The following is a 55,329-nucleotide window of genomic DNA, read 5'->3' as shown; positions in this document are numbered from 1 at the left end:
TGCTGAAGGACAGCATGGCCACCTGCGGCTCTTCGCCGGTGAGGGCCGCGAACGTCCGGCTGGTGGCGACCGCAACCTCGGCGAGCTGCCCGGCGTCGGGCTCCGGCAGCACGGCGCAGTCGCCGTAGCCGAACGTCCGGCCGTCCTGCAGGTGCATCAGGAAGCTGCTGCTCACGCAGTCCGATCCCTCCGCCGTGCCGACCACGCGCAACGCCGCGCGCAGTACGTCGGCGGTGGGCCGGTTCGCGCCGGCCACGCAGGCATCGGCGTCGCCCGCGGCCAGCGCCGCCATGGACAGGTACAGCGGATCCGCCAGCCAACACTCGGCCGTTCCGGGTTTGCGCCCGGCCGCACGCCCGGCGAGCAGTTCCCCCGCCCCGGAGCGACGCACCTGCTCCGGGGCCAGGATAACGACGCCGGCAGGTAGCCTGACGCCAGCGGCTGCGGCAGCGCGGCGGATTTCGGCCGGTTCGTCGACCAGCACGGGCACGATGCCCAGGCCGGCCAGCTCCGCGGCGGCGGCGAGGACCCGCTCGTCCCGCCCATCCGCAAGCACCACCCGGTTCCTGTCCCCGGCGAGGCGGGCGACCCAGCCGGCCTGCAGCTGGTTGTCAGCCAGCTGCTGGTCATCGGCCAGCTGGTTGTCCGCCGGTTGCTTCTCCGCCAGCCGGCGGCCGGCCAGCTGCGTGGTCATGCCGTGCAACGCCCCACCGCCGGTCCGGAGATCCTGAAGGGTGTCATTGCCTAGAGCCCCAGATGCTTGTCCGTGGCGGACATGACGTGGTCCACCTTGGTCAGCAGGTCATCGAGCACGGCCTGGTCGGCGACGAGTGGCGGCGAGAGCACCAGCATGGTGCCGCCGCGGTTGTCCGGGCGGGTGATGAGGTTAACCTCGCGCATGGCCTTGGGCATCACGCTGCCGAGGAGTTCCTTGGACTGCTCGGGTGTCAGGGTCCGTCCGGTCTCGCGGTCGCCGGTGAGCTCGATCGCGTAGAAGAAGCCGGTGCCGCGCCACTCCAGCACGCTGCGGTGCGCGTCGCGGATCTGGTTGAGCCCGGCCTGGAAGTACGGCTCGAGGCTGCGCACGTTGCCCGGGATGTTCTCTTCCTGCAGGGCGCTGAGGTTCGCCACCGCCACCGCCGTCGATACCGGGTGTCCGCCCCAGGTGGCGCCGTGGGTGAAGATGCCGGCGGCCGGGGAATCCAGCAGCGCGTTGGCCAGCGGGGTGCGGATGAGGACTCCGCCCAGCGGCGCGTAGCCGGAGGTGGAACCCTTGGCGAAGGTCAGCAGGTCCGGAACGACGTCGTACTTTGTGCTGCCGAACCACTCGCCCAACCGGCCGAAGCCGCAGATAACCTCGTCCGCGACCAGCAGGATGCCGAAGCGGTCGCAGATGGCGCGCAGTTCCTGCCAGTAGCCCGGCGGCGGAACCAGCGCGCCGCGGGAGTTCTGCACCGGCTCGGCGAACAGGGCGGCGATGGTGTGCGCGCCCTCTTCCTCGATGACTTGCAGGATGGCCTGGATGCTGGGCAGGTCCGCCGCGGTGCCGCCCTCGGGGATGGTCTCGCCGAGCGTGTTCGGCACGTGCCGCACGCCGGGCATCAGCTCGCCGAAGGCTTCCTTGTAAGCGGGGATGCCGGTGACGGCGAGCGCGCCCAGGGTGGTGCCGTGGTAGGCCATGTTGCGGGCGATGATCTTGGTCCGCTCGGGCTGGCCCTGGCTGCGGTGGTACTGGCGGGCGAACTTGATCGCGGACTCCACGGCCTCGGAGCCGGAGTTGACGAAGAACGTCACGTCCAGGTCGCCCGGCGCCAGGCTGGCGATGGTGGTGGCGGCCTCGACGGCTGCCGGGTGGGCGGAGCCCCAGTTGGTCCAGTAGGCCAGCTTGGACATCTGCTTGGTGGCGGCGGCGGGGATGTCGGTGCGGCCGTGGCCCATGTTCACGCAGAACAGGCCGGCCAGCCCGTCCAGGAAGCGGTTGCCGTCCTCGTCAATGAGGTAGCAGCCCTCGCCGCTGACAATGATGGGCAGGTTCGGGTCCCGCCAGGCCTTACCGGTGGTGAAGTGCGGAAACAGGTGCCGCTGGGCAAGCGTGCGGTTCTCTGAGTTAGTCACGGGACCCTCCAGTCGAATTCTTTACGATGCATCAGCACTGGGCTGATCGGACCACCATGACCGGATCATGGTGTGGTGTGTATCACTCTGGACTATTGCCAGGACCCACCAAAGACCCAGAATGGGATGACTTTTTAGGTACCAGATCCCCGGTAGACCCGCGGCACCCTCGCCGCGATGCGGGTCAGCACCTCGTATGGAATGGTTCCTGCCGCGTCAGCCCAGTCATCGGCGCTCGGCTCGCCGTCGTCGCCCGGGCCGAACAGGACCACCCGGTCCCCCGCCGCAACCTGGTCATCGCCGACGTCGATGATGAACTGGTCCATGCAGACCCGCCCGGTGACGCGGTATCGCCCGCCGCCCACCTGCACCTGGCCAATCCCGCTGGCGCTGCGGAAAACGCCGTCGGCATAGCCCAAGGGCACGACGGCGAGGGTGGTCTCCTGCTGCAGAATCTCGGTGTGGCCGTAGGAGACGCCGGAGCCGGCCGGCGCGCGCTTGGTCTGGACGATCGCTCCGGCCAGGGTCATCGCCGGCCGCAGCTGCGGCATGCCGGCGCGATGTTCCACGGGAATCGGATTGATCCCGTAGGTCGCGATCCCGGGGCGGACCATGTCGAAATGGCTCTCCGGCAGGGACAGCGTCGCGGCCGAATTGGCGATATGCCGCAGCGTCGGGCGGAGGCCGGCGGCCCGGGCAATGCCGCTGGCCTCCTCGAAGACGCGCAGCTGGGCAGCGAGGGACGGATGTCCGGGCTCGTCGACGCAGGCCAGATGGGACCAGAGCCCCACCACGCGGACCAGTCCGTCCGCTTCCGCTCTCCGGGCGGCTGCCACCAGCTCGGGCCAGTCCGCGGGGGCCGCACCGCCGCGCCACATTCCAGTATCCGCCTTCAGATGAACGACGGCGGGGGTGCCTGTATCTTGAGCCGCCTGGACGATTTCGGCCAGTTGATCCGTGCCGTAGGCCGCCAGTTCTATGTCCCGCCGGATTGCCGCGGCATAGTCCGTTCCCGGCGAGGCGAGCCACGAAAAGATCGGCGCGGTGACGCCGGCGTCGCGCAGGGCGAAGGCCTCTTCGAGCACGGCCGTTCCCAAACGGGTGGCGCCGCCGGCCAGCGCTGCCTGGGCCACGGGTACCAGGCCGTGGGCGTAACCGTCTGCCTTCACCACGGTCATCAGCTCCGGTGACCGGGCCACCGATCGCAGCGTCGCGACGTTCTGGCTGATGGCGTCCAGATCGATGATGGCGACGCGCTGCGGGTGCGGCTGCGAAGAGGTTTGCGCAGCGGGCCGGCCGGCCAGTGTTTCCGTCATGACTGCTCCTTTTATCGGTGGAAGTGTGGGTCGAATATGGGGGCATTAGTCGATCTGTCTTAGGTTCCCCAGGCGCGCAGGAGCGCACCCGGTATCAACACTGTGGGTCACGGGGATCGGCCACGGACAGGGCCAGTCCGGCCCCATTGTTCAGGTACCAGCGGCGCAGCCCAGGACGATCCTCAGTCCGCCGGGCAACGGACCGTCAGTGTCAGCCCGCTGGCTTCACTCCGTCAGTTCGGCGATGACCTTGCCAAGCCGTTCGACGCCCGGCCGGATGTCGGCGATGTCGATGGCGGCAAAGCCGAGCCGGAAGCATTCGCGGTTGGCCAGCGGATCGGCGAAGAACACGTCGCCGCGCTCGATCACCACACCAGCCTCGAGGGCCTTTTCGGCGAGCTGGACGCAGTCGAGCCCCTCGGGCCCGCGTAGCCAGATGCTCACGCCGCCCGGCGGTGCGTTGACATTCCACGGCAGCACGTCGTCGAGTGCCTCGGTGAGGACGGCCCATTTGCGCTGCAGCTGGGTCCGCCGTCGTCGGATGGTCCGGCGGTACTGGCCGGATTCGATGAGCAGCGCCATGGCCCGCTGCAGGTGCCCGGAGATATGCCGCAGCCGGTAGCGGCGCTGGTTCCGCAGTTCTGCCACCAGCTCCGCGTCGGCCACCAGGTAGCCCAGCCGCAGGCCCGGGGCGAGGAACTTCGTGAAGGAGCCGAGGTAGATGACGCGTTCGCTGTTGGGCAGCGCCTTGAGTGCCGGCGTCGGTTTCCCGCGGTAACGGAACTCGCTGTCGTAGTCGTCCTCGATGATCAGGGCGTCGGCGGCACGGGCGTCGGCGAGGATCTGGTGCCGGCGCGCGCCGGACAGCGTCACGTTGGTGGGGCTGTGGTGGCTGGGCGTGAGGTACAGCAGTCCGATGCCGTCCAGCCGCTCCGGCGGTACCAGGCCGGCGTCGTCCACCGGCAGCGGCCGCAGCTGGGCGCCGGCGCGGACAAAGGTGTGGCGGGCGTCCGTGTAGCCCGGATCCTCCACCCCGACGACCGTTCCGGGCTCCATGATGGTATGCGCCAGCAGGTCCAGCCCCTGCTGCGACCCCGAGGTGATCAGGACGTTCTCCGGAGCGGCTTCGATGCCCCGGGCGGGCAGGACCTGCTGGCAGAGCATCCGGACCAGCAGCGGATCGTCCTCGTCGACGCCGTCGCGCAGGCTGAAGTGCAGGTGCGGCGGGTCCAGCGCGTCGCGCAGCGCCTTAGCCCAGCCGAGCCGTGGAAAGTCCTTCTCGTCCACCTGGCCGGCCACAAACGGATACGGATAGGAGACCCAGTCGCGCACCTTCGTGATCTCCGGCATCCCGGCATCAAGGCGACGGCCCAGATGCCGGGACCAGTCCACCTTCTCGGCGCGAGCAGCCGTGCCGCCGTCAGCCGGAGCGGCGCCCTGCAGCATCTGCAGGTTGACGAAAAACCCGCGCCGCGCGTGCGGCTCGATGATGCCCTGCGCCTGCAGTTCCTGGTACGCCGCGTTGACGGTATTTCGGGAAAGCCCCAGTTCACGCGCCAGCTCCCGCGAGGAGGGCAGCGGCAGCTCCGGGTTCAGGCCGCCGCTGATGATCTGGTGTTCCAGCGCCTCGCGCAGCTGCCGGTAGAGCGGCGCGGTGCTGTCTTCGTTGATGGAGATCGGCGTTCGAACGACGGCGGACGCGACAGCGGATACCTGCGCTTGCGCCTTCGTCTGCCGGTCCGTCTCCCCGTTCCCGGCGCTAATCACTGTCTGCCGGCAGCCCGGGATCCTCATCCAGCCGGACATGATCGCGGGGCACCACTACCATCGGGACCGGCAGAGCACGCAGCATCTTGTTCGCCGTCGTACCCAGGAAGATCCTGCTGCGCGCCGCGAGCCGGCTGGATCCGATCACCACCACTTCGCTCTCGTCCCAGTCCAACCGTTCGATGGCGTCCTCGATGGAGTCGCCGCTGGCCACCGCGGCCGTCACCAGCGTCCGCTTGGCGACGCCCTCCACGGCCTTGGCCAGCGCAATCTCCGCATGGCTCTTCGCCCAGCTCTCAACGTCTGCCGCCGACCGGCCAGATCCGGCGTCGAGCGTCACCAGGGAAATCACCCGCAGCGGGACATGGCGCATCGCCGCCGCCTCAACCGCCACGTCGAGCAGGGTCTCGGCGCCGGGACGGGTCCCGAGCGCGCACGTCAGCCTAGTGATGTCGCGGGGCGGGCGGTAGCCGGAGGGAGCCAGCGCTACCGGCACCGGGGAGGCGTGCAGCAGCGCGTTCGCTACCGACCCGACCGTGAATCGCTTGAACAAACCCTTGCTGGCGGCGCCGACCACGATCAGCCTCGCCCCGAATTCCTCCGCCGCTTCGATCAGGCCCTCCGCGAAGGAATCCGCGGTCCGGATGTGCTTGCGCGCGGTGACATCCGCGGGCACGAGCGCCAGCGCCTTGTCCAGCCAGGCGTCGGCCTGTCCGGCAAGGTACTGCTGGTATTCGCGCTCCTGCGCCAACCGGAGCTGGTCCCCCGGGCCGGGGAGGACGTGCACCAGATCGAGCTCCGCGCCGGGCGCCCGGGCCAGGGCACGCGCCAAGGCAATGGCTTCGCGGCCGCGTTCGTCCTCGGTACAGCCGACCACGTATCGCATCTATCCAGCCTCCATTGGCTCAGGCCGCGCGCGACGGCACCGTTGCTTCGTGTCTGCCCATCACTACCAGCCGAGCGTGTGGGTTGGAAACACCAGCACCCATTATGACGTACGTCACCGCCCCCGCCCGTCAAACCACGAACCGGCGGGCGTCAGTCCTCCGGCGAGTGCTGGGCGAGGAAGGAATACACTTCCGTCTCGTCCACGCCGGGGAACGCGCCCTGGGGCATGGCGGCGAGCAGGTGGGTCTGGGCGCGGGCGCTTGGCCAGGCATGCCCCGACCATTGGTCCAGCAGCGACTTCGGTGGCCGGCGGCAGCACTGCTCGTCGGGGCAGGTGGAAGTGGAGCGCTCCGTGGTGTCCCGGCCGCGGAACCACTTGACGTGGACGTAAGGCACCCCGATGCTCAGCGAGAACTTGCCGGCGGCGGACCGCTCTGTACGGGCGGTGCACCAGAACGTTCCCACCGAGGTGTCCGTGTACTGGTTGTAGGCGCTGAACTGGTCCGGCACTTCGAACACCGCGCGCGAGGTCCAGTAGCGGCAGATGCTTTGTCCCTCGATCGCGCCGATGTGATCCGACGGGAAGTTCACGCCGTCGTTCTCATAGGCCTTGTGGATGATGCCGCTTTCATGGACCTTCTGGAAGTGGACGGAAATGCCTAGGTGCTCGGTGGCGAGGTTGGTGAAGCGGTGCGCGGCGGTTTCATAGGAAACCGCGAAGGCGTCGCGGATGTCCTCCACAGCCAGTTCCTTGGCGTTCTTGGCCTGCTGCAGAAAGTCCACCGTGGCCTTCTCCGGCATCATCAGCGACGCCGCAAAATAGTTGGTCGCGACACGCTGCCGGAGAAATTCGGCATAATTTTCCGGCGTCTCGTGGCCGAGCACGTAGTGGCCCAAGGCCTGCAGGAGGATGGAACGGGTGCTGTGCTCGGAGCGCTGCGACTGCGTGAGGTAGATCCGCATGTTCTTCAAGTCCGTCACGGAACGGGTGGAATGCGGCAGGTCGGACACGTCGTGCAGGCTGAAACCCAGGTGGGCCGCGATGTCCGCGACGAGGTGGTGGGACAGCGGGCCGGTGGTGTGGCCCACGGCCTTGAGCACCCGCTCGGCTTCCTGCTCGATCTCCGGGAAGTAGTTGTTCTGCTCGCGCATTTTCTTCCGCAGCTCCGCGTTGGCGCGGCGGGCCTCCTCCGGCGTGGCGAGCTGTTCGTTGAGCCTACGCTCCAGCTCGCTTTGCAGGCCCAGGAGCGACTCGAGTACGTCCATGGGCAGCCTTGAGCTGATGCGGACTTTGGGCAGGCCGAGCGACTGATAGAGCGGCCCGCGCTGGGCACGTTCCAGCTCGATTTCCAGGGCGGCGCGGCGGCTGGGCGGTTCGGTGCCCAGCAGCTGGTCCATGCTGACTTCGAGGGCCTTGGCGAGCGACTGCAGCATGCCGAGCTTGGGCTCGCGCTTGCCGTTCTCGATCAGCGACAGCTGCGACGGTGCGGTGCCGACGGCGGCGCCCAGGTCGTCAAGCGTCTTGCCTTGCGACTTACGCAAGTGGCGCACGCGGCGACCGAGGCTGATCAAGTCAATGTCGCCGTCGTTGGTTGGCTCAACAGAGGCCTTCGCGGGACGGTGCCAGCTGGTAGAAGTCATTTCTTGAGGATACGCGAAGAAATGCAAATCTTTCCAGCATTTTGGTCTAGATAACCCCTTGCAAGGTACGGAATAGTCGTTTTCACGAAGAAGTTCGGCATTCAAGCCGTAACTGAAGTCACCCGGCAGGGATGTCGGGGAAACCAAGGAGAAGCGCAATGACAGCATCATTTGAGCCGGCACCCCAGACCGCTGAAGAAGCAGCCAAGGCACTGGAGCTCGAGTGGGCCGCCAATCCCCGCTGGGAGGGCATCACTCGTGACTATTCCGCAGCGGATGTCGTCCGCCTCCGTGGCCGTGTGCAGGAAGAGCACACGCTGGCCAAGCGCGGTTCCGAGAAGCTGTGGAAGCAGCTGACCGAGGAAGCCAAGACCGGGCAGTACACCAACGCGCTGGGCGCCTTGACCGGCAACCAGGCCGTGCAGCAGGTCAAGGCCGGGCTGCGCGCCATCTACCTTTCCGGCTGGCAGGTCGCCGCCGACGCCAACCTTTCGGGCCACACTTACCCGGACCAGTCGCTGTACCCGGCAAACTCGGTTCCGCAGGTGGTCCGCCGCATCAACAACGCGCTGCTGCGTGCCGACCAGATCGAATACTCCGAGGGCATCCAGAGTGTTGAGGACTGGCTGGTCCCGATCGTGGCCGATGCGGAAGCCGGATTCGGCGGCCCGCTGAACGCCTACGAGCTGATGAAGTCCATGATTTCCTCCGGCGCCTCCGGTGTCCACTGGGAAGACCAGCTCGCCTCGGAGAAGAAGTGCGGCCACCTGGGCGGCAAGGTCCTCATCCCCACCGCGCAGCACATCCGCACCCTGAACGCCGCCCGCCTGGCCGCCGACGTCGCCGGCACCCCGAGCGTCATCATCGCCCGGACCGATGCCGAAGCCGCCACGCTGATCACCTCGGACGTGGACGAGCGGGACCGCGAGTTCATCACCGGCGAGCGCACCCCGGAGGGCTTCTACAAGGTCCGCAACGGCATTGAGCCGTGCATCGCCCGGGCCAAGGCCTACGCCCCGTACTCCGACCTCATCTGGATGGAGACCGGAACGCCGGACCTGGAGCTGGCCCGCAAGTTCGCCGAGTCCGTCAAGGCGGAGTTCCCGGACCAGATGCTCTCCTACAACTGCTCCCCGTCCTTCAACTGGAAGAAGCACCTGGACGACGCCACCATCGCGAAGTTCCAGCGCGAGCTCGGGGCCATGGGCTTCACCTTCCAGTTCATCACGCTTGCCGGGTTCCACGCCCTGAACTACTCGATGTTCGATCTGGCCCACGGTTACGCCCGTGACGGCATGAGCGCCTACGTCGAGCTGCAGGAAAAGGAATTCGGCGCAGAAGACCGCGGCTACACCGCAACCAAGCACCAGCGCGAAGTAGGCACCGGCTACTTCGACCAGATCGCAACTGCCCTCAACCCGAACGGCAGCACCCTGGCTTTGGTGGGTTCCACCGAAGAAGGCCAGTTCCACTAAACAGTTTTCCCATCGACGAAGCAGCTGATGCCCCTTTCGAGGGCCGAATAGGGCATCAGCTGCCCACTCGATGGACCTTTCCTTAGGAGTAAGTGCCATGAACGATCCGATCACCCTGAACGGCATCACGCTGACCGCTACGCCCATGCGGCGCCAGGAGGAAATCCTGACCCCGCAGGCACTGGACTTCGTCGCCCGCCTTCATAAGGCCACCGCCGGCCGCCGCGAGGAACTGCTGCAGCTGCGCAAGGACCGCCGCCGCTGCATCGCCAAGGGCCACGACCCGAAGTTCCTGCCCGGCACCCGCGGCATCCGCGAGGATGACTCGTGGCAGGTTGCCCCGCCCGCACCCGGGCTGGAGGACCGCCGGGTGGAAATCACCGGGCCGGTGGAGAAGAAGATGACCATCAACGCGCTCAACTCCGGAGCGAAGGTCTGGCTCGCGGACATGGAAGACTCCTCCACCCCGTCCTGGTCCAACGTCATCAACGGACAGCTGAACCTCACCGATGTGCTGGACCGGAAGATCGACTTCACTTCGCCCGAGGGCAAGGAGTACAAGGTCCACGGCACGCAGCTGACCGATCTGCCCACCATTGTGGTCCGGCCGCGCGGCTGGCACCTGCCGGAGAAGCACATGCTGGTCGGCGGCGAGCCGGTGGCCGGCGGGATCGTGGACTTCGGCCTCTACTTCTTCCACAACGCCCAGCGGCTGATCGCCCAGGGCCGCGGACCGTACTTCTACCTGCCGAAGATCGAGAACCACCTCGAGGCACGGCTGTGGAACGACATCTTCATCCTGGCCCAGGACATGCTGGACATCCCGCAGGGCACCATCCGGGCCACCGTGCTGATCGAGACCATCACGGCCGCGTTCGAGATGGAGGAGATCCTCTACGAACTGCGCGAGCACGCTTCAGGCCTGAACGCCGGCCGCTGGGACTACATCTTCTCGGTGATCAAGAACTTCCGCACCCGCGGCGCCCGCTACGTCATGCCGGACCGCACGCAGGTGACCATGACCGCTCCGTTCATGCGCTCCTACACCGAGCAGCTGGTGCGGGCCTGCCACCGCCGCGGCGCCATGGCGATCGGCGGCATGGCGGCCTTCATCCCGAACCGCCGCGACCCGGAAGCCAACTCCATCGCGATGGAGAAGGTCCGCGCGGACAAGACCCGCGAGGCCAACGACGGTTTCGACGGCTCCTGGGTGGCCCACCCGGACCTGGTGCCGGTGGCCCGCGACGTGTTCGACTCCGTGCTCGGCGAACGGCCCAACCAGATCGAGCGCCAGCGCGACGACGTCACGCCCGATGACCGCGGCCTGCTGAACATCGCCGGCACGGAGGGCAAGATCACCGAGCGCGGCATCCGCACCAACATCGAGGTAGGCATCCGCTACATCGAGTCCTGGCTGCGGGGCAACGGCGCCGTCGCCATCCACAACCTGATGGAAGACGCCGCCACCGCGGAGATCTCCCGCTCCCAGATCTGGCAGTGGATCCGCCAGTCCGCGATCACCGACGAAGGCGAGATCATCAGCCTGGACTGGGTGCAGCGGCTGCTGGATGAAGAGTTCGCCAAGCTGCCGCGTTTCGAGGACGACCTCTTCGACGACGCACGCGAAATCTTCGAGGAAGTGGCCCTGGGCGAAGAGTTCCCGGCCTTCCTCACCGTCCCGGCCTACGAGCGCTACCTGCACGAAAAGCGCGAAGAGCTCATCGCCGCCTAACCGTCCGGCGGCCGGGGAGGACAATCGGCCAGCAACTGCCTCCCCGCCGCCGGCCTGAACTTTCCGCAGAGCCGTCCGGCCCCTCATTCGCCACAGTTTGCCCGAAAGCCGGGCGGGCCGGATGGCTGTGCGGAAGCAGTAACTAAGAAAATAGGAGCGATGCCCCGGGCCATAAGGTCCGGGGCATCCTTCAGTTAGAGGCCAATAGTTTTAGCTGGATGAGTCCGAAGGCCCGGTGCGGGGAGGAACTAAGGTTTGACGTGAAATCATTGGGGAAAGCTGGGAGAGTCACCGATTCCAGTTCACGTCGATCTGTTGGGGGTTTAATTGAAGAAATCGTTTGCCATCTTGTCACTTGTAACGCTCGCTATCACGGGTTGCTCGGGGACCACCGGCTCAGGAGAAGCCGCCCCGAACATTTCGGTAGAACCGGCGAAACCCAGCCCAACTCCCACCGGAGTGGAGCGCAAGGAAAATGATCACGGCAATCTGGTCAAGGAAATAGACGAGTTGGCCAGTATTGGGGCTGACACCGTGGAAGATTCTTCTCTGAAATTCAAAGTGACCGGCATTGAGCCACATGATTGCCCGGCTTTTCCAGAGATGGAGCCTGCAAACGGTCATATGATCGCGGTGAGTTTGGAGATACAGACCGACGCAGATATGACCGAGCAGTTAGGCACAAATAGCGCCTCGTTCGACAGCCATTCCTGGAAGGGTTACGCCGCCAACGGATCACGCATGAACACCGTGACTTCCGACAAGGTCTATAACTGTGTCGAGGACCGGTCGGAACTTGTTCCGGATTCGATAGGCCCCGGTGAGAAAGTAAAAGGCATCGTCATCCTCGACGTAACTTCAGAGTCTGGAAGCATCGCCTTTAGCTTCCCCGGCCAGCAAAATGGTTGGGAATGGGAGTACGGTCAGGCGCCCGCCGTCTAGGTCATTTCCCTGCCACGCTCCCAGACGTGAACGCAGGCGGTGCGATGTCCCGGGCCTTTAGGACCCGGGACATCGGCATTGGTGCGCTTTTGATCTGGGGCGCCCCGGGATCTGAGGTTTCCGATCGGCAAGATCCTGCCGATATGGGTGCAAGCACTTGCGGATTGCCCTCGATTCGGGCAGAACCGGCAAGATATTGCCGATTCCGGGTCAGGCAGGGGCGGGCGCGGCGATGACGGCGTCGATCTGGCCCATGGCCTCCTTCATTCCCTCCTCCATGCCCATGGCGAGCATCTTCTGCAGCTGCTCGGCGGACTCGAAACCGGACACCGTGGTCATCCGGGTCTTGCCGTCGATATTTTCCAGGGTTACGGCGGCGTGGGTAATGCCCATGTCTTCGACAGGCGCCCAGTTCTCGTCGGCGAACCCGTCGTCGAACTCCAACCGGTTCGGCGCTTCGATGGCGGTGAACTTCCACCACCCGCGGGCCTTCTCTCCTTCGTGTCCGGTCATGTAGTAGTTGGCTTTGCCGCCGGGCTCGAACTCATGCTTTTCGAAGGTGGCGGGCCAGGTGGGCGGGCCCCACCAGCGCTCGAGCTGGCGCGGATCCTCCCAGATCTGCCAGACGCGCTCAACACTTGCATCGAACTCCGCGACGATGGTGAAGCGCAGCGCTTCGACGTCCTTTTCCGAACTGATAACCGGCATGATGGTGCCCTTTCTATCCTTCAGCGAGAATGTCGTCGATCCGGGCAACACGCTGTTGCCAGATCTCCTCGTAGTCATCGAGCAGCCGCCGCGCCCTTCTCAGCCCTTCGAGATGAATCCGCACCATCTGCTCTCTTCCGCGCTTCTCCTTGGTGACAAGGGAAGCCCGTTCCAGCACCGCCACATGTTTCTGTACGGCGGCAAAACTCATGGCGTATTCGGCAGCCAACCCCGAGACGGAATACTCGCCGGTGAGGACCCGGGCGACAATGTCGCGGCGGGTGGCGTCGGCGAGCGCCTGGAACAGGCGGTCCAACTCGGAATCGGAAACTTGATCTACAACCATTTGGTTGTAGATTAGTCCTCCCTGACAGCAGGGTCAATAGGAAGTGCCAGCCGAAAATTAGGGGTTACGGAATGGAGGCCAGAACCACCGGAGCATGACTGCCCCAAGTGCCGGTGAGAGTGTTGCCGTGGGTGCCAGGTTCATCGGCAACGGGGATGCGGTACAGGGAAAGGGCCAGCAGCCCGGCCGTGATGGTGGTGACGGCACCCACGGTGGCGGGCACCGCCGTCGTAATTTGGGGGACCTCGGTGCCGGGCGTGCCGCTGCCGCGGACACTGACCGAAGGCTCGAGGGGTTCGAGCGTGCCGTCTTTGTCGAGGAACAGCTCGGCCTCGGTGCCGCCCTGCAGGATTGCCGTGGCGAGTGCTGCCGCGAAGACCGGGTCGCCGCAGGCGTCATAGATCCAGCGCTTGCCGAGCACGGAGTGTTCCATGGTGCCGGCGAGCCACGGTTCGGCGCCGTCCAGCGGTGCGCCGCGGTAGGTCAGCGGTACCTGCAGGATGGTTCCGTCGTCGAGGCGCAGCAGGTGGACCTCCATGCCGACGTCGCCGGTGGGGTCGTCGAAGCGGAATGCGCCGATGGGCTCCAACGCCGGCTGCTCCCCTGCCTCCGCGCCCTGCTCCCCTATGTGCGGGAACCACGGCTGCGCGGGCAGCCATGATGCCAGGAGGTCGATCTTGGAGGGGTTTAGGACTGCGTCGTAAATAATGGCCATTTCAGAAGCGTACGAGACTTGGCTAGCGCTGTGGGGTTGGCCACTGGAACCGCCGTGTGTGAGATTCGCCCATCAGCGCGGGCGTAAGATTAACCGGCCGCTTTTTTCTTTCCGGCCCTCCCCCTTTCGTGAAACTAGGTACGTTTCCCATGGCACAATTTGCCCAGGCACTCGCGCGCGGTCTGACTGTCCGCCACATCCGGTTCATGGCCCTCGGCTCGGCCATCGGCACCGGGCTGTTCTACGGTTCTGCCGCCGCCATCCAGGCTGCCGGTCCGGCCGTCCTGCTGGCCTACGTGATCGGCGGCGCAGCGGTCTTCCTGGTCATGCGGGCCTTGGGCGAGATGGCCGTGCGGCACCCGGTGTCCGGCTCCTTCGGGCAGTACGCGAGCCGCTACCTCGGCCCGTTCGCCGGGTTCATCACCGGCTGGACCTTCGCCTTCGAGATGGCGATCGTGGCCATCGCCGACGTGACGGCGTTCGGCATCTACATGGGCTTCTGGTTCCCGGAGGTCCCGCGCTGGATCTGGATTCTCGCCGTCGTCTGCCTGATCGCGGCGCTGAACCTGATGCGGGTCAAGGTGTTCGGCGAGACGGAGTTCTGGCTGTCGATCATCAAGGTCGCCGCCATTATCGCGATGATCGCTGGCGGCGCCGCGATTGTGGTGTTCGGCTTCGGGCTGCCGGACGCGGCGAACCCCGGGCTGGGGACGATGCTCGCCTCGGGCGGCTTCTTCGCCAACGGGTTCTGGGGCCTGCTGGCTTCCTTCTCGATTGTGATGTTCGCGTTCGGCGGGATCGAGACCATCGGCATCACGGCGGGCGAGGCAGAGAACCCGAAGAAGGCCATCCCGGCGGCGATCAACACCGTGCCGGTGCGCATCCTGCTCTTCTACGTCTGCACGCTCGGTGTGCTGATGATGATCTTCCCGTGGAATCAGATCGACGGCGAGACCAGCCCGTTTGTGCAGATCTTCGACGCGCTGGGCATTCCGGCCGCCGCGCACATCCTCAACGCCGTGGTCATCACCGCCGCGATCTCTGCCATCAACTCGGACACGTTCGGGGCCGGCCGGATGATGTACGGGCTGGCGCAGCAGGGCCACGCGCCGGCGTCCTTCGCGCGGATCTCCCGTCACGGGGTGCCGTGGATGACGGTGGCGACGATGACCGCGGTGCTGCTGGTCGGCGTCGTCCTCAATATGCTGCTGCCCGAATCCCTGTTCCTGATCATCGCGTCGATCGCCACCTTCGCCACCGTGTGGGTGTGGCTGATGATCCTGCTCACGCACATCGCGATGAAGCGCGAGATTGCGCGGAAGAAGCTGCCGGCCTCCGAGTTCGCCGTGCCGTTCTGGCCCGTGGCGTCCTACGTGGCGCTGGCGTTCATGGTGTTCGTGGTGGTGCTGCTGGGCATCATGCCGGACACCCGCGTGGCCCTGGTTGTCGGGGCCGCATGGATCGCGGTGCTGTTCGTGGCCTACCACTTCGGGATCAAGGGCAAGGGCCATGTACGGGCCGAACTGGTGGACGAGACCGCCACCGGCACCGTCCAGCCGGAATACATCGACCGCTAGAAATGTTGACATGTCCATGAAGATTGAGATCTGGTCCGACATTGCCTGCCCCTGGTGCTTCATCGGAAAGCGCCGTTTCGAGAAAGCCCTCGAGAAGTTCGAGCACAAGGACCAGATTGACGTCCAGTGGCGCAGCTACCAACTGGATCCCAGCCTGCCGGCGCACTACGACGGCACGGAGACCGAGTACCTGAGCCAGATGAAGGGCATGCCGCAGGACCAGGTCCGCCAGATGTTCGCGCATGTCACCGAGCAGGCCGCAGGCGAAGGCCTGGCCTACGATTTCGACAAGATCGTCGTGGCCAACAGCTTCACCGCGCACCGCTTCCTGCACCTGACCAAGGCCCACAACCTGGACGCGCAGGCCAAGGAAGCGCTGCTGTCCGGTCATTTCGAACACGGCGAAGACATCGGCGACGTGGAGTATCTGGTGCGCACCGGCGTCGTACTTGGTCTGGACGAGGCGGAAATCCGCGAGTCGCTCGAGGGCGACCGCTACACGGAGGACGTGCAGGCAGACATCGCCGAGGCGCGTGCGCTCGGTGTGACCGGCGTGCCGTTCTTCGTGCTGGACCGCAAGTACGGCATCTCGGGCGCCCAGCCCACCGAGAGCTTCAGCCAGGCGCTGGCGCAGGCCTGGGCGGAACGCAATCCGCTGACCGTGCTCTCCGGAAACAACGACGACGGCGCCACCTGCGGCCCGGACGGCTGCAACTAGCCGCACCCCTAGACCGGGGATAATTGCTGATGGGCCGCGAGTTTTCCCGGCCCATCAGCGTGTGGCGAAGGGATCAGTGCATCGGCGGGAGCGGCCGGCAGTCCGGAAGGCTCTGGTCCAAGGACTTCGTTCTCGCAATCGCCGTCAATCTGTTCATCTCGATGGTCTTCGCCGTCGGGTTCGCTGCCCCTGCTGCTGGCGCTGCGCATCATCCACGGCGTGGCCTTCGGCGCGGGGAGCACCGCCGTCGCCGCCTCGGTGCAGGCGCTGATCCCGCCGGCCCGGCGGAGCGAGGGGACCGGCTACTTCGGCTTGTCCACCACGTTGTCCATTGCGCTGGGGCCGTTCCTGGCCGTGCTGCTTTCGGCCGGCGACGGATCTCGCTGGCGGCGGTACTCGAGCCGGGCGCGCTGCCCGTCTCGACGGTCATTCTGGTCTGCGGGGTGCCTACTCCGGGTTCCTGGCCTTCCTCACTTCCTACGCGCTGGAGCAGGGAATCGCCTCCGCTGCGAGCATGTTCTTCCTGGTCTTGCGCCTAGGCACGGCAACGTCCGCGTTCTATCTGATGCTCGACCTGGGAGTCGGCGTGGGCCCGGTGGTCCTCGGCGCCCTTCTGCCGCTGACGGGCTACCCGGAATGTTCGGCGCGCTGTGCGTCCTGGTGCATGCCGCCGTCGTACTTTATTACGTTGTCCACGGCCGCAAACACCGTCCGCCGCGCGCTGCCTAGAACCTACTTGGCGACTTCACTGGGTGCGGGCGAAAGCCGCGGGCAGCTCAATGCCCCCGCGGTCTGGTCGACGCTGTCCGGCGGGACGAGTTGCTTAAACTGCGACCCGAGCACGACGTCCACGCTGGCATCGGCGCGTTGATCCGCCACGTATTCCGTTTCAGGAATGTTCCGCTGCAGGTTGAAGGCGTTGGCCTCCCCTGCGGGCCCGGAAATGATGACGGCGGTGAGGCCGGTACGACTCATGCGTTTCGAGGCGACTTCGCCGATCTGGTAACCGCGTTTGGCTAGCAGCCCGGACGTCTGGCTGGCCAGGCCTTCCTCCTGTGTGCCGTTATATAAGTTGACGGTAATGGAATCGTTCGGCGGGTATCCGTGCACGGTTGCAGGGCACGTGGCCTCCGGTGCCGGAGTGTGGGACCAGCCCGGAATCTTCAGGTCGCCGCGGACCACTGCCAGGGCAGTCAGGACCGCGGCAATGATGAGAGCCACCAGCAGCGTCAGGACAACACCATGCAGAATCTTCCGGTGGCTGTAGATCTCCGGCTTCTCCACGTTGCCGTCGTCGGGGAAGACTTCGTCCAGATCGTCCTCGGTGATGATGTTGCGTCCCTGCAAGCGCAGCGTTTCCGTTGGTTTCCGCTTCGGCTTCTGCGGCAGGTTCGAGGGCTTAGTCATTGATCACGAGCACCCGTGCGTGCAGAACCGCCCTCTGGTGCAGGGCGGTGCGGACGGCCCGGTGGAGTCCGTCTTCGAGGTACAACTTGCCCTGCCACTGGACCACATGCGGGAACAGGTCGCCGAAGAACGTGGAGTCCTCGGCCAGCAGTGCCTCCAGATCGAGCGTGCTCTTGGTGGTGATGAGCTCATCGAGCCGGACCTGGCGCGGAGGTACGCTGGCCCAGTCCTTGGGGCTCTCGTAACCATGGTCAGGATATGGGCGGCTGTCGCCTACGGCTTTGAAGATCACCAATCCAGCGTAGAGAAGACACGCGCCGAACAAAACATTTCATCCGGCGCGTGCCCTTCTTGTACCCAAAAGGTTACGAGGCCTTCAGCGGGATAATGCGCTTGCCGATCACCTCGTCGGTGATCCAGTCCTTGAATTCCAACACCACCTGGTAATCCCCCGCTTCCGGCGGAAAGAGCAGCAGGTCATACCGCTCGGCGGACCCGGATGCCAGCATGCTGGTCATCATCGGGTAGCCGGCCTCGCGGCAGGGCAGGGAGACGCCAGCCTTCTCGTGGGTGTCGCGGTACGGCCTGCCATCGTGGGCGATGACTTCGGCCATGGCCACAGGGTTGCCGGACATATCCTGGAACCGCAGCATGGTGGGCAGGTAGTTGGCATTCAGCAGCCGCAACAGGGTGGGCTTGCGGTAGTCACCCTCTTTGTACACGTTGGCGCGCAGCGACTTCATCGACCACACCTGTTCCTTGCCACGGGGACGGCGCGCGAGCTCCCCTCCCAACGCGTAGAAATGTTTCGGCTGGAAGTGGTTCAGGCCCGCGTCTTCGCCCGACAGACCTGCAGCGTGGTTCATGCCGTGCCAGCGCGTATCCAGGCTGTACGGGATCAGGAGCGTTTCGGTGTCGATGTCGTACTCCGGCCCGTCCACGAACGCCCGCCGGGCTCCCGGCGTGACGGGGTAGTCAGGATGCTCGATTGGGTCAATAATGAGCGGCCCGAACATACCCATTTGGACGTGGAGGGTGGTGTTCACATGGCAGTGGTAGAAGTACGTTCCGGCTGTCCCGTAGTCCGCAACGCCCGGCCGGCCCTTCTCCGGCTGCCACTGGTAGGTGTAATCCCCGGCGATTTCGAAGGATGTGTGGCCCACGCCGTCGTTCCGGGGGTCCGGTTCCATACCGTGCCAGTGGATGGTGTGGTTGCCTTTGCTCGGGCTGAAACTGGCGTGGAAAATCTGGCCTTCCTTCGGCCTGATCAGTGGGCCCGGGAAGCACTTGCGCTGATCGTCGGTTTCGAAGCTCCACATCTCCACTTCGGCACCGTCGTCGAACCTCAGGTCAGTGCCGTAGAAGTCGAGTTCGTAGCTGATGTTCGGGGTCATCTTGAATTCGGTGACCGGTTTATCCTGCTCGTTCTGGTTCGAGCTGAAGTCCACCTGGCTGTCGAAGATGTGCCGGGCTTCCTCCTCCACAATGGGAGGCTCCGGGACCGGCTCAGGTTCAGGATCCGGCTCGGGTTCGGGATCCGGTTCCGGTTCCGCGCCATCCGTCGGCTCCTCGTCCGGCTCGGTCGGATCGGTGCTCTCTTCCGGATCGGTCCCGGTGTTGTCCTCCGGGTCCGTGGGCTCGGTCGGCTCCGTCGGCTTGTCTACTGGAGGCGGCGTGGTCGAAGTCGGTGGCGGCTTGGGCTTGCTCGCCTCTTCCTCCTCGCGGCGGCGCTTTTCCTCGGCCGCCTGCTTCCGGCGCGCGTCTTCCTCGCGACGGCGTTTGGCCTCCTCGGCACGCTTCTTCGCTTCCGCCTCGCGCCGCTTTTTCGCCTCATCTGCCTTACGTTTGGCCTCGGCAGATCGCTTTTTTGCTTCTGCTTCGCGCTTCTTCCGCGCTTCCGCGGCCCGCTTTTTCGCCTCGGCCTCGCGCTTGCGCCGGGCCTCCTGTTCCCGCTTCTTCTTCGCTGCGGCTTCCTTGCGCTTCTTCTCCGCAGCCTTGCGTTCCTGGAAGCTCAGCCTCCTGCCCGGGAGCAATGTTTCCATCATGATGTCGCTCCTTCGAGAGGCGCTTTAATGATCCAGTGGGAGGTCAGACCGCCCGGGTACATACCACCGGCGGCGGTCTGGGAGGATTCGGAGTGGCAGTGCATGGGATACGCCCAGTCGGACTTCCTGTTGGCCCAGACCTGGTCGACCGCGTCCGGCGGCCGCTTGATCGGGATGATGGCGTCTTTGGTCTGCATCCCCCTGACCTTGATGACGTCTTCCCACTGCTGGATGCAGACGTAGCCGTCCTCACCCACATGGCCTTCGGTGCGGCCCCAGTCCTCGTTATCGCAGCGCACGGTCCACAGATGGTTGCCATGGAAATGCATCTGATGGAAGACAATCCCGCAGTTGACGATACGGACCAACTGCCCGCCCCGCAGCGAGCCGATGGCCGAGCCCTCGGCGAACTCCCGGGCGTCGAACTGCCGCGGGTACCCCGAAATGGTGGTCTCCTCATCGGAGGCCTTGTTCAACGCCTCGTTGCGGGTCATGCCCATGGACTCGTAGCCGCTGCGGCCGTTGAGCGTGAAGTAGCGCGGCACGGCCTTCTGCTTGGCCGGATCCACCGTGCCGCCCTTGGCCTCGATGTTTGCCCACACCGGATCGACGGCGTGGCAGAGCCAGACCCACTGGCGTTCGAACTCGGCCGCGTCCAGCGAGATGCACCAGGCGTCCGACGGGTCCATGACCACCAGCGCGCCGTACAGGCCCAGGGTCCGTTCCACCGGCTGGTTGCCCGGATCGCTGTAAATGTAGACCCCGGGTTCCGGCGCTTTCAGTTCCAGCATGCCGACCTTGCCGGGAGCGATCTTGCCCGTGCTGACATCTTCGCCGTCGTCGCCGGCCTTGTGGATGGCCAGCTCGTGGTCCTTGGCCAGCCGGTTGTGAACGCGCAGCGTGATCTTGCTGCCGGTTTCGGCAACGATTACGCGCTCGGGCATGAAGCTGCCCCAGTGGGCCCGGCGGACGTAATATTGGCCGGGATTTTCGGGATCCGGCTGCAGCGGCGTCGGCGTACCGCGTGGTGGTTCCGGTGCCCCCACCGGGTAGATCCGGCTGTCCACCCAGCTGTCGTCCTTCAGGAAGACCTTGGGCTTGATGGTGAGGCTGGGATTGGCGTCGTTCTTCTCGGTGGGGCGATCGCCGAACCCGCGGAAGTAGACCAGCGAGTCATCCACCATCTTGATGTAGCCCTCGTTGATGTAGACATCCAGCACTTCCCGGTCCGATTCCAGCAGCTCCGCATCATCCGCGTCTTCCGCTTCATCGGTCGCCTCGTCGGTGGGCTCCAGGGCCTCAGCCTCTTCGGTCGCCTCGTCAGCCGGCTCCAGGTCCTCAGCCTCTTCGGTAGCCACGCCGGTGGCAACACCCGTCGCTAGATCGGTGGGCTCGGGCGCCTCAGCTTCCTCGGTCGGCGTCGTGGTTCGCGCGTGGGCCGGCTGCGCGCCGGCCAGCGCCAGCGCGCCGAGCCCCGCGGCAGCTCCGTATTTCACAAAGCTCCAGCGGCTCACCGGCGCGTCCTCGCCCAGGAGGGCCCCGCCGTCGTCGTTTTGCTGGCCGTTGTTTTCAAACTCACCCATGATTGTTCTCCAGCCATCCGGGCCGGCGAAGGACCGTGGGCAGTTCCAGGGCCAGCGGCGCGCCGTCCGACCACGGATCCGTGAATTCGGCAGAGAGCTGCTCATTGTCGGAGGGCACCAGGAAGCTGATCCAGAAGTTGTTTGTGGCGCCCGGGTCCAACGCGCCCTTGCCGGCGCCGGATGACCGGTTGGTGACCGTGGGTCCGTCGGGGCCCACTTTCAGCCGCAGCTGGCCGGGCGAGAAGAGGACCGGCCGGTCCAGTCCGTTGTGGACTTCCAGCTGCAGCACCACATGGTCGCCCCAGGTGAAGTTGGCCGGCTGGGTGCCGGACACGGCTGCGCCGCCATGATCGTGGCCGGAGGATGCTGCACCGGTAGCGGCCGCGGTAGAACCCCCCGCGCCGGGTGTCTGCGGCATCCGCGACTGTCTTTCCGCGGCTACGATGCGGACGCTTCCAAAGGACGTCCATACCCCGGATCCGCGGGAGATCCCTCCGGTATCCGCGGCGTTCTTCGAGGCTGAGAGAAGGCTGCCTCCGCCGATAATGCCGGCCACGCCGGCGCCTACTAGGACTCCAAATACTCTGCGCGTCAAGCCCGTCGGAACCTCGGTTCCTTCGGACTCAGGCGCGACAGTATGTTCCCCAACTACTGTCATCATTTCCGTATCCCCAACTACGTCTGGATGGTGTGGTTCCAACAGCTTGCAACCAAAACCTTGGAGAAAACGTAGGGTCCGCCGGCCGACTTCGGCTCACCGGGGCAGATTGAGATAATGAGGGCATGACTCTCACCGCCGGTACGCCGCATCGCCCTGCCCAGCCACCCATCGGTCTCCTGCTTGATGTGGACGGTCCGATTGCCAGCCCGGTCAGCCGCACCGTGCCGACGAGCATTCTCGAGGCCCTGCTGACCATGGCCTCGAAAGGCTGGCCGGTGGTCTTCAACACCGGCCGCTCGGATGCCTTCATCCGCGAGCAGGTCATGGATCCGATGCTGGCCACCGGCATCCCCAGCGGCATCCGGTTCCATGCGGTGTGCGAAAAGGGCGCGGTCTGGTTCAGCTTCGGAGCCGAAGGCCCGGGCACCATCCACGTTGACCGCTCGCTGTCCGTTCCGCAGGACTACGCCGCGGAGATCCGGCAGCTGGTGGCGACCCGCTACTCCAGCCACATGTTCTTCGACGAGACCAAGCACGCCATGGTCTCCGTGGAACAGGTCGTCGAGGCAGACAACCTCGAATACCGGCGGCTGCAGGAAGAGTTCGACGCCGAGGCGTTGGCTTTGATGGGCAAGTTCAACTTGGGTGCCAGCCGGCTGGATCACCATGAGCCGGACAGCGATGACCAGGTGGACTACCGGCTGGATCCGACCATTATCTCCACCGATATCGAATCGATCCGGCTGGGCAAGGACCTCGGCGCCCAGCGCGCCCTGGAGATGCTCGCGGCGGAGGGGGTCATCCCGCACGCGTGGCGGACCATGGGCGATTCCCGCACCGACTACGCGATGGCGGACACCCTGCACTACAACGGGCATGCGGTGGTCCATGTGGACGTGCGCCCCGCAGACGGCATCCCGCAGAAGCCGTACCCGGTGCTGACCGCCGCGCATCTGGGCTTTCCGGACTCCATCCACGAGTATTCCGGCGGCGCTTTCCTGCGCACCTGGGCCGCCATCGCCAAGACGCTCTAAGCCGGGACACCGGGCACTGGCCGGTGCCCATTTGGGGCAGAAAAACACATTTCGTAACCGACGCGCGGATGTCAAGTATGACGAGTGCTAGTCTGCGAGCATGTCAAACAACCAGGGGACCATACCTGTTCTAGACCTCCGAACTGCACGCCTCGAAGACGGCTCTTTCAACCCCGTCTTCGTCGACCAGCTGCGCGACGCCGCTCACCGGGTCGGCTTCTTCCAGATCACCGGCTACGGCGCCGGCGAGCACCAGGTGGCCGAGCTCTTCGACGCCATGCAGCGCTTCTTCAACCTGCCGCTCGAGGAACGGTTGAAGCTGGACAACCGCAACTCGCCGCACTTCCGCGGCTACACCCGGATGGGCACCGAGCGCACCCAGGGCAAAGCGGATGCCCGCGAGCAGCTGGACTACTCGCCGGAGTCCGAACCGGTTGCCGATTACACCGAGGACCAGAAGTACTTGCTGCTGCGCGGCCCGAACCAGTGGCCGGACCAGGCCCAGCCGGATCTGCGCGAGAAGGCCATGGCCTGGGCAGACCTGATGTCCACCGTGGGCCGGGAACTGCTCTCCGGCATCGGCGTGGGCCTCGGCCTGCCCGAGGACTACTTCGACGCAGCGTATGCCGGCAGCCCGCACTGGATGGGCAAGCTGGTGCACTACGTTGGCGGCGTCGTCGAGGATGCCGGGGACCAGGGCGTGGGCATCCACGCCGACTACGGCTTCATCACGTTGCTGCTGCAGGATCAGGTGGGCGGCCTTGAGGTGCAGCCTCCCGGCACCACCGAATGGCTGCCCGTCGAGCCGATCGAAGGCGCACTGGTGGTGAATCTGGGCGAGATGCTGGAGGTGGCCACCGAAGGCTACATCACCGCCACCATCCACCGCGTGCAGGCCCCGCCGCCCGGCGTGGACCGCTACTCGGTACCGTTCTTCTGGTCGCCCCGCCTGGATGCCATGATCGACCCGATCCCGCTGCCGGACGAGCTGAAGTCCGAATCCCGCGGCCTCTCGGACGATCCCAACAACCCGATGCTTGCCCAGTTCGGCGCCAATATGCTCAAGGGACGCGCGCGCGCCCACCCCGATGTGACCGAAAAGTACTACCCGGAGCTGCTCGCCAAGTAGCTTCCCGCGCCCTCTTCACTGGCGCTTCAATAACCCGCGTACGACGTCGGGTGCCCGGCTCAGATTCGCCGGTCACCCGGCGTCGTGCTTTGGTTATCCAGGGGCAATCCGCCCGACGGCGATGACAGTTGCTGCCGCCCGTTCAATAATGAAGGCATGGGCGCACTCAAGGCGCTGCGGCGCGAGCTCCGGAGGACGTTGTCGGCTACCAACGGCGAGGTGCCGCAGTGGGCTCTGGATCTCGCTGAGGGAAAGGACGAAGGTTTCTTTGCCCCGGGTTCGGCCGTTTGGGCTGTACACGGCTCCGTGACCACGCTGGTCGGAGGGATCAGGGCGCTGCTGGTGCAATCGCTGCATCCAGGTGCGTTGGCGGGCGTGGACGATTTCTCCATGTACCGTGAACGGCCGCTGGTCCGTTTGGCGTCCACCAGCCGCTGGATCATGACGGTCACCTACGGAGACACGGCTGCGGCGCACACCGCCTGCGAGCGCATCCTGAAACTGCACGAAAGGGTCCGCGGCACCTACTTGGGTGCCCACGGAGCAACGCGCAACTACTACGCCAATGATCCTGGCTTGCTCAGCTGGGTACATGTGGCCTTCGTGGAGGCCTTCCTGGCCGCGCACACGGCATATGGAAAACCGATACCGGGTGGTCAGGACCAGTACGTCGCCGAGTGGGCCAAGGCCGGCGAGTTGATGCAGGTTCCCCATCCGCCCCGGACCCGGGCAGAACTGGATGAGCAGTTGGCGGCCTTCCGCCCGGAGCTGCTGCATGACGCCAAGGTGGCGGAGGCGGTGGAGTTCATCCGCCACCCGCCGCTCCCCCGCTCCCAGCGGCTCGGCTACCGGATCCTGTTCGCCGGCGCGGTCAACACGCTGGAACCGCACTATTTGGAACTGCTCGGCCTGAAGAAACCTTCGCTAGGCCCATTACCGCTTCCGGTGCGTCCCGCCACTCGGTTGGTGCTGGCGTTTGTGCGGCTGGGATTGGGCCCAAAACCACCGAGCGAAGTCTCTGCCCGCCGCCGGATCGCCCGGCTGTCCCAGCAGAATGCCTGAGTGTCAGGCCGGAGCGCAGGACCTCAGACCTTGGCCGGCTTCTGCCGCCCCATCCGCTGCCGCGCGGTATTGCTGCCGCGCCCGATCGGCGCGCTCTTGGTCGCGGCGCCGAGGCCGAAGGGCGGCATGTCGCTGTAAACGGACTCCTGGTCGTGCACGGCAACCTGGTAGGTCTCGTGCCACACGCCGATGTCGCCGCTGCCCGCCGATTCCCGCATGAATTTGCGCCAGGGCTCCAGATGCGGAGCCGTCCGGTCCGCGGCGAAGCGCTGGATGTGCTCGGGGCTTTCCCAGTAGCTGAGCATGATGGTGGTCCTGCCAAACCATGAATGGAAGCCCAGCAGACCCGCTTCCGGCGTGGTCACCAGATGGTTGAGCATGCGCGCCATGGCCGTAGACATGGGCAGCAGTTTGCCGAACTTCCACCAGCGGTTGGCCCGCATGCCGATCAGGAAAACCGTCACGGTCTTTGTCTCCGGGACCGCGGTAAACCTGCCGGAAATAACGCTCTGGCCCATGGCCTTCTCCTACGTTCTTGGTGCCGCTTCATTTTATAACGACGTTATAAAACAATGTTATGGAACAATGGGAGCCATGGCAAGACCTACTGTTTACGATTCCGAACTGCGGCAGCGTTTGATCGAAACGACGGCAATCCTCATGGCCGAGCAGGGTCCCAGTCGGGTGGCGTTGCGCGATGTCGCAGCAGCAGCGAACACCTCGACGACGGCGGTCTACTCGCTTTTCGGCGGCAAGTCGCAGTTGCTGACGGCGGTGGTTGACGACGCCTTCCACTCCTTCGGGGATTCCCAGCGCGCGGCCTCTCCCGGGGGTCTGGCGGCACTGGGTAGGGCTTACCGTCAGTGGGCGCTGGAGCACCCGGCGTTCTACACGCTGATGTTCGGCTCCACCGCGGCGCAGATCCCTTGCGAACCAAGTCCCGATGCGTCCTCGAACGCTATCCAACCCCTGTACGAGGCGGTGGCCAAAGCACTCGCCGCAGCCGGATCCGAGGAGTCCGTGCCGCTGGTTGCCGCAGCCATTTGGGGCCAGGTCCACGGACTCGTCAGCCTCGAACTCGCCAATGTCCCCGGCACCGATTGGGCCGCCGCCTACGAAACAGCGCTCCGCGCCATCGAGCGCACCTACCCCGCCTAGCCACGCGGATCAGGCCGGCTAGGGCCCAGCATCCCTGCTACTTCGCGGTGATCTCGGCCGCAACCCGACGCGCCGTCGGCATTTCCTCCGGCAGGGCAGCACCCTCAAGGACGTTCAGGTAACTCGCCGACAGGTGTCCGATATCCAGGGCCTGCACCCCGCGTGCGGCGAGCATGTCTGCAGCTACCGTCGCCGCGGGCCCCAGCGAGAGCAACGCCAGATCCAGCCCGGAGGCAACAACCTGGTCCACCAGTCGGGGCAGATCATCAAAGGCGTCCGTCGGCTTCGAGAAGAACTCCGTAGCACTGCGCAGCGAGCCAAACAAGGGGTCGATCAGGTCGAAGCGGGAACCTTCGCCGGTAATGACGGCTGCATCCCGGCCGGCCCAGACGGACCGCCACGCTTCCACTGCGTCCTGACCGTATTGGTCGAACGTGGAAGGGCGGGTCACATGGCTGTTGCCGAAACGTTCCTGTGTTGCCACCAGCGGCCCGACGAAATGCCAGGTCTCCGCATACACGATGGACCAGTGCAGCCCGAGGAACACCTGAGGCATTCCAAACAGGGTGTCCGGATGGGGCGACACGAGGACGCTCTTCAACGCGGTCATCAGCTCCGGCGAGTTCTTATGGAACTTCAAATTGTGCTCGCGGCGGTACATCAGGCGGAATTCTCCGTCGCCGAACCGCGCAAAGCTCTTACGCTCGTCACGGATGACCGCCAGCGTTTCGAGGTGATCCAACTGCTTGGCCTGCATGACCTCGGCAATGTCCTGGCGGATAGGCGCCATGACGGCTCCGCGGATGTTCTCCGCGATCGTGCGCGTGCGCTGCGCCTCCCAGTGCAGTTTCGCGATGACCTCGTCGCGCTTCTTCTCGGTCTGGGCGAGCGAATTCTGGGTCTGGACGAGCGACTTCAGCAGCTTGTTCTGCTCTTCAAGGAGCTTGATCTGCCGGTTGGCGGCGTCGAGCGTCTTCTTACGATGCTGCAGCGTGCCTGCCACGATCCGTCGCAGTACATCAACTTTCGACATGACGCCCCCTGCTTGTACGGCCACCAGGGCCGATGTTACGTATCACCAGATATTAGCGCCAGCCGTGCCCGAGACCCGTGAGCCTCGGCGGACAGTCACTCAATTAAAGAAAAAAGTCCCGCCACAGGGGCGGGACTTTTTCCTATCCGCGGAGGATGGGGGATTTGAACCCCCGAGGGCGTGAACCCAACACGCGTTCCAGGCGTGCGCCATAGGCCGCTAGGCGAATCCTCCAGATGTTTTGCTCAACAAGAGCAGGTACAAGACTACCTGACGGCTTCCGAAAGTGGCGAATCGCGCGACGCACGCCACTAGGGCACCCTCGGCACCGGACCGATTTTCAGCCACCCGTCCATCTCGGGTAGACTATTGGACGGCCCCTCATGTGGTGTCATCCTGTGAACTCCCCCAGGACCGGAAGGTAGCAAGGGTAAGCGGGCTCTGGCAGGTGCATGAGGGGTCTTTTACGTCTATCCCCAGCGCCGGGATGCCTGATGCAAAGTACGAGCCGCAACCGATAGGGTTCTTATCGTGAGTACAGCCCTCTACCGTCGTTACCGCCCCGATTCCTTCGCGGACGTTATTGGGCAGGAGCATGTCACCAATCCGCTGATGGCCGCTCTGCAGAAGAACCGCGTCAACCACGCCTACCTGTTCTCCGGCCCGCGCGGCTGCGGCAAGACCACCTCCGCCAGGATCCTGGCCCGTTGCCTCAACTGCGCCCAAGGCCCGACGCCGACCCCTTGCGGACAATGCGATTCCTGCGTCGAGCTCGGCCGCGGCGGCCCAGGCAGCCTGGACGTCATCGAAATCGACGCCGCTAGCCACGGTGGCGTGGACGACGCCCGCGATCTGCGCGAGCGCGCCACCTTCGCCCCGGTGCGGGACCGCTACAAGATCTTCATCATCGACGAGGCCCACATGGTCACCTCGGCCGGCTTCAACGCCCTGCTGAAGATCGTGGAAGAGCCGCCGGAACACATCAAGTTCATCTTCGCCACCACGGAGCCGGACAAGGTCATAGGGACCATCCGCTCGCGCACGCACCACTACCCGTTCCGGCTGGTGCCGCCGGAGCCGCTGATGCAGTACCTGGAACTGCTGTGCAACCAGGAAAACGTGCCGGTTGCCCCGGGAGTGCTCTCGCTCGTCGTCCGCGCCGGCGGCGGTTCCGTGCGCGATTCGCTCTCCGTGCTGGACCAGCTCATGGCCGGCGCCGGGCCCGAGGGGCTGGACTATGAACTGGCCGTCTCCCTGCTCGGCTACACCCACGCCTCACTGCTCGACGACGTCGTCGATGCCTTCGCTGCCCAGGACGCCTCCACCGTTTTCAGCGCCGTGGACCGCGTGGTGCAGACCGGCCATGATCCGCGCCGTTTCGTCGAGGACCTGCTCGAGCGCTTCCGCGACCTGATCATCGTCAAGGCTATGCCGGAGAGCGCCCACGCCATCCTCCGCGGTGTGCCCGAAGACCAGATCGCGCGGATGCAGACCCAGGCCAACCAGCTCGGTGCCTCCGAGCTCTCCCGCGCCGCGGACATCACCAACCAGGCGCTTACCGAGATGACCGGTGCCACATCGCCGCGCCTGCATCTGGAACTTCTCTGCGCCCGCATCCTGCTGCCGGTCGCCGACCAGGCCGAACGAGGCGTCGCGGCCCGCGTGGACCGGATCGAGCGCCGGCTCGCGTATGCCGGGGAGCTGCCCGCCGGAGCGCCCAACCACGCTCCGCCCGCCGCAGAAACCAATTACGACGCCGGATCCGCGCCTTCCGTACCAAGTGCCGAAGGTGCCAGCGGGGCGGCCCAGGTCCGGGAAGCGCTCCGCGCCGCCCGCACCCAACCAGTACCGGCAGCAGAAACGCAGCCGTCGCCGCAGAACGCACCGCCCCCCGTGCAGCCGGCGCCGGCCCCCGCCCAGCCCGCACCCCAGAGCACTCCCACTCCCATCCAGCCCTCGGAGGAACCGCGGCAGCAGCCGCAACCAACTGCCGAGGAGACTGTGCCGACTGGTCCTCAGGCGGCACCCACCGCTTCCCCGGCTCCTGCCGCACAGCAGCCAGAAGAGCAGCCGGCCTCGCGTGATTGGGGCGGCACCTGGGGTGCGGTTCCCGAGCCGGAACCGGCAAAGCCCGCCCCCGCGCCTGCAGTTCCTGCGGAGCAGGCAGCACCTGGCCAGCAAGCTCCGGCACGGGCACCGGCACCGGCGCAACAGCCTGCACCAACCCAGCCGGCTGCTCCCGCAGCAGCACAAGCAGGCCCCTCTTCCTCCGCACAGTCAGGCCCGCGACCCACAACGCAGCCGGGCGCGCCGACAGGCCACCCAGCTCCGGCGCCAGCACAATCGGGCCCCCCGGCGGCGGCAGCCCAACAGCGCCCTGCTGCATCTGGTGCCACCGGATCAGTGGAGATGTTCCGCCGCGCCTGGCCGGAAATCATGGATGTCCTGAAAACCGAGAAGAAGTTCCTCTGGATGACAGTTGAACCACACACCTCGCTTGCCGGTTTCGATGGCCGGACGCTGACAGTGGCCTTCTCGAACTCCGGTGCGATGAATGCGTTCAGCAGCAAGCAGGAGAACGCCGGAATCCTCAGACAATGCATCTTCAAGGTGCTCGGCGTCGACTGTGCCATCGACGTTACGGCCGGAGGCTCTGCCCGGGCAGCGGGTGAACCCGCCCCAAAAGTACCTACTAGCTGGCAGCCGCCGGCAGACGGTGCGGCACCACGGACTATGAACGCGCCCGCACCGGCCATGCCCGCCGCCGGGTCCTCTGCCGCGCCTGCGGCAGAGCCTGCCCCGGCGCAAAATGCCGGCCAGAACAGGCCTGTCCCTGCCGCCAGCCCTACCCAGAACCGTCAGGCAGTTCCTGCGCAGAACGTTGGCAATGTGTGGGGACCCGTGGCTCCCATCCCGGACGCGAACTCCGCCTCCGCGGGTATTCAGTCAGCAAGCGCGGCTACTGCAACCACCACGCTCCCCGCCAGGACTCCATCGGCGCTCAGCGAACCTTCTGCACAGAGTGCGGCCTCCACCAGCAGCATGGCATCGGGGCAAAGTGCGCCATCGGCGGACAGCGTACCGTCGGGTGTCAGTGCAACGTCCCCCCAAAGCGCCCCGTCCCCAGCCAGCAGTCCGTCGGGCACCAGTGCCGTGTCTGCACAAAGCGCACAGTCGGTCCAGAGCAGCCCGTCGGCTCCCAGCAGCGCCTCCGCGCAGAGCGCCCCGTCCGCCGCAAGCGCACCGTCCGCTGCGTCCTCCCGTCCAGTGGCAGCAGCGGAACCGGTGACCGTACCTCCGCCGGCACCCGGGGAACGGCCGGTATTCGGCCACCTTGCCCAAGGGCAGCCGGCAGCCGCCAGGCCAACGGTATGGGAACCGCCCCAGGCTTCCGGCGCAGCATCTGCGCCGCAAGTCCCCGCGCAAAACGGACAACGTCCTGCAACCGACCGGCCGCAGCCTGAAAAGCCTGCTTCGCCGAGTGTGCCGGACGTGCCTCAATCTCCCTACGACGACATTCCCTTCTCAGATGAGGAACCGCCGTCGGAAGAATGGGACGCCAGCCCGGACCTCGAGCCAAGGCGGCCGCAGGTCCCGGTGCAGCCATCACCGCCCCCCGCGGCCGCATCCCCGCAGGCTTCGGCAGCATCCCAAGCCCCTGCGCCGTCGCCCGCTGATGCTCTAACTTCGGCCCAAACGCCTGACACCGCTGCTGCGCCGGATCCCAATAAACCCATGAGCCGCTACCAGCGGCTGCTCAACCAGGCCAGAGCTGCCGAAGCGCAAAGCCGGCCAGCCGGCACTCCCGCCGGGCCAGTCTTCGGCAGCAGGGGCGGCAGTGGCCTAAACTTGAGTCACGTCGAGGACATTCCCAGTGAAGATGACTTAGCCATCGAAGACTCGGGCTTGGTAGGCCGCGCCGCCATTGAACGGATACTGGGCGGGCGGTTGATTGAGGAGCAGAGCCTCGACGGTTCCTAGACTGTTTGGAGATTGAGGTTCAGTGTACGAAGGTGCCGTCCAGGAGCTAATCGACGAGCTTGGCCGGCTCCCCGGTATTGGACCAAAGTCAGCCCAGCGCATCGCTTTCCACATCCTGGAAGCCGATCCTGCCGACATGCAGCAACTGGTGCAGGCCATCACCAACGTCAAGGAGCGGGTGAAGTTCTGTTCGATCTGCGGCAACGTCTCCGAGGAGGAGACTTGCAACGTCTGCCGTGATCCCCGTCGGGATCCCACCCAAATCTGTGTGGTGGAAGAGTCGAAGGACGTCGTGGCCATAGAGCGCACCCGGTCCTTCCGCGGCCGCTACCATGTGCTTGGCGGTGCCATCAATCCGATCGGCGGCGTAGGCCCTAATCAGCTGCGGATGAGGGAACTGCTGACCCGGCTCACCGATGGCCAGGTCCAGGAAATCATCATCGCCACCGATCCGAACCTGGAGGGCGAGGCGACGGCGACCTACGTCGCGCGGCTGCTCAAAGACTTCGATATCAAGGTAACCCGGCTGGCTTCAGGCCTTCCCGTCGGCGGAGATCTGGAATACGCCGACGAAGTAACGCTGGGCCGTGCCTTCGAAGGCCGGCGCCAGCTCAGCTAGCCAAGTTCAGGAAAGATCCGTCAGCGGCTGGGTGATCGGCCCCAGCGCGTAGGCTCCTGCGGGAGCGGGTTCCTCGGTGACAGTTTCCACGTGAACGCCCCGCTCTTCGAGTACACCGGTCAGCCGGTCCACCGCTTCCACCATGTGTTCCCTGATGGCATCGGCCGCGGCCTCGGAGTCCCAGTCCTGCAGGGCAGCCATGATGCCATGGTGCGATTGGGTAATGTCTTTACGCACGATGTAGCCGCGCTTGCTGCTGAAGGCCGCGAGCCGGGTCTCCACCACCAGCGTTGACATGTAGCGGCTCAGATGCGCATTGTCCGCGGCGTCGACCAGGGCGAAGTGGAAATCCAGGTCCGCGTCGCCGATGGCACGGGCATCATTGCCTTCGGCCGCCCGCAACAGATGGTCGAAAGCGCGCTGAACCTTGGCGACGGCGGCGTCGTCGTGCTTATCGATGATCATCCGGGCCGCGTGGCTCTCCACCGCGACCCGGGCCTCGAACAGGTCATCCAGCCGGTCTTCGCCGATCACGGCCACGCGCATCCCCTGCCCCGGCTTGGCCGTCAGCAGCCCTTCCTGGACCAAGCGCTGGGCGGCTTCACGCAAGGGGCTGCGGCTTACGCCAAGCTGCCGGGCAATCTCTACTTCGCGCAGCGGCGAACGCACGGCCAGCGCACCGGAATAGATGGCGTTGCGCAGTTCCGTGGCAATCAGGTCCACAGTCGAGGGACGATGCACTCTCAGGACGGCCGGCGCGTTGCGGTGTGCAGAGGGATGGGGCATCTGGGTCCTTACGTGTCTTGCGTTTGGCACCTGGATTACTCCTGAGTAGTGCACAGGCTGGGGACGAATCCGCATCGTGGCCAAATCGTAATCAGTATAAGTGTGAGGGCCAACATCCGCGGAAGTACGCGGATTTCAGCCCGTAACCGGAGCGAAATACTCCGGGTCGCGCTGCTGTCGACAATCATACATGCAGACTTGCAGATTGTATGTGGTGACGAAAATTACTAGCGTTGATCTCAGTCATCCCAAATTCGGGTCGGGTCGGCTGGGGTGCGCATGTGCGTAGACCGGGTGGCTTCGCCCATTTCACGACCGAAAGAGGAACATGATGAACGCTCGTACTACTAAGTCCCGGGCGGCAATGGCCGCGGGGAGCGTGCTGGCGCTGGTGCTGATGGCTGGCTGCGGCGACGGACAGATCGAGCAGGGCGGCGAAGGCGGCGGAGAGAGCCCCGCTGCGGGCAACACGCTGGCGGAAATCCAGGAGTCGGGCACCGTTACCGTTGGCATTGCGGGCGAGGCCCCGTACTCCTTCCAGGAAGGCGGCGAGCCGACCGGTGCGACCATTGCCATGCACGAGAAGATCTTCAGCGAGCTCGGCGTCGAGAACGTTGAAGCACTCCTGGTGGACTGGGACGCACTGATCCCGGGTCTGAATGCAGGCCGGTTCGACGTGGTCAGTGCCGGCATGTCCATCCTGCCGGAGCGCTGCGAGCAGGCCGCTTTCAGCGACCCGGAAATCATGTACACCACGGCACTGATGGTCCAGGAGGGCAACCCGAAGAACCTGACGGACCTGGATTCGGTCGTGGCTGCTGAAGAAGGCGGCGAGGACATCAAGCTGGCCGTTCTCTCCGGCGGCATCGAAGCCGGGTACGCCGACAAGCTGGGCCTGGATGTCCAGTCGGTTGGCAACGCGCAGGACGGCATGGACACTGTCGCGGCAGGCCGCGCCGATGCGTTCGCCATGACGGCCATCTCCCTGAACTGGCTGGCCGAGAAGAACCCGGATGCCGGCATCGAGGTTACTGAACCCTTTGTCCAGGTCATCGACGGCGTAGAGCAAATCGGTGCCGGCGCCACGGTCTTCCGCCAGGGCGACACGGAACTGCTGGAGGCCTACAACGCGGAACTGGCCAAGATCACCGAGTCCGAAGAGACCTACACGGACGTAGTCGGCGAGTTCGGCTTCACAGCCGAGAACCTCCCGCCGAAGGACCTGACGACCGAGCAGCTCTGCTCCGGAGACGTGGGCTAGTCCACCTAATGGAAAGCAATTTCGAAGCGCTGGCAGAGGCGTGGCCGAGGATCCTGGACGGGTTGGGGATTACCCTCCAGCTGACTCTCGGCGGCGCCCTGCTGGCGATGGTTATCGCCGTGATCCTCGGCTTGGGCTCGCGGCTGCACAACATTGTGCTCCGCGGCCTATGCCGGGGGATCATGGAATTTTTCCGCGGCACTTCGCTGGTAGTCCAGCTGTTCTTCTTCTTCTTTGTTCTGCCGCAGCTGGGGCTGGAGCTGCCGGCAATGGTCTGCGGCATCCTCGGCCTGGGCCTGAACTACGGCGCCTACGCGGCCGAGGTAGTGCGCGGATCCATCAATTCGGTTCCGACCGGGCAATGGGAAGCCACCACGGCGTTGAGCATGTCCAAGTCGCAGCAGATGATCCGTGTCATCTTCCCGCAGGCCTGGGCGCTAATGATTCCCTCGCTGACGAACTACCTCATCCACATGCTCAAGGGCACGGCAATCGTCAGCTTCATCACCCTTGCCGACCTGACCTACCACACCGAGCAGCTGCGCGAACAGACGGACACCTTCTTCGCCTACGGCGTGAGCCTGGTGATCTACTTCGTCATCGCGTACATCCTGACGCTGATCATGAACGCTCTTGAGGTACGGGCCAAGCACCGCCTCGGCCGCGGCGAATCGCTGCGCGAGGCGCTGACCCCGAAGACCCCGGAGACCGCCGCAGCGGAAGGAGGCCGGAAAGTATGAACGGCTTATGGGATTGGGACGCCGCCTGGGCGGTACTGCCCGAACTGCTCGTGGCCTTCGTCCAGGTCACCTTAATCGTCACCGTACTGAGCACCGCCATCGCGGCCGTGCTCGGACTCTTCATCGCGATCCTGCGCATGTCGGTGCCGAAACCGATTGGTGCCGTCATCACTTTCATCGGCGACTTCATCCGGATGACGCCGATCGTGGTGCAGCTGCTGTTCGCGTACTGGACCTTCCTGACCGTCGAACCGCTGACCATCGGCATCGTGGTCTTCGGTATCCACTACTCCACGTATATGGCCGAGGTCTACCGGGCCGGCATCGACTCGGTGCCCAAGGGCCAGTGGGAGGCCACCACCGCTCTGTCCATGTCCAAGCGGCGGGCCTGGACGGCCGTGATCGTTCCGCAGGCCCTGCGGGCAACCGTTCCGGCGTTGGGCAACTACGCCATTTCGATGTTCAAAGACACCCCGTTCCTGCTGACCATCGGCGTGGTGGAAATGGTCCGGGCCGGGCTCACGTTCGGCGGCAACAACTTCAGATATATGGAGGCCATCACCCTGGCCGGCGTGATTTTCCTGCTCGCCAGCTACCCGACCTCCCTGCTCATCTCCAGATTGGAAAAGCGCCTTGCCTACAACTACTGATCCCCACACCGCGGCCGGCAACGGCACCGCGGCCGCCGTTCCGGCCATCAGGTTCGAGAATGTGGAGAAGCGGTTCGGCGACAACGTGGTCCTCAAGGACCTCAATTTCGAGGTGGCCAAGGGCGACCGCGTCACCCTGATCGGGCCCAGCGGCTCCGGCAAGACCACCATTCTCCGGCTGGTCATGACGCTGGAGAGCCTCAGCGACGGGTACATCTACATCGACGGCGAACCGCTCACGCACGAACTGCGGGACGGCAAGCGCGTTGCGCGCAGCGAAAAGGCCCAGAAACAGATCCGCAAACGCATCGGCATGGTCTTCCAGCAGTTCAACCTGTTTCCCAACATGACCGTGCTGGAAAACATCATCGAGGCTCCGGTCCACGTGCTCGGCCAGTCCAAGGCGGAGGCCACCAAGCGCGCCATGGAGCTGCTCGAAAGCGTGGGGCTTCCGGGCAAGGCCAAAGCCCACCCGCTGCAGCTTTCCGGCGGCCAGCAGCAGCGCGTTGCGATTGCCCGTGCCCTGGCCATGGATCCTGACATCCTGCTGCTGGACGAGGTCACCTCGGCGCTGGACCCGGAGATTGTGGGCGAAGTGCTCGGCATTCTGCGCCATATCGCCGAAACCACCGACATCACCATGCTGATCGTCACGCATGAGATGCAGTTCGCCCGCGATGTTTCCAACCGGGTCATGATGTTCGACGGCGGGCGCGTGGTCGAGGAGGCAACGCCGGACGTCATGTTCACGAACCCGCAGCACGAACGCACGCAGGCATTCCTGCGTGCCGTGCTCGGCAGCAGTGACGGCCAGATCGGCACGCACTGACACCGATAAAACCCAAGCGACGACGGCGGCGACTGCCGTGCGTAAGCCGGCCCGCCGCCGTCGTTGTTCCCGATTTTCCGAAGGTCACACTGGCCTGTTTGTTCAAATCTATTCACCGCGGATAGCTCCGCGGCGCTAGACTTTCCTTGCCGAGTGCGTCTGCAGCCGACGTGTATGCATCGGCAGATTTCCCAATTGCCTACCGTGCCAGGCTGCCGGTCGGCCCCAATCCAGGAGTTGTTTAGAGAGCGCATGAGCTTGATAGTGCAGAAGTTTGGTGGTTCCTCAGTATCGGACGCCGAAGGCATCAAGCGGGTTGCCCAGCGCGTGGTCGACACGCAGGCTGCCGGCAACGAAGTTGTGGTTGTTGTGTCCGCGATGGGCGACACCACCGACGAGCTGCTTGATCTTGCTGACCAGGTTACCTCCGCCCCCAGCGCACGCGAGATGGATATGCTGCTGAGCGCCGGCGAACGAATTTCCATGTCCCTGCTGGCCATGGCCATCCAGGAACAGGGCGCCACGGCGCAGTCCTTCACCGGCAGCCAGGCCGGCATGATTACCGACGCCATCCACGGCAAGGCCCGCATCATCGACGTCTCCCCGCACCGGGTGAAGACGGCGCTGGAGAAGGGCGACATCGCAATCGTGGCCGGCTTCCAGGGCATGAGCCGCGAAAGCCAGGACATCACCACGCTGGGCCGCGGCGGTTCCGACACCACCGCAGTGGCACTGGCCGCGGCGCTGAACGCCGATTCCTGCGAGATCTACACGGACGTCGACGGCATCTACACCGCGGATCCCCGCGTTGTCACCAATGCGCAGAAGATCGACGAGATCTCCAGCGAGGAAATGCTGGAAATGGCGGCCTCCGGATCCAAGATCCTGCACCTGCGCTGCGTGGAATACGCCCGCCGCTTCGGTGTCCCGCTGCACGTCCGCTCGTCGTTCAGCACCAACGAAGGGACCTGGGTGCTGCCCAACCCCGACGACAAGATCAAGATCCAAGAGGGAGAACCCATGGAACAGCCCATCATTTCCGGAGTGGCCCATGACCGTTCCGAAGCCAAGGTCACCATCATCGGCGTGCCCGACATCCCCGGCAAGGCCGCAGAGCTGTTCGGCATTGTCGCCGGCGCCCACTCCAACATCGACATGATCGTGCAGAACGTTTCCACCAAGGGAACCGGCAAGACGGACATCTCGTTCACGCTTCCCATGGTGGAAGGGAAGGAAGCCCTGGAAGCGCTCCGGGCCTCCCAGGACACGGTTGGGTTCGACAGCATCGACTACAACGACCAGGTGGGCAAGCTCTCCCTGATCGGTGCGGGCATGCGCTCCAACCCCGGCGTTTCCTACAAGTTCTTCGACGCGCTGCACAAGGCGGGCGTGAACGTGGACATGATCTCCACGTCCGAAATCCGCATCTCGATCGTCACCCACGCCGACCTGCTGGACACCGCCGTGCGCGCCGTCCACGCCGCCTTCGGCCTGGACTCCGAGGACGAGGCCACCGTCTACGGCGGCACCGGGCGCTGATCCGGCACTGGCCAAAAAGAAAGACCGACGGCGGTCCCGCATTGCGCGGGCACCGCCGTCGGTCTTTCTTATGGCTAATTGGCAGATTTGGCCTCAGGCCACGTCGTGGCGTTTGCGGATTGCATAGGCATGGCCTTCGGCATCCCGCTCCACTTCGATTTCCGCAAGCTGCTCCTCCGAGGCCTTTTCGGCGTCGTCGTGCTTGTGGACCACTGGGGTATCAGAATCGATCCGGTCTGCTGGACCCCACACTTTGGCGGCCTCCGCGGTTATACGCATGAACGTGCGGAGAAAGCGCGAATTCTCAGCCATCTGAATCACCTTCTTGACGAGGCTGTTATCCGTATGACCAGTGTACGACTTCTACTGCTTTTTGGGCACGATGTAGGTACTGCCGTCCGCCCGGCGCACGGTTTCCCACTGCGCCGCGTCCGCTTCGCGTTCCTGAAGCAGACGGCGGTTGTCCTCGGTCATGGGATGGTCCACGCCGCTCTTTTGCGCGGGGCCGAAGACCACGCGAAGTTTGCCGGTGATGTTCATGAACCTCTGCACCGAGTTCTTCTTGCCGGCCATGTGGGCCTCCTTACGTCTGCACCGCGGATTGGAACGATTCCTTCTTCCAGCATAGGCTAACACTTAGTGCGCTAACTATTTGAAGAGGTGTGATTCGTATGACCGCAGCCGTACGGCAGGGCGAGGACCTGCTGCTCGAACACCAGCTCTGCTTCGCTTTGTCGGTAGCCTCGCGCAACGTGATCGGCGCTTACAAGCCGGTCCTCGAGAAACTCGGCATCACCCATCCGCAGTACCTGGTGATGCTGGCACTGTGGGAAGAGAGCCCCCGGATGGTCAAGGATCTGGGCGAAGCCCTGGCCCAGGAGCCCGCCACGCTCTCGCCGATGCTCAAGCGGCTCGAAGCAGCCGGACTGATCACCCGCGACCGGGTACCGGGGAACGAACGCGCCCTGGCTATCGGACTGACAGCGAAGGGTAAAGCCCTGCGGGAAGACGCCCTGGCGGTGCCGGGCACCATGCTGCAGCGGCTCGGCCTGGACCGCGAGCAGCTGGTGGCGCTCAACGAGTCAATGCGGGATCTGATTGCCGCCGCGCAGGAGGCAGCGCACTAACGCCGCAGGTGGAGGCCGGCAGTTTCCCGCCGGCCTCCACCGCTTTGTTGTTGGTACCGCCTTATTGGTACGGCCGCTCCCCTACGGGACGTTCACGGTCAGCGCAGTGCTGGCACTGTCGCCGAACCGGACCAGCCCGACCCAGCTGCCTGATTTCAGACCGGCCCAGCTGGCCTCAACGGAACCGGCTTCCCCGTTGCCCAATTCCAGCGGATCCGGGCTTACCGTCAGGTTGCCCGCGTCGCCGGCCAAAGCCACCGTGTTGACTGTTCCGGTGCTTGTAGTGGCACCGTCGGAGGTGCCCCAAAGATGCCCGATCACCTGGTACGTGCCGGGTTTCGGCTTGTTCAGCACCAAGGTCTCGCTGGAGTTGGCCGTGGCCTGCGTCAGCTGTTCACCGGCAGGAGTCATCACGTAGAGGTCCCAGTCTGCCGTGGGAACTGCCGCGTTGATGGACATCTGGGCCATGGTGGCCCCTTCGGGGACCACCAGGCTGGCGACGATCGCGCTCTTGGCGGTGACTCCGTTCGGATCGGCCGTCCGCTCAGCGGTGATTGCATCGGCCTTCGCCATGCCCTCCACCGCGACGTCGATGGGCTGGTCCGTTCCGGAGGTGACCTCGATGGCCGCCGAGCCTTCACTTGCGGCCGAGTCAACCACCACGGTCTCCGGCGACAGCACCTCCATCGGCCGGATGGCGATCGGCGACGCCACCGAACGCTTGCCGTCCTGCCACGCCAGCTCGCCCATTGCGAACTTGCCGTACGCTGCGCCGTCGTTCTTGAAGGTCACGGTGAAGGAGGCCTCCTGGCCCTTCCGCAGCCTCAGCACCGAGGGCTCGACCGTGGCCTCGATACCCGGCAGCTCCACGCTGGCCCGATAGGTCCCGGATTTCAGCGCCGTCACCGAGCGGGTCACGGAAACTTCGCCGGTCAGCGCCCCCAGCGCAATCGAGGGCACGTTCAGGTCCTTGGCCTCGATTGCGAGGTCTTCGTCGAGCCCGATGTCACCCACCGCGCCCTGCAGGAAGCCGTACCAGTCTTCGACGCCCGCGTCATAGACCAGCCCCGGATCCGCCATCCGCCGGACGTCCACCTGGCCGGCGCCGGTGGCGAAGTTGTCCGTATTCGTTGTGCCGTCCTCGTTCACGAGATCGCCGGCCGTGGTCATCAGCGCGGACTTGATCGTGGAGGGCGACCACAGCGGATTCTTGCCCAGCAGCAGGGCGCCGAAACCGGCAACATGCGGTGCGGCCATCGAGGTTCCGGACATGAAGCCGAAATTCTCCTCGCCCTCCACAGGCGAGACGCCAGCGAGCACGTTGACGCCCGGAGCCGCAACGTCCGGCTTGAGCAGATCCGATCCGACGGCTGTGGACGGACCGCGCGAGGAGAAGGCCGCCACCTGCGGCACCGGGCTGTCCGGCAGGCCGGTGGTATCCGAATCGACCAGCGCGGCGGTGAGTGAAGGGTCCTGCGCGACCTTGTCCTTGATGCCCGGGTCTCCGATGTGGACCGTCGGCACGGCATGGAGATCAAGGTCCAGGGAACCGGGCACCGTGTTGACCAGGACCATGCCCACACCCTCGGCCTGCTTCACCGCCACCGACTTCTCGGCGCGGGCGATGACGCCGCGGTCGCAGATGACGATCTTGCCCCGCACCTTTGCCGGGTCGAGCGAACCGGGGGTGCACAACGCCGCGTCCTCCGGTTTGGCCGCGGCCGTACCGGCGTCCTTGGACAGGACCAGGGCGGTCTGCCCCAGCTCGGAACTCATGATCGACGTGCCGCGGTACTTGGTGCCGTCGGAGAGTTCAACCGTGCCCTGCAGCTCGTTAGAGAATGTGCTGGCCGCGACGGTGGTCAGCCACGGGGCACTGTGGTTCACGGTGGTGTCGGCCGGGCCGGCGTTGCCTGCGGCAGCGGAGACGAAGATGCCGACTTCCGCCGCGCTCAGGAAGGCCATGGACACCGGATCGATCACCGAGTTGTTGTTGCCGGAAATGGAGTAGTTCAGCACATCCACGCCGTCTTTGATGGCCTGCTCGATGGCCGCAATCGCGGCCGAGGAGTAGCAGCCGGCGGCCGCGGCGCTGTTGTCCTGCCAGCAGATCTTGTAGACGGAGACCTTCGCTGCCGGCGCCGCGCCGGAGCCGGTGCCGAACGCCCGGCCGTCCACGGCGGTTTCCACACCGCTGTTGCCGGCGGCCGTTGAGGCGGTGTGGGTACCGTGGCTGTCAAGGTCCAGCGGTGAAATGCTCTCCTTCGGATGCCGTTTTTCCGGCGGCACGAACTTGAGGAAATCATCGGCGTAGTAGCGCGCGCTCAGGACCTTGCTGTTGCATTCAGTGCCGGTGAAACCCGAGCCGGCCGCACCGGTCTGGCATTCGCCGACAAAGGTGGACCCGTCCGACTTAAGCATGGCGATCTTGCCCTCGCCGTTCAGGTAGGGCACCCCGACCTTGGGCTTGCCCTTGAGCGGGGCGACCTCCCCGCCGGCAAGGAATTCATTCTGCGGGTGGTAGCCGGTATCGATCACGCCGACCACGGTGCCCTTGCCCGCGTTCTTCTCCGAGCCGTACTGCTGGTTCCAGACGCCCTTCTTCCCGGGCAACCCCAGGTAATCCACGCTGGAGTAGACCGGATGGTGTTGCTCGTCCTCGGTGACGGCCAGCACGCCCGGAGTCTTGGCGAGTGCGGCCGCCTGGACGCCGGTCAGGTCCGCGGCGAATCCGTTTACCGCGGTGGTGAAGCTTTTGCGGATTTCCACGCCCTCCTCGGCCGCTACCGCCTGCTGCCTCTTCTTCAGGTGCTGCTGGTATTTCTTGGCGTTGGCATTGCCAACGTCCAGCTTGCGCCCCTTCTCGGGTTTGGTGGCAGCGATACCCGCCACCCCGCCGTCGTACGTTGCCACTGGCTGTGCTTCGAGCATGACGATGTAGTGCCCGTCCTGGTAGAGCTCGGGCACCTCCGCCAGCGGGGAGTTTTGAATCGTGGTGGAGATGACAGGAGGCGCTGCTGCGGCCGGTCCGGCCAGGCCGGAAAGTAGCAGCGGCAGCCCCAGTGCGAGTGCTGTGGCGGCGCGGATGCTGCGCCGCCGCACAAAGCTGTTGCTTTGCATGGTCATGAGAAGGAACGCCTTTCATCCTGTGGACCGAACCAACTTGATCCGCTCCGCAGGCCCGCCAGGCTGCCCGCCCTTCGGTGTAGAAACGATTCACCGAACGGCGTGCGATCCGGCTCTGAAGCCGGCCCCCTTCCCCCAACGGCGTGACCGGAGTCACTTTTTGGCGGGCCCGTGAGCTCAAAATACAGCAGAAATTTTTCTCAAAGAAGCCTTTCAGGTATTTCCGAATTACTTCCTTCACGGCGCCACCAATCCGTGATCTGAGTGTAGCGCTGCGCCCCGGATAGTGATATAGGCGTAGTAATCCAGGCGGTGCGCACCTGCGAGAATGGATACATGTGGCAAAGGCAGTTGATCCGGCCGGAAGTCCTCCCGCCCGAGGAGTGGTTGCTCCGGGCGCAGGAGCACCAGCGCAGGGCTGCCCGCTTTACGGAGCCGTATCTTCAGCGGCGTTCGGCCGGGCGCAAGCATCCCGTGGAGGACTTCCTCTTTACCTACTACAGCCACAAACCCGGACAGCTGCTGCGCTGGCACCCGGGCGCCGGCGTCGTCCTGACCGGTGAAGCCACAATGGAGCGGCAGGATTGGAAGTACTACCGCCCGCTGTCCGCGCCGGAACGCGGGGTGCTGGGGCTGCCAACGGACCTGGCTAACGACGGCGGCGCGGTCACCTTTGATCACGAAAAATTTCGCCGGGAGCGGGCAGAAATCACCGCCTTCGCGCGGGTCATCCTGGCCCGCACCGCCGCCCGTCCGGCGCGGTTCGCCTGCTTCGGGCTGCACGAATGGGCGATGGTCTACAAGTCCAGGCTCAACGGGGTGCGGCACGAATACCTCGACCTGCGGCTCGGCGCCGAGGGGACGGACACCGTGGTGGAGGAAAGCCGGATCGGTTGCTCGCACTTCGACGCCTACCGCTTCTACACACCCCAGGCCGCGCCGCTGAACACACTGCGGCCCACCCGCGAGAACCAGCGGGACATGGAACAGCCTGGCTGCCTGCACGCCAACATGGACCTGTACAAGTGGGCCTACAAACTCAGCCCCGCCCTGCCCAGCGAACTGGTGATGGACTGCTTCGAACTGTCCTGGCGGATCCGCGAAATGGACATGCAGGCCTCGCCGTACGACCTGTCCGCCTGGGGCTACGAGCCGATCCGGATCGAAACGGCCGAGGGGCGGGCCCAGTACGCCGCGGCCCAGCGCGGCTTCTCGGAGGAATCCCAAATACTGCGCGGCCGGCTGCTGGCCGCGCTGGACAACTTGGACAGTCTGGACCGTATGGACGGGTGAGATCATGGACAGCAATTGCGCTGCAACAAGAGCAACGCGGGCTCTGCTGGCCGTGCCGGTGGCACTGGCTCTGCTGCTGGGCGGGTGCACACCACCGGAAGAGGAACCGCCTCCGACTACGTCCCCGCCGCAAACGACGGCGCCCGCCTCGCCTTCGGAACCGGCTTCGCCAGCCCCGTCCGCGCCCGGCAGCGCCCCGCCGAGCAGCCCAGAGGAAGGAACCACCATGGTCGATGCCAACCTGAGAATCGAGCTGACCTCCGCCGGGTCCGAGGCCGTGCAGGAACGCATCCTGGAGTGCGCAGACTCGCAGCCGCTTGAAAGTTCCACGGTGCGGGAGCCGGCAGCCGCCTGCGAAGCCCTGGCGAATGCCGGCGAGAAAGTGTTCTTCGGGCTGCCGGATCCGAATCTGATCTGCACCCAGGAGTATGGCGGGCCGCAGCAGGCGCACGTCACGGGAACGCTCAACGGGAAGCCGGTGGACAAGCACTTCTCCCTCACCGACGGCTGCAAGATCTCCGAGTGGAACGCCATGAAAGCGCTGCTCGGCGGCATCGGCGGAGCGGTCTAGGCTGCCAGCCGAAGGGCAAGGAGGACGACGGCGGCAGCCGGGTTCCGGCGTCGTTGTTTGCTGTGCGGGCGCCGGCTAGCGGCGGGGGTTGCGCACGGCCTCGCTGACTCTGCGGGCAAGATCCTCGTGGGCGGCACGCTCGGCCTGCTTGTCCGCGCGGTACTTTTGGACCACCATGCGGGCCAGGCCGCCGGCAATGGCCGCCGCCATGATGGGCAGGAGCAGGGACTTGGGTTTCTCGGGCATGGCGCAATCGTACGGGGGCCTGCGCGTTTTTGGCACCGGTTTGGGGCCGCGGTCACGTAGAATTTGCGGTTTGCCAGAGCCGGTAGAATGGAGGATGCAAGCTCGCGGAGCGCTGGATCAGCGTGAGACGGCACGGTTTCCGCGCGCCTCGCTTCGTTGAAGAGCCAGATTCCAAGCACAGGAGTTACCGGATGCCCCGGATCGTTGTTGATGTCATGCCCAAGCCCGAAATTCTTGATCCGCAGGGCAAAGCCATTGCCGGCGCGCTGAAACGACTGGGCCAGACCGGCTTCAGCGAGGTCCGCCAGGGCAAGCGCTTTGAGCTCACCGTCGACGGCGAAGTGACCGCAGAGATCCTGGAGCAGGCCCGCCACGCGGCCACCACGCTGCTGTCCAACCCGGTGATTGAAGACGTCACCCGCGTTGAGGTCATCGTCGAGGCCACCATCGGAGCCGGCGAGTAATGACTGAAACTCCCCTGATCGGCGACTTCTCGCCCGTGCCCGACAGCGGCCTGTCCGGTGCCCGCATTGGCGTCATCACCTTCCCCGGCACGCTGGATGACCGGGATGCTTCCCGCGCTGTCCGCATCGCCGGCGGCACGGCCGTCAGCCTCTGGCACGGCGACCATGACCTGAAGGGCGTTGACGCCGTCGTAATTCCCGGCGGTTTCTCCTACGGCGACTACCTGCGCGCCGGCGCCATCTCCCGCTTCGCGCCGCTGATGGAGCAGGTTGTCGATGCTTCCAAGGGCGGACTGCCCGTGCTGGGCATCTGCAACGGTTTCCAGGTCCTGACCGAGGCGCACCTGCTGCCCGGTTCCATGATCAAGAACAACCACCTGCACTTCCTGTGCCGCGACCAGAAGCTGCGCGTGGAAAACAGCAACACCGCGTGGACTTCCGAATACGCCGCAGGCTCCGAGATTGTGGTGCCGCTGAAGAACCAGGACGGCCAGTACGTCGCGGACGAAAAGACGCTGGACGAGCTCGAGGGCGAAGGCCGCGTGGTCTTCCGCTACGTCGACGTGAACCCGAACGGTTCGCGCCGGGACATCGCCGGCATCTCCAACGCGGCCGGGAACGTTGTGGGCCTCATGCCGCACCCTGAGCACGCCGTGGAAGCCGGCTTCGGCCCGGACTCCTCCGCTTTCGGCGATGTTGAGCTCGGCGGCGGCACGGACGGACTGGGAATTTTCACCTCTGTACTGAAGAAGATTGTGGCAGGTGCCAAGTAATGAGTGAACGAGTGGACGCCCGCTTGGAGACCGCCGACGAGGCGAAGAACGAGCACGCGGAATTCGGCGACGTCGCGCACGCCGTCGAAAATATTGAAGGACGCAAGTTCAACATCGACACCGTCAAGCACGCGGAGGAGACCCCCGACACCGCGCTGCCCTGGGCCGAACTGGGCCTGAAGGAAGACGAATACAACCGGGTTGTCGAGATCCTGGGCCGCCGCCCCACCGCGGCCGAGCTCGCCATGTACTCGGTGATGTGGAGCGAGCACTGCTCCTACAAGTCCTCCAAGGTCCACCTGCGCCAGTTCGGCGAGAAGGTCACCGAGGACATGAAGAAGCACCTGATGGTGGGCATCGGCGAGAACGCCGGCGTCGTCGACATCGGGGACGGCTGGGCCGTCACTTACAAGATCGAGTCGCACAACCACCCGTCCTTCGTGGAGCCCTACCAGGGCGCTGCGACCGGCGTGGGCGGCATTGTCCGCGACATCATCTCCATGGGTGCCCGCCCGGTGGCCGTGATGGATCCGCTGCGTTTCGGCGCGATCGACCACCCGGACACCGCGCGCCTGGTCCACGGGATTGTGGCCGGCATCGGCGGCTACGGCAACTCCCTGGGCCTGCCGAACATCGGCGGCGAAGTGGTCTTCGACTCGGTTTACCAGGGCAACCCGCTGGTCAACGCGCTGGCCGTGGGCGTGATGCGCCATGAGGATATCCGCCTGGCCAACGCGTCCGGCGTCGGCAACAAGGTGGTCCTCTTCGGTGCGCGCACCGGTGGCGACGGCATTGGCGGCGCCTCTGTGCTGGCCTCCGAGTCCTTCGAGGACGACGGCAAGCCGGCCAAGCGCCCCGCCGTGCAGGTGGGCGATCCGTTCGCGGAGAAGGTGCTCATCGAGTGCTGCCTCGAACTGTTCAAGTCCTCCGTGGTGGAGGGTATCCAGGACCTCGGCGCCGCAGGCATCTCCTGCGCCACCTCGGAGCTGGCTTCCAACGGCGACGGCGGCATGCATGTTGAGCTGACCTCGGTGCTGCTGCGGGATCCGTCCCTGACCCCGGGCGAGATCCTCATGTCCGAGTCGCAGGAACGCATGATGGCCGTGGTGACGCCGGAGAACGTCGCCGCGTTCGAGGCGATCATGGACAAGTGGAACGTCGAGTACTCCTGGCTGGGCGAGGTCACCGACACCGGCCGCCTGATCATCGAGTGGGACGGCGAAAAGATTGTCGACGTCGACCCCCGCACCGTGGCGCACGAAGGCCCGGTCTACGAGCGCCCGTACCACCGCCCCGAGTGGCTGGACGGCCTGCAGGCTGACACCTTCAACAGCAGCGCGGCCGAGCGCCCCGCCTCCGCCGAGGAACTTAAGGCCGCCGTGCTGGAGCTGATGGCTTCGCCGAACATGTGCTCCAAGGACTGGGTCACCAACCAGTACGACCGCTACGTCCAGGGCAACACTGCGCTGGCCATGCCGGACGACGCCGGTGTGATCCGCGTGGACGAAGAGACCGGTCTGGGCGTCGCCGTCTCCACCGATGCCAACGGCCGCTACACCTACCTGGATCCGTACCAGGGCGCGCAGCTTGCCCTGGCCGAGTCCTACCGCAACGTCGCCACCACGGGTGCTGTCCCGATGGCCGTCTCGGACTGCCTGAACTTCGGCTCCCCCGAGGACCCCGAGGTCATGTGGCAGTTCGCCGAGGCTGTCCGCGGCCTGGCCGACGGCTGCCAGGAACTGGGCATCCCGGTGACCGGCGGCAACGTCTCGCTGTACAACCAGACCGGCGGCGTGGCCATCCACCCCACCCCGGTAGTGGGCGTGCTGGGCCGTTTCGACGACGTCGCCCGGCGCACTCCCTCCGGCTGGCGTGAAGACGGACAGGCCATCTACCTGATGGGCGTCACCAAGGACGAGCTGGACGGTTCCGAATGGGCCAACCTGCGCGGCCACCTGGGCGGCAAGCCGCCGGCCCTGGATCTGGCGGCCGAGAAGCTGCTGGCCGAACTGCTGATCAACGCTTCGCGCGACGGCATGATCGACGCCGCGCACGATCTCTCCGAGGGCGGCCTCGCCGCTGCCCTGTCCGATATGGCCCTGCGCTTCGGCGTCGGCGCCCGCATCGGTCTGGGCGAGGTTTGCGAGCGCGACGGAGTGGACCTGTTTACCGCACTGTTCTCCGAAAGCCAGGCACGCGCCGTCGTTAGCGTGGCCCGGAGCGAAGAGGTGCGCTTCAAGGACATGTGCAGCGCCCGCGGTTTCGCCCACATCCGCATCGGCGTGGTGGACACCGAGAACCAGGCGCTGGACTTCCAGGACCAGTTCTCGCTGCCGCTGGCCGAACTGAAGGAAGCCCACGAGGGCACCCTGCCGAAGTACTTCGCGTAGGTCCCCGCTCTTTCCGATCCGCTGAGCAGCTGATGCCCTTTCCAGACCTGGGAAGGGCATCAGCTGCTTCCTCGTTCAAGAGTGAGGGGCAGAACCCGGAGACCAGCCTTGGTCGACGAGGACTCTGCGGATCTTGGCTACGGCTGCCCGGGCACCGTTGGACATTTCTCCCTTGGTGATCCGGCGCTCCAACCAGCCGGCGGCTGCCGTGATGTCCCCGCGCCGGACATCCCGTGCCATTTGTTCGGCCGAACGGTGATGGTCTCCCTCGTACTCGATGGCGATCTTGAATTCGCGGTACTGCATATCGGGCGAATGCCAGCTGCGCCCGGAGTCATCGACCAAGGGCTGATTCAGTATGGGTTCCGGAAGTCCAGCGTCAAGCAAGGCCAGCCGCAGCCGTGTCTCCTGAGCGGAATCAGCGCCTACTCGGACAAGTCCTACCGCCTCTGCCGCCCGGGTCACACCCCGCTTCCCCTTGTGGGCTGCGATGACATCATGTAGATCCGCAATAGCAGCATGCGGCTTGTTCCGGTTTTCTAAGTTCCGCCGCGGTTTGCGTACCAAATGGTCGCCGATTACGACCAGGTCGTCGACCGGCAGGATCTGGGCCAGGTCCAGCCACGTCTTCGTCCGGGAGGTCACTCGTACGCCTTGGTGCACAGCAATCTCACCCGGTAGCAATACAACGCGGTGCCCGACTATCCCCCGTCGGCGCGGAGTACTGGCTGTGCTTGGCCGGGAGATGTGCACCTCGGACAGTTCCTCCACCCAGTGCGGCAACGGGAACTCCCAGATCACCGCAGCAGTTGCATGCGAGATGGCGGAGCCGGACGTAACCCATGAAAGCGCCCGGACTTCGTCTGCCCGTGACAGCGGGACCGAACGGGGCAGCCTCACTCCCCTGCTCGGACTGTCGAGCTGACTGTTCCTGAGCTGCTTTACGGACAGGCCCGCGTCCACACCTTCCTGCCAGCGGAATGAAGTGGTGGCCAGATGATCGGGAAGCTCCTGCGGATAGCGCATCTCTCCATGTTGAACGGCCAGCGCGCGCCGCTGGACGTTATCCACAGCCGTTACGTGGATTCCCTGCGGACCCGTCGAACGAGGGAGCAGCAGAGGCCCTTCCCATGGCTGGGTAGGGCATCTGCTGTCTCTTCGATCGGGAGTGGGTGGTGGGAGGGAAGGTGGGTGGTGGCGCCGGGTTAGTTTGTCCCGGGGATTGCCTCGATCAGGCGGAGGCGGTGGTCATAGCGGAAGGTGACCGCACCGCCAGGATGGTCCAGCGCGATGTTGGCCCCGTTCCGCACTCCGTCCGCCCCGTAGTTCTCGTCCCAAGACCGGTTCAGCGCGGCCTTGAACTCATAGGACCCCTTGGCAAGGTCCGGCACTTCCAGCCGCCACGTCCCGTCCGCGGGGTCGAAGGTCAGCTGGGCCTGCGCGCAGTCGGGCAACCAGTCACCGGTGCAACCCAGCTCCGAGTTCAGGCTGCCGGCAACAGCAACCGCCTGCGGCTGGACCACCACGTCGCCCACCTCAACGGTGCGGACCTCGCTCACAGAGCCGCCCAGAAGCGCCCGGTACTGCACCCGCGTCCCGTCGGCCAGCCCGAGCGGCTCCAGGTCATCGAAGACCGTGTAGGCCGGCGAGGATTCGTCCGAGCCGATGGCCGTCCATTCCCCGTCCCCGACCCGCCGCTCGAAGGCTACCTCGTGCGTCGCTTTCTCGGGGCTGGCAACCGCGCTGACTTCCGCGCGGCCGGAAACGCTGGCGCCTTCCTCCGGCAGCACCATGGAAACCGCGGGCTCCGGGACTGCCGCCGACACGGTCCCGCTCGCCTCCGTGTGGCCGCCGTTATCGCGCACCACCGCGCGGTACTCGACGGGGGTCCCCGGCGCCAGGTCTGCGACGTCATGGTAGATCCGGTAGGGGGCGTTGTCGTCCGTGCCTGCGGGCTCCCAGCCACCGCCGGCCACTCGGGCCTCGAAGCTGACCTCGTAGAAGGAGCTTCCTTCCACGTCGGCTGTGACCTGCAGGCGCCCGTTGTCCTCCACAGCGGCCACCGGCTCCTGCAACTCGATACCCGGCGCCGCCTTCGAATGCGGGATCCGCCCGCTGGACTGGTACACGGCCGACGACAGCGCCGGTACCGTCACGGCCAAGCCGCCGTCGTCCGCGGTTTTCACCGAATCGTCACCGCCGTGGATCTGGGTGAAGTTGCGCTTCGGGATGTAGGTCGGGATGGTCGCTGACTGCTCCTGCTCGCTGTTGTTGAGCACGACGACGTATTCCCGCTGGTCTCTCGCATCGATCCTCGAGAAAGCGTAGAGCCCGGGCCCGGACGAGGCATAGCGGTGTTGCTGGGCGCCGTCCCGGAGCGCGGGGTGCTCGGCGGTCAGCGCCGCCAGGTCCGCGATGGATGCGTAGAGCGGTTGGCCGGGATCGAAGTTGTCCGAGACGTGGGTGGCATCCGTGCCGATGAGGTCGTCGTCGAGATACTCTGGCACCTCGCTGGCGAAGAGCGTCTGCCGCGCGTCCTGGTCCCCGCCCGGCCCGGTGAAGCCCTGCTCGTCACCGTAGTAGATGACCGGGTTGCCGCGCGAGAAGTACATCAGCTCGTGCGCCAGCCGGTCCCGCGCCAGCCACTCGCCGTCGCCGGCGTCTGGGTTGTCCGCCACGATGAAGCTGCCGATGCGGCCCATGTCATGGTTCCCTAGGAACGTGGGCAGCTGGTAGGCGTTGGAATCCGCGTCCGTGTACCAGTCGTCGCCGGTGAAGAACGCCTCCAGCGACCCGGCGTCCTGACCACGGGAGGCGAAGTTCCGGGCGGCGTCCTGGAACGGGAAGTCCAGCACGGCCTGCATCCGGTTGCGGGTGGTGAACTGCGAGGTGAAGTCCTTGGTGGTGTCAAAGACCTCGCCAAACATGAAGAATTCGTCCTTGCCCTGGCTGTGCGCGAAGTCCAGCACTTCCGGCCCGAACTGCTGCCAGAACTCGTCGTCGACGTGCTTCATCGTGTCGATCCGGAAACCGTCCACCCCGAAGTCCGCGATCCATGTCTTGTAGATCCCGACCATACCGTCCACCACTTGCGGGTGCTCGGTAAACAAGTCGTCCAGCCCGAAAAAGTCACCGTAATAGGCGTCCTCGCCCGCGAAGGTGGTGTCCCCGCGGTTGTGGTACAGCTCCGGGTCGTTGAGCCAGCCGGGGACCTTCACGTCCTCTTCGTCCGCGTCGAGCACGGGGGTGTAAGGGAACGACGACGCCGCATCCAGCTCGGGGAAGTCCTCCCCGCCGGCGTAGTCGCGGTCGTCGAAGGGCTGACCATCTGCCGTCAGGTAGGGCGACTCGTCCTTCGAGCGGTAGGGGGTCCGGGCGCCCTCCTCGTAGCCGATCACATCCGCGGTGTGGTTGGTGATGATGTCGAAGTAGACCTTCATGCCTCGCTCATGCGCCTGGTCGATGAGCGACTTCAGCTCCTCGTTGGTGCCCAGGTGCGGATCGATCTGAGTGAAGTCCGTGATCCAGTAGCCGTGGTACCCGGCGGAAGGGCCGTCCTCGAGCTGCACCGCTTTGTTCTTAAAGCTGGGCGTCAGCCAGATCGAGGTGGTGCCAAGGCCCTGGATGTAGTCGAGGCGCTGGATCAAACCCGCCAGGTCCCCGCCGTTGTAGAAGCCCTTCTTCGTCGGGTCGAACCCGGAGACCAGCGGATCCGGGCCGAGCCCGCCGTCGTCGTTGGCCGAACTGCCGTTCTCGAACCGGTCCGCCATCACGAAGTAGAAGTTCTCGTCCGTCACCGGCGCCCGCAGGGAGTGCCGGGCTGCCGGAGTGTCCTCGTTCTGAGGAACCGGTCGGGCACCCGGTTCAGCATGGGCCGGGGCGGCAGTCGCGGCCAACAGCAGCGACAGCCCGAGTGCCGCAGCCCATCGGCCTCCAGCGCGAATGCGGGACATCACGCCGGATGGGCACGCGGAATCCGAGCGGGATGTGGAGTGGGGACGGGCAGCGGGCATGGTGGCCTCCTGAGACGGGTGAACCCTTCAATCGCCAAGCGTGTCCCCGCTCACATTCACTGTCAATAGTCCGACCTATCTGCGGCACTGGGCATACGGTTTTAGCTCGAATGCACGACATTTAAGTCGCTGTCCAAGCAAAGGTGCGGACTTCGGCGTCGGCGCCGCGATCGGTCTGGACGAGGATTGCGAGCGCGATGGTGCTGTCCGCTTACCCCAGTTGCGGGCGCATTTCCGATGAAGCCTCCGGCAGCTATTCTGCCCGGCGGCCAAAGGGAGTATCTTGGCGGTAGCGATTGGCGCGACTTGCGGCCAGTCAGTAGCGGGGGCGGAAAACTTCAACCCGGAGTCTCTCATGCCCCAAGCACCCAGCCCCAGAAACCGTTCCCGCGGCAGTTGGTTTGCCGCCGTTTGCCTGGCAGCGGCCGCCCTTCTCGGCGCCACTGGGTGCACTTCGGGCGGCCCTCCGCAGTCCATGGAAACGGTCGAGGCTGAGCCGGCGACGACGGCGGAATCATCGGGAGGGGCCACGTCGGAGGCAGCACCGACGGAAGCGGCCTCTCCGAGCCTGCGGCCGGTAGACGGGGAAAGGCTTCGCGGGATTTTTGAGAGCATGGCCGGTGAACTGCTGGTTCCCGGCGCGGTGATGCTGCTGCATACGCCGGAGGAGGAGTTCACTTTCACCTACGGTATGGACGCGCTGGAAGGTGGCAACCCTGTCACACTGGAGGACCACGTTAGGATCGGCTCCATCACCAAGACCTGGACCGGAACGGTCATCCTGCAGCTGGTGCAGGAAGGCAAGCTCAAGCTGGACGACCCGGTCTCGAAGTACCGGGATGACGTGCCGAACGGCGAGAACATCACCATCGAGCAGCTGCTCAACATGCGTAGCGGGCTCTACAACTACTCGGAGTCCTACGAGCTCAGCCTGGCCCTCGACGAAACCCCGCAGCGCGTCTGGACACCGGAAGAACTGCTGGATATCGCGCTGCCGCTGCCCGTGTATTTCCCGCCCGGCGAGGGCTACCACTACTCGAACACCAATACCGTGCTGCTCGGGCTGATTGCCGAGGAGCTGGACGGCAAACCGCTGGCGGAGGCCATTCAGGACCGTATCCTCGAACCGCTGGAGCTGACGGAATCGGCCTTCCCGCCGTCGGACACCACGCCCCTCGCTTCGCCGCACCCGCGGGGCTACATGTTCATGAACAACGTGATGACCATCGCGAGCACCAAGCTGCCGGCGGACCTGATCGCGCAGGCGCAGGAGGGAACGCTGGAACCGCACGACGTCACGGACGAAAACGCCTCGTGGACCTGGGCGGCGGGCCAGGGAACGTCGACGGCGGGTGACCTGGCCGACTGGGCCGAGGCCCTCACCGGTGGCGGAGTCCTGAATGAGGAAATGCAGAAGATCCGGCTGGACAGCCTCCAACCGGTGGATCCGGACGACCCGAACTCTCTGCTGTACGGCATGGCCATAGCGAAGTTCGGCGAGCTGTACGGCCATACCGGCGAACTGCCGGGCTTCAACTCATTCGCGGGGCACGATCCGGGCAACGACCTGACCCTGGTGGTATGGACAAACCTGGCCCCCGCAGCGGATGGGCGGGATCCGGCCGCGGCCATTGCCCGCGAACTGATCGGGGAACTATACGCCCCGGCCGAAACCCCTGCCCCGTAGTTCAGCCTGGATCAGGCGACGGTCATTTCGCCCATCTGGTCCCAGTCTTCGCCGTCGATCTGGCGGCTGATGATCCGCGGGGTTTCCTGCAGGTACTGCGGCTGCTCGGCCATCGCCTTCTTGAAGTGCTCGCTGTTGACGTGCGTACCGGCTGCATCATCCTGGAAGGCTTCCACCAGGACGTACTCGTTGGCATCGTCAACGCTGCGGGACCAGTCGAACCACAGATTGCCCGGCTCCGCCCGCGTAGCTTCAGTGAACTCCCGGACGAGCTCCGGCCACTGGTCTGCGAACTCGGGCTTGACCTTGAACTTGACCACAATAAAGATCACGGATTGTTGCCTTCCTGTTGGGCGAAACCGGTCCACGGCTCCGATCAGAACTGTCCTTTCATCCTTTCACGCATCCGTTGAGATGCTGGATGCCAGCTTTCGCGCCGCAGCCAGGTACCGGCGGGTGACGAGTCGCTGGCAGGCTGAGGCAACCGCTCCGCCGAGCTTGTAGAACCAGTTGGAGTGCCGGCTGAAGGCAAACAACTCGAAATACACCTGGCCATCCGGCTCAAGCACCGCCACGAAACTCTCTTCTCCCGTTTCCGGATGACCGGGCAAAGTGCCGTAGCCAAACCCGGCACGTGTGGTGCTTTCCTCGACCCAAACAACCCTGCACGGCGCCGCCAGCCGCAATCTCCCGAAGCCGAAGCCGGGCACCACGTGAACGCCCTCCGCTGACCGGGGAACCTGGGCCCTGACGGTGAGCCCGGCCAGCCGGTGCAGCTCCCACCCCAGTATGCCCTCAGCCAGCCGGTTGAACGCGTCCCGTCCCGCGCCCACGGCCACACGATGCCGGGCAATCCGGTAGCCCCTTGGGGCGCGGCTGCTCTGTGTCCAGCCGTGCTCCGGATAGGTGAGCTTTGCATTCACGTCGAAACCGTCAACCCATCCCGTCATTGTCCGCTGTCCCTACCCTGCTGGGACTGGACGGACGCACTCTGGCCAGCACCGCCGTCGTACATTGCATCACCCAGATCGGTGTGGAAGTCCCTGGCCCAGCGTTCCAGCCGCGGATCCTGGCTGCGCGCGATCACCGCCAGTCCGCTTTCCGCCCACTCCTCGGCGAGCGAGGGGTCCGCCTGCCCGACCATCCGCATGGCGTCCACGGAGATGAAGTCCTGTCCGATCTCGGCGGCCAGATGCGCTGCGTCTTCGAACAGGCCCACTGCCTCCGCCCGGTGCCCGCTTGCGTTCAGGATCCTTCCGCGCTCCAGCAGGATGCGGGCCAGGACCACCGGTTCGCCGTCGTCAATCCGCGCCAGCAGGTCCAGCGCTTCCGCAAACCGGGACTGCATCCCAAGGGCCCGCGCGATCTGGGTCGCCAGCTCGTCGCGGTCGGTACGCAGCGCAAACCTATTGGTGTCCGCCGCCCGCAGCCGCTGTTCCGAACCCTTCGGATCCGAGAAATCCCACACTTCATCGAGCAGGTCCTGGGAAATCACGCTTCCTCCCGCGCGAGCCTGGTCCAGCCCAAGGATTCGCGGTCGCGGCGGGGCATGCCGGCCACCACCAGGTCATAGGAGTCCTCGATCATGTCGCGAATCATGTCATCGGGCAGCTCACCGTCGCAGCGGACGCCGTTCCAGTGCGTTTTGTTCATGTGATACGCGCCGGTGATTTCCGGATGGGCGGCGCGCAGCTGCTCGGCCAGCGCCGGCTCGCACTTGAGGCTGATGCTCAGCGGGTCCGCGCCCAGGTCCGAGAGCGCGAACATCTTCGCGGTGCTACTGCCGGCCCGCACCTTGAACACCGAGGCGTCTGGCCCGAAGGGAAAGTCCTCAAAAGCGCCCGGCAGGTCCAGGCACATGCCGCGCAGCGTTGATCCGTCCACCCATCGAGCCTACCGCCGGGGGCCGGGGGCAGGAAGATCGACGGTCCGCCTGTGGACAAGTTGGGCTTTCCAAGTCTGGTCCAAGTCTTTGGTGGGAGGATGGTTCCAGGAGTACGACGGCGGCGCGCCCTTGTCGGGGCGCGTTGCCTTTGGCTGTACGAGGCAGGCGGAGGTGCGCGCGTGAGCGGCGAAGTGGAGAAGGCGAAGCACCAGGCGAAAAGGGCGAAAGACGGCGCCGAGGAAGCCTCGGAGTCGAAGACTTTGGAAGTGGTGGCGCGCTTTGGCTGGGCCGCCAACG

The 55,329-nt window shown here is 65.3% G+C and carries 52 protein-coding genes, 1 tRNA gene and 1 other RNA gene (2 of these 54 running past the window's edge); 26 read left to right on the top strand and 28 right to left on the bottom strand.

From position 1 onward, the window contains the following. From pta to AC3A4M_RS08085, 6 genes are all read right to left on the bottom strand, one after another. Positions 1–694 carry the 5' portion of a phosphate acetyltransferase gene (pta, locus tag AC3A4M_RS08110; RefSeq protein ID WP_498735112.1) on the bottom strand. The gene continues 392 nt to the left of window position 1, outside the view, so the window shows 694 of its 1,086 coding nt (coding positions 1–694); the start codon lies at positions 692–694; the stop codon falls past the left edge of the window. Between the two features lie 50 nt (positions 695–744). Continuing rightward, entirely contained in the window at positions 745–2,115 is a 1,371-nt protein-coding gene (locus tag AC3A4M_RS08105) for an aspartate aminotransferase family protein (protein ID WP_498735111.1), read from the bottom strand. A gap of 134 nt (positions 2,116–2,249) precedes the next feature. Next, positions 2,250–3,431 (bottom strand): alanine racemase, encoded by a 1,182-nt coding sequence (alr, locus tag AC3A4M_RS08100; RefSeq protein WP_498735109.1) that lies wholly within the window; start codon positions 3,429–3,431, stop codon positions 2,250–2,252. Positions 3,432–3,656: 225 nt separating this feature from the next. After that, entirely contained in the window at positions 3,657–5,237 is a 1,581-nt protein-coding gene (gene pdxR / locus AC3A4M_RS08095; protein ID WP_498735107.1) for a MocR-like pyridoxine biosynthesis transcription factor PdxR, read from the bottom strand. Beyond that, entirely contained in the window at positions 5,191–6,084 is an 894-nt protein-coding gene (locus AC3A4M_RS08090) for a universal stress protein (protein WP_498735106.1), read from the bottom strand. The genes pdxR and AC3A4M_RS08090 overlap by 47 nt, the downstream gene beginning before the upstream one ends. Positions 6,085–6,236: 152 nt before the next feature. Next, positions 6,237–7,754, bottom strand: a complete 1,518-nt coding sequence (locus AC3A4M_RS08085) for a helix-turn-helix domain-containing protein (protein ID WP_498735105.1) — start codon at positions 7,752–7,754, stop codon at positions 6,237–6,239. A 131-nt stretch (positions 7,755–7,885) separates the two neighbouring features. Between AC3A4M_RS08085 and aceA the strand changes: the two genes are divergently transcribed. The 3 genes from aceA to AC3A4M_RS08070 all read left to right on the top strand — a co-directional run bounded on the left by aceA (position 7,886) and on the right by AC3A4M_RS08070 (position 11,876). Next, the gene (gene aceA / locus AC3A4M_RS08080) at positions 7,886–9,202 is read left to right on the top strand and encodes an isocitrate lyase (RefSeq protein WP_498733236.1); all 1,317 of its coding nucleotides are present in this window, start codon (positions 7,886–7,888) and stop codon (positions 9,200–9,202) included. A 97-nt stretch (positions 9,203–9,299) separates the two neighbouring features. Continuing rightward, on the top strand, positions 9,300–10,934 hold the full coding sequence (gene aceB, locus AC3A4M_RS08075; protein ID WP_498735103.1) for a malate synthase A: 1,635 nt from the start codon (positions 9,300–9,302) through the stop codon (positions 10,932–10,934). A gap of 327 nt (positions 10,935–11,261) precedes the next feature. Then, positions 11,262–11,876 (top strand): hypothetical protein, encoded by a 615-nt coding sequence (locus tag AC3A4M_RS08070; RefSeq protein WP_498735101.1) that lies wholly within the window; start codon positions 11,262–11,264, stop codon positions 11,874–11,876. 210 nt (positions 11,877–12,086) lie between these two features. On the opposite strand, the gene AC3A4M_RS08065 is transcribed toward AC3A4M_RS08070, so the two are convergent. From AC3A4M_RS08065 to AC3A4M_RS08055, 3 genes are all read right to left on the bottom strand, one after another. Continuing rightward, on the bottom strand, positions 12,087–12,584 hold the full coding sequence (locus AC3A4M_RS08065) for an SRPBCC family protein (RefSeq protein WP_498735100.1): 498 nt from the start codon (positions 12,582–12,584) through the stop codon (positions 12,087–12,089). 13 nt (positions 12,585–12,597) lie between these two features. Next, entirely contained in the window at positions 12,598–12,930 is a 333-nt protein-coding gene (locus AC3A4M_RS08060) for an ArsR/SmtB family transcription factor (protein ID WP_264667576.1), read from the bottom strand. Between the two features lie 64 nt (positions 12,931–12,994). Continuing rightward, a complete protein-coding gene (locus AC3A4M_RS08055; protein WP_498735098.1) occupies positions 12,995–13,645 on the bottom strand; it encodes a CG0192-related protein in 651 nt (216 codons plus the stop codon). 149 nt (positions 13,646–13,794) lie between these two features. On the opposite strand from AC3A4M_RS08055, the gene AC3A4M_RS08050 reads away from it, so the two are divergent. From AC3A4M_RS08050 to AC3A4M_RS08040, 3 genes are all read left to right on the top strand, one after another. Further along, positions 13,795–15,222, top strand: a complete 1,428-nt coding sequence (locus AC3A4M_RS08050) for an amino acid permease (RefSeq protein WP_498735096.1) — start codon at positions 13,795–13,797, stop codon at positions 15,220–15,222. Positions 15,223–15,238: 16 nt separating this feature from the next. Then, positions 15,239–15,940: a DsbA family oxidoreductase gene (locus AC3A4M_RS08045; protein WP_498735571.1), complete on the top strand. Its 702-nt coding sequence runs from the start codon at positions 15,239–15,241 to the stop codon at positions 15,938–15,940. A 219-nt stretch (positions 15,941–16,159) separates the two neighbouring features. Next, positions 16,160–16,669: a hypothetical protein gene (locus AC3A4M_RS08040; protein WP_498735095.1), complete on the top strand. Its 510-nt coding sequence runs from the start codon at positions 16,160–16,162 to the stop codon at positions 16,667–16,669. Between the two features lie 3 nt (positions 16,670–16,672). On the opposite strand, the gene AC3A4M_RS08035 is transcribed toward AC3A4M_RS08040, so the two are convergent. The 5 genes from AC3A4M_RS08035 to AC3A4M_RS08015 form a co-directional block, all read right to left on the bottom strand. Then, positions 16,673–17,347 (bottom strand): LytR C-terminal domain-containing protein, encoded by a 675-nt coding sequence (locus AC3A4M_RS08035; RefSeq protein ID WP_498735094.1) that lies wholly within the window; start codon positions 17,345–17,347, stop codon positions 16,673–16,675. Next, positions 17,340–17,639 (bottom strand): type II toxin-antitoxin system VapB family antitoxin, encoded by a 300-nt coding sequence (locus tag AC3A4M_RS08030; protein WP_498735092.1) that lies wholly within the window; start codon positions 17,637–17,639, stop codon positions 17,340–17,342. Before AC3A4M_RS08030 ends, AC3A4M_RS08035 begins: the two co-directional genes overlap by 8 nt. Positions 17,640–17,712: 73 nt before the next feature. Then, on the bottom strand, positions 17,713–19,392 hold the full coding sequence (locus AC3A4M_RS08025; protein WP_498735090.1) for a cell envelope integrity TolA family protein: 1,680 nt from the start codon (positions 19,390–19,392) through the stop codon (positions 17,713–17,715). Further along, positions 19,389–20,975, bottom strand: a complete 1,587-nt coding sequence (locus AC3A4M_RS08020) for a cupredoxin domain-containing protein (protein WP_498735088.1) — start codon at positions 20,973–20,975, stop codon at positions 19,389–19,391. Before AC3A4M_RS08020 ends, AC3A4M_RS08025 begins: the two co-directional genes overlap by 4 nt. Then, a complete protein-coding gene (locus AC3A4M_RS08015; RefSeq protein WP_498735087.1) occupies positions 20,968–21,393 on the bottom strand; it encodes a hypothetical protein in 426 nt (141 codons plus the stop codon). The genes AC3A4M_RS08020 and AC3A4M_RS08015 overlap by 8 nt, the downstream gene beginning before the upstream one ends. Positions 21,394–21,758: 365 nt before the next feature. Here AC3A4M_RS08015 and AC3A4M_RS08010 point away from each other — a divergent pair, with 365 nt between their 5' ends. The 3 genes from AC3A4M_RS08010 to AC3A4M_RS08000 all read left to right on the top strand — a co-directional run bounded on the left by AC3A4M_RS08010 (position 21,759) and on the right by AC3A4M_RS08000 (position 24,861). Continuing rightward, a complete protein-coding gene (locus tag AC3A4M_RS08010; RefSeq protein ID WP_498735085.1) occupies positions 21,759–22,670 on the top strand; it encodes a hypothetical protein in 912 nt (303 codons plus the stop codon). Positions 22,671–22,770: 100 nt separating this feature from the next. Continuing rightward, on the top strand, positions 22,771–23,799 hold the full coding sequence (locus AC3A4M_RS08005; RefSeq protein ID WP_498735084.1) for an isopenicillin N synthase family dioxygenase: 1,029 nt from the start codon (positions 22,771–22,773) through the stop codon (positions 23,797–23,799). 156 nt (positions 23,800–23,955) lie between these two features. Then, entirely contained in the window at positions 23,956–24,861 is a 906-nt protein-coding gene (locus AC3A4M_RS08000) for an oxygenase MpaB family protein (protein ID WP_498735083.1), read from the top strand. Positions 24,862–24,884: 23 nt separating this feature from the next. Here the strand turns inward: AC3A4M_RS08000 and AC3A4M_RS07995 are convergent, their stop codons facing one another. Next, positions 24,885–25,379 (bottom strand): DUF4188 domain-containing protein, encoded by a 495-nt coding sequence (locus AC3A4M_RS07995; RefSeq protein ID WP_498735082.1) that lies wholly within the window; start codon positions 25,377–25,379, stop codon positions 24,885–24,887. Positions 25,380–25,455: 76 nt separating this feature from the next. On the opposite strand from AC3A4M_RS07995, the gene AC3A4M_RS07990 reads away from it, so the two are divergent. Continuing rightward, positions 25,456–26,019 (top strand): TetR-like C-terminal domain-containing protein, encoded by a 564-nt coding sequence (locus tag AC3A4M_RS07990; protein ID WP_498735080.1) that lies wholly within the window; start codon positions 25,456–25,458, stop codon positions 26,017–26,019. 37 nt (positions 26,020–26,056) lie between these two features. Here AC3A4M_RS07990 and AC3A4M_RS07985 read toward each other — a convergent pair whose 3' ends face one another. After that, on the bottom strand, positions 26,057–27,052 hold the full coding sequence (locus AC3A4M_RS07985) for a GT-D fold domain-containing glycosyltransferase (RefSeq protein WP_498735079.1): 996 nt from the start codon (positions 27,050–27,052) through the stop codon (positions 26,057–26,059). 149 nt (positions 27,053–27,201) lie between these two features. Next, positions 27,202–27,286: transfer RNA gene (locus AC3A4M_RS07980), tRNA-Ser, on the bottom strand. A 138-nt stretch (positions 27,287–27,424) separates the two neighbouring features. Here AC3A4M_RS07980 and ffs point away from each other — a divergent pair. The 3 genes from ffs to recR all read left to right on the top strand — a co-directional run bounded on the left by ffs (position 27,425) and on the right by recR (position 31,652). Continuing rightward, an RNA gene (gene ffs, locus AC3A4M_RS07975) (signal recognition particle sRNA small type) lies at positions 27,425–27,520 on the top strand. A 63-nt stretch (positions 27,521–27,583) separates the two neighbouring features. Then, positions 27,584–31,033, top strand: a complete 3,450-nt coding sequence (locus tag AC3A4M_RS07970) for a DNA polymerase III subunit gamma and tau (RefSeq protein WP_498735077.1) — start codon at positions 27,584–27,586, stop codon at positions 31,031–31,033. A 22-nt stretch (positions 31,034–31,055) separates the two neighbouring features. Next, a complete protein-coding gene (gene recR / locus AC3A4M_RS07965; RefSeq protein WP_498735075.1) occupies positions 31,056–31,652 on the top strand; it encodes a recombination mediator RecR in 597 nt (198 codons plus the stop codon). A gap of 6 nt (positions 31,653–31,658) precedes the next feature. Here the strand turns inward: recR and AC3A4M_RS07960 are convergent, their stop codons facing one another. Then, complete coding sequence (locus AC3A4M_RS07960; RefSeq protein WP_498735074.1) at positions 31,659–32,438, bottom strand: GntR family transcriptional regulator; 780 nt, start codon at positions 32,436–32,438, stop codon at positions 31,659–31,661. A 331-nt stretch (positions 32,439–32,769) separates the two neighbouring features. Here AC3A4M_RS07960 and ehuB point away from each other — a divergent pair, with 331 nt between their 5' ends. The 5 genes from ehuB to AC3A4M_RS07935 all read left to right on the top strand — a co-directional run bounded on the left by ehuB (position 32,770) and on the right by AC3A4M_RS07935 (position 37,457). After that, positions 32,770–33,699, top strand: a complete 930-nt coding sequence (gene ehuB / locus AC3A4M_RS07955; protein ID WP_498733706.1) for an ectoine/hydroxyectoine ABC transporter substrate-binding protein EhuB — start codon at positions 32,770–32,772, stop codon at positions 33,697–33,699. Between the two features lie 8 nt (positions 33,700–33,707). Continuing rightward, positions 33,708–34,439, top strand: a complete 732-nt coding sequence (ehuC, locus tag AC3A4M_RS07950) for an ectoine/hydroxyectoine ABC transporter permease subunit EhuC (RefSeq protein ID WP_498733704.1) — start codon at positions 33,708–33,710, stop codon at positions 34,437–34,439. Then, positions 34,436–35,089 (top strand): ectoine/hydroxyectoine ABC transporter permease subunit EhuD, encoded by a 654-nt coding sequence (ehuD, locus tag AC3A4M_RS07945; RefSeq protein WP_498733702.1) that lies wholly within the window; start codon positions 34,436–34,438, stop codon positions 35,087–35,089. The genes ehuC and ehuD overlap by 4 nt, the downstream gene beginning before the upstream one ends. Beyond that, positions 35,073–35,918: an ectoine/hydroxyectoine ABC transporter ATP-binding protein EhuA gene (gene ehuA, locus AC3A4M_RS07940; RefSeq protein WP_498735073.1), complete on the top strand. Its 846-nt coding sequence runs from the start codon at positions 35,073–35,075 to the stop codon at positions 35,916–35,918. The genes ehuD and ehuA overlap by 17 nt, the downstream gene beginning before the upstream one ends. Before the next feature lie 252 nt (positions 35,919–36,170). Then, a complete protein-coding gene (locus AC3A4M_RS07935) occupies positions 36,171–37,457 on the top strand; it encodes an aspartate kinase (protein ID WP_498735071.1) in 1,287 nt (428 codons plus the stop codon). A 93-nt stretch (positions 37,458–37,550) separates the two neighbouring features. Here AC3A4M_RS07935 and AC3A4M_RS07930 read toward each other — a convergent pair whose 3' ends face one another. Together AC3A4M_RS07930 and AC3A4M_RS07925 are read right to left on the bottom strand one after the other, a co-directional pair. Further along, entirely contained in the window at positions 37,551–37,769 is a 219-nt protein-coding gene (locus tag AC3A4M_RS07930; protein ID WP_074700099.1) for a hypothetical protein, read from the bottom strand. A 51-nt stretch (positions 37,770–37,820) separates the two neighbouring features. Then, positions 37,821–38,030, bottom strand: a complete 210-nt coding sequence (locus tag AC3A4M_RS07925) for a hypothetical protein (RefSeq protein ID WP_498735069.1) — start codon at positions 38,028–38,030, stop codon at positions 37,821–37,823. Positions 38,031–38,128: 98 nt separating this feature from the next. Here AC3A4M_RS07925 and AC3A4M_RS07920 point away from each other — a divergent pair, with 98 nt between their 5' ends. Further along, positions 38,129–38,584 carry a MarR family winged helix-turn-helix transcriptional regulator gene (locus AC3A4M_RS07920; RefSeq protein ID WP_498735067.1) on the top strand — a complete coding sequence of 152 codons (456 nt, stop codon included), beginning with the start codon at positions 38,129–38,131 and terminating at the stop codon, positions 38,582–38,584. 81 nt (positions 38,585–38,665) lie between these two features. On the opposite strand, the gene AC3A4M_RS07915 is transcribed toward AC3A4M_RS07920, so the two are convergent. Next, on the bottom strand, positions 38,666–41,710 hold the full coding sequence (locus AC3A4M_RS07915) for a S8 family serine peptidase (protein ID WP_498735065.1): 3,045 nt from the start codon (positions 41,708–41,710) through the stop codon (positions 38,666–38,668). A gap of 336 nt (positions 41,711–42,046) precedes the next feature. Here AC3A4M_RS07915 and AC3A4M_RS07910 point away from each other — a divergent pair, with 336 nt between their 5' ends. Together AC3A4M_RS07910 and AC3A4M_RS07905 are read left to right on the top strand one after the other, a co-directional pair. Continuing rightward, the gene (locus AC3A4M_RS07910) at positions 42,047–43,003 is read left to right on the top strand and encodes a 3-methyladenine DNA glycosylase (RefSeq protein ID WP_498735063.1); all 957 of its coding nucleotides are present in this window, start codon (positions 42,047–42,049) and stop codon (positions 43,001–43,003) included. Between the two features lie 226 nt (positions 43,004–43,229). Beyond that, positions 43,230–43,574, top strand: coding sequence for a serine protease inhibitor (locus AC3A4M_RS07905; protein ID WP_498735061.1), 345 nt, complete (start codon positions 43,230–43,232; stop codon positions 43,572–43,574). Positions 43,575–43,649: 75 nt separating this feature from the next. Here the strand turns inward: AC3A4M_RS07905 and AC3A4M_RS07900 are convergent, their stop codons facing one another. After that, the gene (locus AC3A4M_RS07900; protein WP_158300444.1) at positions 43,650–43,820 is read right to left on the bottom strand and encodes a hypothetical protein; all 171 of its coding nucleotides are present in this window, start codon (positions 43,818–43,820) and stop codon (positions 43,650–43,652) included. 191 nt (positions 43,821–44,011) lie between these two features. Here AC3A4M_RS07900 and purS point away from each other — a divergent pair, with 191 nt between their 5' ends. From purS to purL, 3 genes are read left to right on the top strand one after another with little or no spacing between them, the layout of a single operon-like run. Then, a complete protein-coding gene (gene purS / locus AC3A4M_RS07895) occupies positions 44,012–44,284 on the top strand; it encodes a phosphoribosylformylglycinamidine synthase subunit PurS (protein ID WP_139003965.1) in 273 nt (90 codons plus the stop codon). Next, on the top strand, positions 44,284–45,057 hold the full coding sequence (gene purQ, locus AC3A4M_RS07890; RefSeq protein WP_498735059.1) for a phosphoribosylformylglycinamidine synthase subunit PurQ: 774 nt from the start codon (positions 44,284–44,286) through the stop codon (positions 45,055–45,057). The genes purS and purQ overlap by 1 nt, the downstream gene beginning before the upstream one ends. Continuing rightward, positions 45,057–47,447, top strand: coding sequence for a phosphoribosylformylglycinamidine synthase subunit PurL (gene purL, locus AC3A4M_RS07885; RefSeq protein WP_498735057.1), 2,391 nt, complete (start codon positions 45,057–45,059; stop codon positions 47,445–47,447). The genes purQ and purL overlap by 1 nt, the downstream gene beginning before the upstream one ends. Positions 47,448–47,522: 75 nt before the next feature. On the opposite strand, the gene AC3A4M_RS07880 is transcribed toward purL, so the two are convergent. Beyond that, positions 47,523–48,092: a putative endonuclease domain-containing protein gene (locus AC3A4M_RS07880; protein WP_498735056.1), complete on the bottom strand. Its 570-nt coding sequence runs from the start codon at positions 48,090–48,092 to the stop codon at positions 47,523–47,525. Positions 48,093–48,652: 560 nt separating this feature from the next. Further along, positions 48,653–51,460, bottom strand: coding sequence for an alpha-amylase family glycosyl hydrolase (locus tag AC3A4M_RS07875; protein ID WP_498735054.1), 2,808 nt, complete (start codon positions 51,458–51,460; stop codon positions 48,653–48,655). Between the two features lie 355 nt (positions 51,461–51,815). Here AC3A4M_RS07875 and AC3A4M_RS07870 point away from each other — a divergent pair, with 355 nt between their 5' ends. Beyond that, complete coding sequence (locus AC3A4M_RS07870) at positions 51,816–53,147, top strand: serine hydrolase domain-containing protein (RefSeq protein WP_498735053.1); 1,332 nt, start codon at positions 51,816–51,818, stop codon at positions 53,145–53,147. An 11-nt stretch (positions 53,148–53,158) separates the two neighbouring features. Here the strand turns inward: AC3A4M_RS07870 and AC3A4M_RS07865 are convergent, their stop codons facing one another. The 4 genes from AC3A4M_RS07865 to AC3A4M_RS07850 form a co-directional block, all read right to left on the bottom strand. Then, positions 53,159–53,479, bottom strand: a complete 321-nt coding sequence (locus tag AC3A4M_RS07865; RefSeq protein ID WP_074700108.1) for a putative quinol monooxygenase — start codon at positions 53,477–53,479, stop codon at positions 53,159–53,161. Between the two features lie 66 nt (positions 53,480–53,545). Further along, positions 53,546–54,097, bottom strand: a complete 552-nt coding sequence (locus tag AC3A4M_RS07860; protein ID WP_498735051.1) for a DUF1990 domain-containing protein — start codon at positions 54,095–54,097, stop codon at positions 53,546–53,548. Then, positions 54,094–54,642 carry a hypothetical protein gene (locus tag AC3A4M_RS07855; protein WP_498735050.1) on the bottom strand — a complete coding sequence of 183 codons (549 nt, stop codon included), beginning with the start codon at positions 54,640–54,642 and terminating at the stop codon, positions 54,094–54,096. Before AC3A4M_RS07855 ends, AC3A4M_RS07860 begins: the two co-directional genes overlap by 4 nt. After that, a complete protein-coding gene (locus AC3A4M_RS07850; protein WP_498735048.1) occupies positions 54,639–55,031 on the bottom strand; it encodes an MmcQ/YjbR family DNA-binding protein in 393 nt (130 codons plus the stop codon). Before AC3A4M_RS07850 ends, AC3A4M_RS07855 begins: the two co-directional genes overlap by 4 nt. Before the next feature lie 180 nt (positions 55,032–55,211). On the opposite strand from AC3A4M_RS07850, the gene AC3A4M_RS07845 reads away from it, so the two are divergent. Next, positions 55,212–55,329: the 5' portion of a DUF1206 domain-containing protein gene (locus tag AC3A4M_RS07845; protein WP_498735047.1), read on the top strand. Its footprint extends 722 nt past the window's final position; only the first 118 of its 840 coding nucleotides appear in the window; the start codon lies at positions 55,212–55,214; the stop codon falls past the right edge of the window.

Source organism: Arthrobacter sp. Soil_C_60 (assembly GCF_057656375.1).
This window is presented reverse-complemented; position numbering and strand designations above follow the sequence as displayed.

What these genes read in the sequence shown, in the direction of transcription:
- alr (WP_498735109.1), bottom strand. Translation starts at nt 3,431, where the DNA reads ATGACGGAAACACTGGCCGGCCGGCCCGCTGCGCAAACCTCTTCGCAG.
- pdxR (WP_498735107.1), bottom strand. Translation starts at nt 5,237, where the DNA reads ATGTCCGGCTGGATGAGGATCCCGGGCTGCCGGCAGACAGTGATTAGC.
- AC3A4M_RS08090 (WP_498735106.1), bottom strand. Translation starts at nt 6,084, where the DNA reads ATGCGATACGTGGTCGGCTGTACCGAGGACGAACGCGGCCGCGAAGCC.
- aceA (WP_498733236.1), top strand. Translation starts at nt 7,886, where the DNA reads ATGACAGCATCATTTGAGCCGGCACCCCAGACCGCTGAAGAAGCAGCC.
- aceB (WP_498735103.1), top strand. Translation starts at nt 9,300, where the DNA reads ATGAACGATCCGATCACCCTGAACGGCATCACGCTGACCGCTACGCCC.
- AC3A4M_RS08065 (WP_498735100.1), bottom strand. Translation starts at nt 12,584, where the DNA reads ATGCCGGTTATCAGTTCGGAAAAGGACGTCGAAGCGCTGCGCTTCACC.
- AC3A4M_RS08060 (WP_264667576.1), bottom strand. Translation starts at nt 12,930, where the DNA reads ATGGTTGTAGATCAAGTTTCCGATTCCGAGTTGGACCGCCTGTTCCAG.
- AC3A4M_RS08055 (WP_498735098.1), bottom strand. Translation starts at nt 13,645, where the DNA reads ATGGCCATTATTTACGACGCAGTCCTAAACCCCTCCAAGATCGACCTC.
- AC3A4M_RS08050 (WP_498735096.1), top strand. Translation starts at nt 13,795, where the DNA reads ATGGCACAATTTGCCCAGGCACTCGCGCGCGGTCTGACTGTCCGCCAC.
- AC3A4M_RS08045 (WP_498735571.1), top strand. Translation starts at nt 15,239, where the DNA reads ATGAAGATTGAGATCTGGTCCGACATTGCCTGCCCCTGGTGCTTCATC.
- AC3A4M_RS08035 (WP_498735094.1), bottom strand. Translation starts at nt 17,347, where the DNA reads ATGACTAAGCCCTCGAACCTGCCGCAGAAGCCGAAGCGGAAACCAACG.
- AC3A4M_RS08025 (WP_498735090.1), bottom strand. Translation starts at nt 19,392, where the DNA reads ATGATGGAAACATTGCTCCCGGGCAGGAGGCTGAGCTTCCAGGAACGC.
- AC3A4M_RS08020 (WP_498735088.1), bottom strand. Translation starts at nt 20,975, where the DNA reads ATGGGTGAGTTTGAAAACAACGGCCAGCAAAACGACGACGGCGGGGCC.
- AC3A4M_RS08015 (WP_498735087.1), bottom strand. Translation starts at nt 21,393, where the DNA reads ATGCCGCAGACACCCGGCGCGGGGGGTTCTACCGCGGCCGCTACCGGT.
- AC3A4M_RS08010 (WP_498735085.1), top strand. Translation starts at nt 21,759, where the DNA reads ATGACTCTCACCGCCGGTACGCCGCATCGCCCTGCCCAGCCACCCATC.
- AC3A4M_RS08005 (WP_498735084.1), top strand. Translation starts at nt 22,771, where the DNA reads ATGTCAAACAACCAGGGGACCATACCTGTTCTAGACCTCCGAACTGCA.
- AC3A4M_RS08000 (WP_498735083.1), top strand. Translation starts at nt 23,956, where the DNA reads ATGGGCGCACTCAAGGCGCTGCGGCGCGAGCTCCGGAGGACGTTGTCG.
- AC3A4M_RS07995 (WP_498735082.1), bottom strand. Translation starts at nt 25,379, where the DNA reads ATGGGCCAGAGCGTTATTTCCGGCAGGTTTACCGCGGTCCCGGAGACA.
- AC3A4M_RS07990 (WP_498735080.1), top strand. Translation starts at nt 25,456, where the DNA reads ATGGCAAGACCTACTGTTTACGATTCCGAACTGCGGCAGCGTTTGATC.
- AC3A4M_RS07985 (WP_498735079.1), bottom strand. Translation starts at nt 27,052, where the DNA reads ATGTCGAAAGTTGATGTACTGCGACGGATCGTGGCAGGCACGCTGCAG.
- AC3A4M_RS07960 (WP_498735074.1), bottom strand. Translation starts at nt 32,438, where the DNA reads ATGCCCCATCCCTCTGCACACCGCAACGCGCCGGCCGTCCTGAGAGTG.
- ehuB (WP_498733706.1), top strand. Translation starts at nt 32,770, where the DNA reads ATGAACGCTCGTACTACTAAGTCCCGGGCGGCAATGGCCGCGGGGAGC.
- ehuC (WP_498733704.1), top strand. Translation starts at nt 33,708, where the DNA reads ATGGAAAGCAATTTCGAAGCGCTGGCAGAGGCGTGGCCGAGGATCCTG.
- ehuD (WP_498733702.1), top strand. Translation starts at nt 34,436, where the DNA reads ATGAACGGCTTATGGGATTGGGACGCCGCCTGGGCGGTACTGCCCGAA.
- AC3A4M_RS07935 (WP_498735071.1), top strand. Translation starts at nt 36,171, where the DNA reads ATGAGCTTGATAGTGCAGAAGTTTGGTGGTTCCTCAGTATCGGACGCC.
- AC3A4M_RS07930 (WP_074700099.1), bottom strand. Translation starts at nt 37,769, where the DNA reads ATGGCTGAGAATTCGCGCTTTCTCCGCACGTTCATGCGTATAACCGCG.
- AC3A4M_RS07925 (WP_498735069.1), bottom strand. Translation starts at nt 38,030, where the DNA reads ATGGCCGGCAAGAAGAACTCGGTGCAGAGGTTCATGAACATCACCGGC.
- AC3A4M_RS07920 (WP_498735067.1), top strand. Translation starts at nt 38,129, where the DNA reads ATGACCGCAGCCGTACGGCAGGGCGAGGACCTGCTGCTCGAACACCAG.
- AC3A4M_RS07915 (WP_498735065.1), bottom strand. Translation starts at nt 41,710, where the DNA reads ATGACCATGCAAAGCAACAGCTTTGTGCGGCGGCGCAGCATCCGCGCC.
- AC3A4M_RS07910 (WP_498735063.1), top strand. Translation starts at nt 42,047, where the DNA reads ATGTGGCAAAGGCAGTTGATCCGGCCGGAAGTCCTCCCGCCCGAGGAG.
- AC3A4M_RS07905 (WP_498735061.1), top strand. Translation starts at nt 43,230, where the DNA reads ATGGTCGATGCCAACCTGAGAATCGAGCTGACCTCCGCCGGGTCCGAG.
- AC3A4M_RS07900 (WP_158300444.1), bottom strand. Translation starts at nt 43,820, where the DNA reads ATGCCCGAGAAACCCAAGTCCCTGCTCCTGCCCATCATGGCGGCGGCC.
- purS (WP_139003965.1), top strand. Translation starts at nt 44,012, where the DNA reads ATGCCCCGGATCGTTGTTGATGTCATGCCCAAGCCCGAAATTCTTGAT.
- purQ (WP_498735059.1), top strand. Translation starts at nt 44,284, where the DNA reads ATGACTGAAACTCCCCTGATCGGCGACTTCTCGCCCGTGCCCGACAGC.
- purL (WP_498735057.1), top strand. Translation starts at nt 45,057, where the DNA reads ATGAGTGAACGAGTGGACGCCCGCTTGGAGACCGCCGACGAGGCGAAG.
- AC3A4M_RS07875 (WP_498735054.1), bottom strand. Translation starts at nt 51,460, where the DNA reads ATGCCCGCTGCCCGTCCCCACTCCACATCCCGCTCGGATTCCGCGTGC.
- AC3A4M_RS07870 (WP_498735053.1), top strand. Translation starts at nt 51,816, where the DNA reads ATGCCCCAAGCACCCAGCCCCAGAAACCGTTCCCGCGGCAGTTGGTTT.
- AC3A4M_RS07860 (WP_498735051.1), bottom strand. Translation starts at nt 54,097, where the DNA reads ATGACGGGATGGGTTGACGGTTTCGACGTGAATGCAAAGCTCACCTAT.